The sequence below is a fragment of the Actinomadura sp. WMMA1423 genome, from assembly GCF_006547145.1.
Lineage (GTDB): Bacteria > Actinomycetota > Actinomycetes > Streptosporangiales > Streptosporangiaceae > Spirillospora.
In genome coordinates this window covers 5738382-5796052 of sequence record NZ_CP041244.1, presented here as the reverse complement: position 1 = coordinate 5796052, position 57671 = coordinate 5738382, and the positions used below count along the sequence as shown (strand labels likewise).

At 73.2% G+C, this 57671-nt stretch carries 46 protein-coding genes (1 of these 46 only partly in view); 27 read left to right on the top strand and 19 right to left on the bottom strand.

Features of this window, described 5'->3' with window-relative positions; translation table 11 throughout:
* The 3 genes from FKD65_RS26880 to FKD65_RS26870 form a co-directional block, all read left to right on the top strand.
* A protein-coding gene (locus FKD65_RS26880) for an MFS transporter (RefSeq protein WP_141580109.1) crosses the window boundary here: on the top strand, positions 1-815 show its 3' portion. The gene continues 583 nt to the left of window position 1, outside the view; the window shows 815 of its 1398 coding nt (coding positions 584-1398); its start codon lies off the left edge, out of view; it ends in the stop codon at positions 813-815.
* Positions 816-947: 132 nt separating this feature from the next.
* Entirely contained in the window at positions 948-2006 is a 1059-nt protein-coding gene (locus FKD65_RS26875; RefSeq protein ID WP_141580108.1) for a hypothetical protein, read from the top strand.
* A gap of 1 nt (position 2007) precedes the next feature.
* Complete coding sequence (locus FKD65_RS26870; RefSeq protein ID WP_141580107.1) at positions 2008-3300, top strand: PQQ-binding-like beta-propeller repeat protein; 1293 nt, start codon at positions 2008-2010, stop codon at positions 3298-3300.
* Between the two features lie 81 nt (positions 3301-3381).
* Here the strand turns inward: FKD65_RS26870 and FKD65_RS26865 are convergent, their stop codons facing one another.
* Positions 3382-3666, bottom strand: a complete 285-nt coding sequence (locus FKD65_RS26865) for a MerR family transcriptional regulator (RefSeq protein WP_205718908.1) — start codon at positions 3664-3666, stop codon at positions 3382-3384.
* A gap of 1072 nt (positions 3667-4738) precedes the next feature.
* Between FKD65_RS26865 and FKD65_RS26860 the strand changes: the two genes are divergently transcribed.
* Positions 4739-5125, top strand: a complete 387-nt coding sequence (locus FKD65_RS26860) for an STAS domain-containing protein (RefSeq protein ID WP_141580105.1) — start codon at positions 4739-4741, stop codon at positions 5123-5125.
* 35 nt (positions 5126-5160) lie between these two features.
* A complete protein-coding gene (locus FKD65_RS26855) occupies positions 5161-5766 on the top strand; it encodes a GAF domain-containing protein (protein WP_141580104.1) in 606 nt (201 codons plus the stop codon).
* A gap of 145 nt (positions 5767-5911) precedes the next feature.
* Here FKD65_RS26855 and FKD65_RS26850 read toward each other — a convergent pair whose 3' ends face one another.
* Complete coding sequence (locus FKD65_RS26850) at positions 5912-6139, bottom strand: hypothetical protein (protein WP_141580103.1); 228 nt, start codon at positions 6137-6139, stop codon at positions 5912-5914.
* Between the two features lie 276 nt (positions 6140-6415).
* Between FKD65_RS26850 and FKD65_RS26845 the strand changes: the two genes are divergently transcribed.
* Positions 6416-6619 (top strand): cold-shock protein, encoded by a 204-nt coding sequence (locus tag FKD65_RS26845; RefSeq protein ID WP_067460243.1) that lies wholly within the window; start codon positions 6416-6418, stop codon positions 6617-6619.
* A 364-nt stretch (positions 6620-6983) separates the two neighbouring features.
* Entirely contained in the window at positions 6984-8258 is a 1275-nt protein-coding gene (locus FKD65_RS26840; RefSeq protein WP_240810360.1) for a DEAD/DEAH box helicase, read from the top strand.
* Positions 8259-8302: 44 nt separating this feature from the next.
* Here the strand turns inward: FKD65_RS26840 and FKD65_RS26835 are convergent, their stop codons facing one another.
* Genes FKD65_RS26835 through FKD65_RS26825 form a run of 3 tightly spaced genes read right to left on the bottom strand, consistent with a single transcriptional unit; the run spans position 8303 to position 9774 of the window.
* Complete coding sequence (locus tag FKD65_RS26835) at positions 8303-8923, bottom strand: dihydrofolate reductase family protein (RefSeq protein ID WP_141580101.1); 621 nt, start codon at positions 8921-8923, stop codon at positions 8303-8305.
* A complete protein-coding gene (locus FKD65_RS26830; protein WP_141580100.1) occupies positions 8923-9429 on the bottom strand; it encodes an SRPBCC family protein in 507 nt (168 codons plus the stop codon). Before FKD65_RS26830 ends, FKD65_RS26835 begins: the two co-directional genes overlap by 1 nt.
* A gap of 3 nt (positions 9430-9432) precedes the next feature.
* On the bottom strand, positions 9433-9774 hold the full coding sequence (locus tag FKD65_RS26825; RefSeq protein ID WP_141580099.1) for a metalloregulator ArsR/SmtB family transcription factor: 342 nt from the start codon (positions 9772-9774) through the stop codon (positions 9433-9435).
* A 198-nt stretch (positions 9775-9972) separates the two neighbouring features.
* On the opposite strand from FKD65_RS26825, the gene FKD65_RS26820 reads away from it, so the two are divergent.
* Positions 9973-10539 (top strand): hypothetical protein, encoded by a 567-nt coding sequence (locus tag FKD65_RS26820; protein WP_141580098.1) that lies wholly within the window; start codon positions 9973-9975, stop codon positions 10537-10539.
* Between the two features lie 52 nt (positions 10540-10591).
* On the opposite strand, the gene FKD65_RS26815 is transcribed toward FKD65_RS26820, so the two are convergent.
* Positions 10592-11695: a hypothetical protein gene (locus tag FKD65_RS26815; RefSeq protein ID WP_141580097.1), complete on the bottom strand. Its 1104-nt coding sequence runs from the start codon at positions 11693-11695 to the stop codon at positions 10592-10594.
* A gap of 527 nt (positions 11696-12222) precedes the next feature.
* On the opposite strand from FKD65_RS26815, the gene FKD65_RS26810 reads away from it, so the two are divergent.
* Positions 12223-13947: a PQQ-binding-like beta-propeller repeat protein gene (locus FKD65_RS26810; RefSeq protein WP_141580096.1), complete on the top strand. Its 1725-nt coding sequence runs from the start codon at positions 12223-12225 to the stop codon at positions 13945-13947.
* A gap of 33 nt (positions 13948-13980) precedes the next feature.
* Positions 13981-14826 (top strand): hypothetical protein, encoded by an 846-nt coding sequence (locus tag FKD65_RS26805; RefSeq protein ID WP_141580095.1) that lies wholly within the window; start codon positions 13981-13983, stop codon positions 14824-14826.
* Between the two features lie 42 nt (positions 14827-14868).
* On the opposite strand, the gene FKD65_RS45740 is transcribed toward FKD65_RS26805, so the two are convergent.
* Positions 14869-15222, bottom strand: a complete 354-nt coding sequence (locus FKD65_RS45740; protein WP_240809622.1) for a DUF397 domain-containing protein — start codon at positions 15220-15222, stop codon at positions 14869-14871.
* A gap of 713 nt (positions 15223-15935) precedes the next feature.
* Between FKD65_RS45740 and FKD65_RS26795 the strand changes: the two genes are divergently transcribed.
* The 3 genes from FKD65_RS26795 to FKD65_RS26785 all read left to right on the top strand — a co-directional run bounded on the left by FKD65_RS26795 (position 15936) and on the right by FKD65_RS26785 (position 18229).
* Entirely contained in the window at positions 15936-16220 is a 285-nt protein-coding gene (locus FKD65_RS26795; protein ID WP_141580094.1) for a hypothetical protein, read from the top strand.
* Positions 16217-16684 carry a hypothetical protein gene (locus FKD65_RS26790; RefSeq protein WP_141580093.1) on the top strand — a complete coding sequence of 156 codons (468 nt, stop codon included), beginning with the start codon at positions 16217-16219 and terminating at the stop codon, positions 16682-16684. Before FKD65_RS26795 ends, FKD65_RS26790 begins: the two co-directional genes overlap by 4 nt.
* Positions 16685-16936: 252 nt before the next feature.
* The gene (locus FKD65_RS26785) at positions 16937-18229 is read left to right on the top strand and encodes an aspartyl protease family protein (RefSeq protein WP_168221204.1); all 1293 of its coding nucleotides are present in this window, start codon (positions 16937-16939) and stop codon (positions 18227-18229) included.
* 45 nt (positions 18230-18274) lie between these two features.
* On the opposite strand, the gene FKD65_RS26780 is transcribed toward FKD65_RS26785, so the two are convergent.
* The 3 genes from FKD65_RS26780 to FKD65_RS26770 form a co-directional block, all read right to left on the bottom strand.
* Positions 18275-19117 carry an oxidoreductase gene (locus tag FKD65_RS26780; protein WP_141580091.1) on the bottom strand — a complete coding sequence of 281 codons (843 nt, stop codon included), beginning with the start codon at positions 19115-19117 and terminating at the stop codon, positions 18275-18277.
* 19 nt (positions 19118-19136) lie between these two features.
* Positions 19137-20159, bottom strand: a complete 1023-nt coding sequence (locus FKD65_RS26775; RefSeq protein WP_141580090.1) for an alpha/beta fold hydrolase — start codon at positions 20157-20159, stop codon at positions 19137-19139.
* 146 nt (positions 20160-20305) lie between these two features.
* Complete coding sequence (locus tag FKD65_RS26770) at positions 20306-23038, bottom strand: LuxR family transcriptional regulator (protein ID WP_141580089.1); 2733 nt, start codon at positions 23036-23038, stop codon at positions 20306-20308.
* A 468-nt stretch (positions 23039-23506) separates the two neighbouring features.
* Between FKD65_RS26770 and FKD65_RS26765 the strand changes: the two genes are divergently transcribed.
* Complete coding sequence (locus FKD65_RS26765) at positions 23507-24979, top strand: N,N-dimethylformamidase beta subunit family domain-containing protein (protein WP_141587098.1); 1473 nt, start codon at positions 23507-23509, stop codon at positions 24977-24979.
* Between the two features lie 15 nt (positions 24980-24994).
* Here FKD65_RS26765 and FKD65_RS26760 read toward each other — a convergent pair whose 3' ends face one another.
* Entirely contained in the window at positions 24995-25651 is a 657-nt protein-coding gene (locus FKD65_RS26760) for a response regulator transcription factor (RefSeq protein WP_141580088.1), read from the bottom strand.
* A gap of 197 nt (positions 25652-25848) precedes the next feature.
* Between FKD65_RS26760 and FKD65_RS46335 the strand changes: the two genes are divergently transcribed.
* The gene (locus FKD65_RS46335) at positions 25849-27483 is read left to right on the top strand and encodes a serine/threonine-protein kinase (RefSeq protein ID WP_141580087.1); all 1635 of its coding nucleotides are present in this window, start codon (positions 25849-25851) and stop codon (positions 27481-27483) included.
* Positions 27484-27505: 22 nt separating this feature from the next.
* The gene (locus FKD65_RS26750; RefSeq protein ID WP_141580086.1) at positions 27506-28972 is read left to right on the top strand and encodes a serine/threonine-protein kinase; all 1467 of its coding nucleotides are present in this window, start codon (positions 27506-27508) and stop codon (positions 28970-28972) included.
* On the opposite strand, the gene FKD65_RS26745 is transcribed toward FKD65_RS26750, so the two are convergent.
* Positions 28954-30864, bottom strand: coding sequence for a sensor histidine kinase (locus FKD65_RS26745; RefSeq protein WP_141580085.1), 1911 nt, complete (start codon positions 30862-30864; stop codon positions 28954-28956). The two genes, FKD65_RS26750 and FKD65_RS26745, sit on opposite strands and share 19 nt — an antisense overlap.
* A 503-nt stretch (positions 30865-31367) precedes the next feature.
* On the opposite strand from FKD65_RS26745, the gene FKD65_RS26740 reads away from it, so the two are divergent.
* Positions 31368-31919, top strand: a complete 552-nt coding sequence (locus tag FKD65_RS26740; protein WP_141580084.1) for a hypothetical protein — start codon at positions 31368-31370, stop codon at positions 31917-31919.
* Positions 31920-32069: 150 nt separating this feature from the next.
* On the opposite strand, the gene FKD65_RS26735 is transcribed toward FKD65_RS26740, so the two are convergent.
* Positions 32070-33959: a hypothetical protein gene (locus FKD65_RS26735; RefSeq protein WP_141580083.1), complete on the bottom strand. Its 1890-nt coding sequence runs from the start codon at positions 33957-33959 to the stop codon at positions 32070-32072.
* 312 nt (positions 33960-34271) lie between these two features.
* The gene (locus FKD65_RS26730) at positions 34272-34901 is read right to left on the bottom strand and encodes a hypothetical protein (RefSeq protein WP_141580082.1); all 630 of its coding nucleotides are present in this window, start codon (positions 34899-34901) and stop codon (positions 34272-34274) included.
* Positions 34902-35318: 417 nt separating this feature from the next.
* On the opposite strand from FKD65_RS26730, the gene FKD65_RS26725 reads away from it, so the two are divergent.
* The 6 genes from FKD65_RS26725 (at position 35319) to cydC (ending at position 43804) form a co-directional block, all read left to right on the top strand.
* Complete coding sequence (locus FKD65_RS26725; RefSeq protein WP_141580081.1) at positions 35319-36545, top strand: CdaR family transcriptional regulator; 1227 nt, start codon at positions 35319-35321, stop codon at positions 36543-36545.
* A gap of 31 nt (positions 36546-36576) precedes the next feature.
* Positions 36577-37791 (top strand): helix-turn-helix domain-containing protein, encoded by a 1215-nt coding sequence (locus FKD65_RS26720; RefSeq protein WP_141580080.1) that lies wholly within the window; start codon positions 36577-36579, stop codon positions 37789-37791.
* 117 nt (positions 37792-37908) lie between these two features.
* On the top strand, positions 37909-39327 hold the full coding sequence (locus tag FKD65_RS26715) for a cytochrome ubiquinol oxidase subunit I (RefSeq protein ID WP_141580079.1): 1419 nt from the start codon (positions 37909-37911) through the stop codon (positions 39325-39327).
* A 64-nt stretch (positions 39328-39391) separates the two neighbouring features.
* On the top strand, positions 39392-40504 hold the full coding sequence (cydB, locus tag FKD65_RS26710) for a cytochrome d ubiquinol oxidase subunit II (protein ID WP_141580078.1): 1113 nt from the start codon (positions 39392-39394) through the stop codon (positions 40502-40504).
* A 7-nt stretch (positions 40505-40511) separates the two neighbouring features.
* Positions 40512-42125 (top strand): thiol reductant ABC exporter subunit CydD, encoded by a 1614-nt coding sequence (gene cydD / locus FKD65_RS26705; protein WP_141580077.1) that lies wholly within the window; start codon positions 40512-40514, stop codon positions 42123-42125.
* Positions 42122-43804: a thiol reductant ABC exporter subunit CydC gene (cydC, locus tag FKD65_RS26700; protein WP_141580076.1), complete on the top strand. Its 1683-nt coding sequence runs from the start codon at positions 42122-42124 to the stop codon at positions 43802-43804. The genes cydD and cydC overlap by 4 nt, the downstream gene beginning before the upstream one ends.
* Positions 43805-43807: 3 nt before the next feature.
* Here the strand turns inward: cydC and FKD65_RS26695 are convergent, their stop codons facing one another.
* Complete coding sequence (locus tag FKD65_RS26695) at positions 43808-45310, bottom strand: cryptochrome/photolyase family protein (RefSeq protein WP_141580075.1); 1503 nt, start codon at positions 45308-45310, stop codon at positions 43808-43810.
* Positions 45311-45496: 186 nt separating this feature from the next.
* On the opposite strand from FKD65_RS26695, the gene FKD65_RS26690 reads away from it, so the two are divergent.
* From FKD65_RS26690 to FKD65_RS26680, 3 genes are all read left to right on the top strand, one after another.
* On the top strand, positions 45497-46630 hold the full coding sequence (locus tag FKD65_RS26690) for a Vms1/Ankzf1 family peptidyl-tRNA hydrolase (protein ID WP_141580074.1): 1134 nt from the start codon (positions 45497-45499) through the stop codon (positions 46628-46630).
* A 39-nt stretch (positions 46631-46669) separates the two neighbouring features.
* Positions 46670-48388 (top strand): DNA polymerase/3'-5' exonuclease PolX, encoded by a 1719-nt coding sequence (polX, locus tag FKD65_RS26685; RefSeq protein WP_141580073.1) that lies wholly within the window; start codon positions 46670-46672, stop codon positions 48386-48388.
* A 128-nt stretch (positions 48389-48516) separates the two neighbouring features.
* Entirely contained in the window at positions 48517-49017 is a 501-nt protein-coding gene (locus tag FKD65_RS26680) for a DUF2267 domain-containing protein (RefSeq protein WP_141580072.1), read from the top strand.
* A 69-nt stretch (positions 49018-49086) separates the two neighbouring features.
* Here FKD65_RS26680 and FKD65_RS26675 read toward each other — a convergent pair whose 3' ends face one another.
* On the bottom strand, positions 49087-50481 hold the full coding sequence (locus tag FKD65_RS26675; protein WP_141580071.1) for a phosphoribosyltransferase family protein: 1395 nt from the start codon (positions 50479-50481) through the stop codon (positions 49087-49089).
* 5 nt (positions 50482-50486) lie between these two features.
* Positions 50487-51368 carry a universal stress protein gene (locus FKD65_RS26670; RefSeq protein ID WP_141580070.1) on the bottom strand — a complete coding sequence of 294 codons (882 nt, stop codon included), beginning with the start codon at positions 51366-51368 and terminating at the stop codon, positions 50487-50489.
* An 85-nt stretch (positions 51369-51453) separates the two neighbouring features.
* Here FKD65_RS26670 and FKD65_RS26665 point away from each other — a divergent pair, with 85 nt between their 5' ends.
* Entirely contained in the window at positions 51454-55092 is a 3639-nt protein-coding gene (locus FKD65_RS26665) for a hydantoinase B/oxoprolinase family protein (protein ID WP_141580069.1), read from the top strand.
* Here the strand turns inward: FKD65_RS26665 and FKD65_RS26660 are convergent.
* Together FKD65_RS26660 and FKD65_RS26655 are read right to left on the bottom strand one after the other, a co-directional pair.
* On the bottom strand, positions 55077-56222 hold the full coding sequence (locus FKD65_RS26660) for a serine hydrolase (RefSeq protein ID WP_141580068.1): 1146 nt from the start codon (positions 56220-56222) through the stop codon (positions 55077-55079). The genes FKD65_RS26665 and FKD65_RS26660 overlap by 16 nt on opposite strands.
* 314 nt (positions 56223-56536) lie before the next feature.
* Entirely contained in the window at positions 56537-57487 is a 951-nt protein-coding gene (locus FKD65_RS26655; RefSeq protein ID WP_240809620.1) for a ribose-phosphate pyrophosphokinase, read from the bottom strand.
* Positions 57488-57671: the final 184 nt, after the last annotated feature.

The following is a 57671-nucleotide window of genomic DNA, read 5'->3' as shown; positions in this document are numbered from 1 at the left end:
CGGGCTTGCTCGTCGCCGTGCTGTGCATGCGTTTGCAAGAGCCGGCGCGCGGCCTGCTCGACCGGCCGCCCGGGGCACCGCCCGGCCCGCCCGCGGCGAGCGGGGACGAGGACGACCGCGCTCCGGAGGACCGTCCGGAGGCCGCTCCGGAGGCCGCCCCGTCTGGGAAGAGCGGACACCCGGCCTTCCGCCGGCAGCTCCGGGAGGTGCTGGGGACTCCGACGATCGCCCTCCTGTCCGCGGCCCTGGCGACCCTGGCGTTCGGGCTCTCCGGGATCTCCTACTGGACGCCCAGCCTGGTCCACCGCGACCACGGCGTCGCCGAGGGCACCGCGGCGTCGGTGAGCGGGCTGGTCACGGTGGTCGGGGTCGTGGCGGGCGTGATCGCCGGGACCTGGCTCGGCCGCCGCTGGAACGACCGGCGCGGCGGCGGGCGGCTGCTGGCCGGCGGGACGGGGATCGTGGTCGGAGGCGTCTTCCTCGCCGCGGCGATCTCGATGCCCGCGGTCTGGGCGTTCGCGGTGCTGCTCCTGCTGTCGAAGGCGGCCATGGCGATGGCGATCCCCAACCTCACCGCGTCCATAGCCGACGTGCTGCACGCCACCTCCCGCGGTCTCGGCTTCGCCGTGCTGCACGTGTTCGGGGCGTTCGGCGTCGCCTTCGGGCCGCTCGTGGTCGGGGTGATCTCGGACGCGACCGGCTCCATGGTCGAGGCCATGTACGCGCTGACATTCCCGCTGCTGCTCGGAGGCCTTCTGACGATGGCGGCCCGCCTGACCTTCGAACGCGACCGGAGGTCCGCGCACGCGGCCTGACCCGCGCGGCCCGACCGCACTCCCGACTCCCCATCCATCCGAGCGCTCGCACGTGTCCGGTGTGCCGAGCCCATCTCGTCCTGCCTGGAGGCACCGGTCTCCAGGCGGGCCCACCCCCGAGGAGGAAGTCAGATGGAGAACCCGCTACGAGGAAAGCACCTGAAGACGGCGACGATCAGAGCGTCGATCGCCATCCTGACCACCGCGGTCGCCATGCTCGTCGGCCCGGCACCCGGCGCGCTCGCGGCGGCGGCCACGCCGCCCCCGCAGCCCGCGTCCGGCCCGGGCGGCGCGGGCTACCCCTGGTCGGGCTCCACCGTCCGCGGCGTCACCTTCACCGACCACACCAAGGACTACTGGGTCTTCCAGCCGTCCGGCTGGCAGGGCGGCGGAGCCGCGCCCTCGACCGCGCCGCTGGTCGCCTTCCTGCACGGATGGACCGCCGACGACCCCAAGTACTACCAGGACTGGATCGACCACCTCACCCGCAAGGGCAACGTGGTCGTCTTCCCGCGCTTCCAGACGAGCGCGCTGACCCCGCCGAAGGAGTTCGCGGCGAACGCCATCTACTCCATCAAGGACGCGCTGGCCGGGTACCCCGCCGACGCGGCCGTCAAGCCCGACACCTCCAGGGGCATGACGCTCGTCGCCCACTCCTACGGCGGGCCGACCGCCGCCAACATCGCCGCCCGCTGGTCGGCCGCGGCGCTCCCCCGCCCGAACGCGATCATGTTCGCCATGCCCTACGACCGCTCGATCGACGCGTCCCTGGCGGGCATCCCGTCCACGACCAAGATCGACTGCGTCGTCGCGGACGAGGACACGACGGTCGGCCGCACCGGCTGCGACGCGATCTGGGACCTGACCGGGCACGTGCCGACCTCCAACCGCAACTACCTGTGGATGTCCAGCGACGCGCACGGGTCCCCGGCGCTGACCGCCGACCACCGCGTGCCGAGCAGCAACAACAGCGCGTCCGTGCTCGACGCGCTCGACTGGAACGGCCTCTGGAAGCTGGGCGACGCCCTGCGCGACTGCGGGGTCTACGGCACCGACTGCGACTACGCGCTGGGCGGCACGGCGCGGCAGACCTCGCTCGGAACGTGGAGCGACGGGGTGCCGGTCAAGCCGCTGGCGGTCTTCACCTCCAAGCCCGCCTGCCCGGCCGGCAGCGGCGCCAAGGGCTGCTGACATGCGGGCCAAGCATGCCGGCGGGGCGGCTCTGGCGCTCCTGCTGCTCGCCTCGGTGGCCGCGTCGTCGCCGCCCGGTCCGCCTCGCCGCACGGACCGGCCCGACTCGGTCTACGGGGCGGGCTGGTCCACCGCCCACGCGGATGCGGGTAACACCGACTACTCGCCGGTGGCCGGCGCGCGGAACCTGACTTCCGCGTGGCAGCGCAGCTTCTCGGGCAGCATCTACCTGGGCGCGACGAACGACGCCTCCGGACGCGTCTACGTGACCACGAACGGCACGGGCTGCCACCTGCACGCGCTCGACATCGCGACCGGCAAGACGGTCTGGTGCTCTGGCGAGGTCGATCGGCAGGCCGTCTCGTCCTCCGCCCTTATCGACAAGGACGGGCATCTCTACCTGGCCGACGGCGAGGCGATGCGCTCCTTCGACGCCGCCGGGAAGGTCCGCTGGAAGACGCCCATCGTCGGGACGCCGCTATCCGCCCAATTCACCCCCGCGGGCAATCTCCTCTTCATCACCCACATCGGGCGCATCTATGTACTGGACCGCGATACCGGCGAGCCCGTCCTGCCGCCCGTGGAGCTCATCCCGGGCGCGACGCCCGGGACCGACGACCCGCGGGCGTGCATGCGGGGCACGGAAGAATGCCCGGCCTCGAACACGCCCGCGGTCGACCTCGCCACCGGACGCGTCTTCTTCACCTTCTGGGACAAGGGCGCTCCGGCCGCCGACATACGGGCGATGCAGCTGACCGAGGGAGACAGCCCGTCGATCCGGCCGCTGTGGAGGAACGAGTCGCTGCCCGGCGGGAGCGCGACGAGCCCGGACCTGTCCGCGGACGGATCGCGCCTCTACGTCGGCGACAACGAGGGCGGGATCCACGCCCTGGACGCCGCGACCGGCGAGACGATCTGGAGCCATGACACCGGCTACGCCGCCGGCGGCAGCTCGTCGCTGTCCCCCAGCGGGCTCATCATGCCGGCGGGCGGTGGGGACGGCGGCCTGATGGCGATCAGGGACATAGGCGACAGGGCCGAGCGGGTCTGGACGAAGGAGAGCCTCGTGAACCGCGGCATTCCCGTCCAGGCCGCGGGAGGGGTCGCCTACGCGGCGGTGTCGGCGACGCTCGGCAACGATCTCGTCGTGGTCGACACCGCCACCGGGGCCGAACTCGACCGGGAGCGGCTGCCGGGGGCGACCCTCTTCTCCGTCGGCACGACCGTCGCCCCCGACGGGACCGTCCTCGTACCGACCATCACGGGAGAGCTGTTCGCGTTCCGCCCCGGCTGACGGGTGGTTCACCGGACGGAAGTGCCACCGTTCTCAGGCCCGCCGCGCCCTGCGGTGGGGCGGGCCTGAGCAGGGGCGCCGCTACGCCTGCTCCTGGGGCGGGGGCTGGGCGGCGCGCTCCTGCCGCAGCCGGGCGTTGATGCGCTGGGCTTCGGCGAGCTGGTCTTCAAGGATGATGATGCGGCAGGCCGCCTCCAGCGCGGTGCCCTCGTCGACCAGGTCGCGGGCGCGCTGCGCCAGCCGCAGCTGGTAGCGGGAGTAGCGGCGGTGCCCGCCCGACGAGCGCTGCGGGACGATCAGCCGGGCGGTGTCGAGGCTGCGCAGGAACGCCGGGGTGACGCCCAGCATCTCGGCGGCGCGGCCCATGCTGTAGGCGGGGTAGTCCTCGTCGTCGAACTTCTCTTCGAGCCCGTCGGGCTCTAACGGAGTGGCCGCCCGCGGGCCGTGCGGGTCTGGCTGGCCCTCGGTCTGGGCCGGATTGGGTGCCTTCACAGAACCTTCCGTACTGCTCTGGGATCGGAAGGCGGTGACGCGACAGGGGCCCCGGCGCCAGACTGCGGCGCCGGGGCCCAGAGGTACAACACCATCTACCGGCACCGAAGAGCCGGTCTTCCGCGTCGACCGCCCATGTCGCGGCGGAGGCGCGGGGATCGCGAATGCGTGACCGTAGACCACCGTCCAATCTGTGGAACTGCGGTACCCGCGCGGCGTGACTGGAGCCTGCTGCGGGCGATCCTGATGGCGCCGAAACCTCCCTTCCTCGACATCACTACCTGTACTGCGTGTACCACTCGTACTGCGTGTACTGCGTTCTTGCGGTGTTCTTCTGCTTGCGGCGGCCTGCCGGCCACCTGCCCGACCGGCTGCCGAGGCCCCTTCCACTGCGTTGGCCCCGACACGTCCGGCCGGCGTCATCCATTCCTTCCGGCAGTTCGTCCTCTGCCGCTTCTCATGGACCCGTCTCTCTTCGATGACAGGAACACTACCCCACCTCGCTTCGAAAATCTACATCGCTCACTACAGAGTTTCGTAGATCACCACGTTTCGTTCTCTCCACCCGGCGAGAGCGCCCCGCCCTTCTCCCCGGTCGCGGCCGGATGCGACACGGCGAACGCGTACCGCACCGCCCGTGCCGGTTCGGCGGCCGCCGGACGCGGCCCGCGGTGCGTGCGGCCGCCCGTGCTCCGCGCGCGTGACGGTCGGAAGGCGTAGACTCCGGGTGAACTAGAGGTTTCTCGATGCGGGCGGCCAAGCCGGCGTCCCGCTGGTTTCCAGCTACTCGGTCTCCTTCGAGGCCAGACAGGCCGGCGCGCATGACGCCGCTCCACCGTCCACCCCGAAGCCGGACGTCCGCTCCCGCCGCCCACCCGGGCCGGGACGCGGCGAAAGCGGCCCTGTGAGAGCCCCGCGCCACGCACCTCCTGATCGGAGCCCCAGCATGCAGACCGCAGGCACCGCCCCCTCCGAGGACGGGCTGCGCCGCGAACGGTTCGCGGAGCACACCGTCATCACCATCACCGGCGATCTGGACATCTCCTCCGCGCCGTCCCTGCGCGAGCGCCTGGACGTCGCGCTGCGCGACGCCGGGCCCCACGTCGTCATCGACCTTTCGGGCGTGACGTTCTGCGACGCGTCCGGGCTGGCCCTGCTCACCGGGGCCCGCCGCCGCGCGGAGCGGGAGGGCGCCTCGATCGTCCTCGCCGCCCCGCGCCCGCACATGATCCGGCTCCTGCGCGTCAGCGGGCTGTCGCGGATGTTCGCCGTCCGCCCCTCCGTCGACGCGGCGCGCGCCTCCGGCGCCGGCGTCCGACCGGCCGCGGCCTGACCGGGCCGGGCGGAGAGCGAGGACGGGATGACGACATGACGGACGACGACCCGAACGGGTGGGGCGCCGCCGGGGCCGCGCCGAGCGAGGCCGACCGGCGGCGGCTGGCCGCCACGTTCGAGCTGATGAGCGCGGTGGTCCTGGACGGGACCGGTCCGTCGGACATGCTGGCCCTCGTGACGGCGCGCGCCCGCGAACTGGCGCGCGTCCCGCTGGCGTTCATCGCCCTGCCGGGCGAGGACGGCAACACGCTGCGGATCGAGGTGGCGGACGGCCTGGACGCCGACCGGATCCAGGGGATGACGGTGCGGCGGGGCCGGTCGATGCTCGGGCGCGCGTTCACCTCGCGCCGGGCCGTGTCCGCGCGGATCGCCGCCGACCAGACGCTCACCGGCCTCCCGGCCGGGCCCATCCTGATCCTGCCGCTGGAGACGGGCGAGGCCACCCGTGGTGTGCTCGCCGTCCTCGGACGGGTCGGGGCGGAGCCCTTCGGCCCGGCGACCGCGCGCCAGATGCTGCTGTTCTCCGACATGGCGGCCCGGCTGATCGAGGTGGCCGGGGCATCCCGTCCGGCCGCCGCGCCGAGGCCCGCGGGGGACGCACCCGTCGTCCCCTCCGCGCGGCCGACCTCTTCCGCCTGAGGGCGGCGCGGAGACGGCGCCACTCCCCCTGCCGGGAACCGGGCTCCCGCACGGAAAACCGGCCCTGCGGACTATCCGGGGCCGGGCCGCGACGATCGCCGATTCCCCGGATTCGCTTGCGCCGCGCCGGGTCCGCGGCGGTTTCTCAGAGCCTGAAAAGCTTGGTGAACGGTGAGAGAATCTTCACTTTCTGCGTGCCGAAGTCGACCAGGACGGCATTGCCCGGCTCGACTTCCAGGACGCGGCCGAGCCCGTACTTGTCGTGGGTGACCTGGTCGTCGAGGGTGAACTCCTTGGCCGGTGGAGCGGCGGCCGGGGGCTGGAAGGGGCTGGTGGGCAGGTGTCGCCTTCGGGCGGGACCGGTGCGTTTCATCACCTCATTATGCGCGTACCGGGCGGTTAACTGAAGGTTTCTCGGAGGTCCGCCAGGTAAATCCTCGTGAGGGCCGCCCCCGCAGGGGTTCAGGACCGACGCGCCGCTCCCTGTGGTAGCGTGGTTGGCAGTTGCGGTTCCCATAGACATGTGCGTGCGCCTGTTGGATCTGACCTCAGGCGCACTTTTGTTTTTTCTGGATCTTCCGGATGGGCCATCGCGGCATCCGTCCGCGCACGGTGTGCGGGCGGGAACCGACCCCCTGAGGGAGACATCATGGCCACCGGCACCGTCAAGTGGTTCAACGCGGAAAAGGGCTTCGGCTTCATCGAGCAGGACGGCGGCGGCGCCGACGTCTTCGCCCACTACTCCAACATCGCGGCCCAGGGCTTCCGTGAGCTCCAGGAGGGCCAGAAGGTGTCGTTCGACGTCACCCAGGGCCAGAAGGGCCTGCAGGCGGAGAACATCGTCCCCGCCTGATCGACGCGTGGGCGGTGCGCGGTCCTAACCGGCCGCGCACCGCGATGCAACCCCCGGGGCGCTCGACCCGCGCCCCGTCCCCTGCGGCTCCGCGGACGTTCCTCCGCCGGGCCGCGTTCCGGTTCGTTCTTGAGAATCCTCCGCCCGGCCTCCCGCCGGGTCCGCGGTCCCGCATGACGGAGCACTTCCTCGACACGCAACCGTCCTGAAGGAAGGCTTCACCTTGCCCCGCGCCCCTCGAGGCTCCCGGCCTCGCCCTGCACGCCGTCCCGCGACCCGACGGCCCGCCGCCGCGCCCGCCGCAGGGCCCGCCGTCGCCGCCCCGGCCACCCCTCCGGCCGCTCCGGTGGACTCGTTCGCCGATCTGCCGCTGCCGGCGCCGATCCAGAAGACGCTGGTCGGCCAGGGCGTGACCGCCCCGTTCCCCATCCAGGCCGCCGCCCTCCCGAACGCCCTCGCGGGCCGGGACGTCCTCGGCCGCGGACGCACCGGGTCGGGCAAGACGCTCACGTTCGGCCTGGCGCTGCTCACCCGCACCGCCGGGCACCGCGCCCGGCCCCGCCGTCCCCTCGCCCTGGTCCTGGTCCCCACGCGGGAACTCGCCCAGCAGGTCACCGGCGCGCTCGAACCGTACGCCGACGCCGTCGGCCTGCGGATGACCACCGTGGTCGGCGGCCTCGGGATCGTGCGCCAGGCGAACGCGCTCGCCCGGGGCGCCGAGGTCCTGATCGCCACCCCCGGCCGGCTCGCCGACCTGATCGAGCGCGGCGACTGCGCGCTCGGCGACGTGCGGACCACGGTGCTGGACGAGGCCGACCAGATGACCGACCTCGGCTTCCTGCCCCAGGTCACCCGGCTCATGGAGCAGACCCCGCCGGACGGGCAGCGGATGCTGTTCTCCGCCACGCTCGACGGCGGCGTCGACCGGCTCGTCCGCCGGTTCCTCAGCGACCCGGTCACCCACTCGGTCGACCCGCCGGCCGGGGCGGTCACCGCCATGGAGCACCACCTGCTGCACGTCGCCGACACCGACAAGCACGAGACGACCGTGCACATCGCGTCCCGCGAGAACCGCGTCATCATGTTCGTCGGGAAGAAGCACGCCGCGGACCGCCTCGTCCGCAAGCTCACCGCGCGGGGGATCAGCGCCGCCGCGATGCACGGCGGCAAGTCGCAGTCGCAGCGCAACCGCGCGCTGGACGGCTTCCACCGGCAGGACGTCACCGTCCTGGTCGCCACCAACGTCGCCGCCCGCGGCATCCACATCGACGAACTCGACCTCGTCGTCAACGTGGACCCGCCCGCCGACCACAAGGACTACCTCCACCGCGGCGGCCGCACCGCCCGGGCCGGAGCGTCCGGGACCGTGGTGACCCTCGTCACCCCGGAGCAGCGCCGCGAGATGGACGACATGATGGCCAAGGCCGGGATCACCCCCCGCACCACCCGCGTGCGCCCCGGCGACGCCGACCTGGCGCGCATCACCGGCGCCCGCCCCCCGGCCCGCGACGCCGCACCCCCGAACACCCCCGCGCCCCGCAAGCAGCGTCCCGCCGCCTCCGGCACCCAGCGCGGGCGCGACCACGCCCCCGCCGGCTCCCGCCGCCCGCGCCGCCGCCCGTCCTCCCTCAACACCTGACCGGCCCCCGCTCGCCCCGTCCGCGGCCGGCGGGCGCCGTCCGCCTACCGCTCCCGGACGGCGTAGGTCAGGTGCGTCACCCTCGGGGAGTGCTCCACGCGGACCTGCTCCAGGGCTACGCGGCCCGCGTCCACCCCCTCGAACAGGCGGATTCCGGAGCCGAACAGCACCGGCGACAGCGCGATCGAGAACTCGTCGACCAGGCCCGCGTTCACGTACTGCAGGATCGTCGCGCCGCCGCCCGCGATGCGGACGTCGCGATCGCCGGCGGCCTCGCGGGCCCGGTCGAGCGCGGACTCGATGCCGTCGTTGACGAAGTGGAACGTGGTCCCGCCCGGCCGCTCCCAGGGGTCGCGCTTCTCGTGCGTCACGACGAAGACCGGCGTGTGGTACGGCGCCTCCTCCGGCCACATCCGCTCGCCGGCGTCGAACATGCGCTTGCCCATCACGCTCGCGCCGGTGCGCTCGTGCGTCGCCCGCGCGATGTCGTTGTCGCGCCCTTCCTCACCGCCCCCGCCCATCTTCAGGAGCTCCCGGGTGAACCGCAGCGGGAAAAGCCACGCCTGCAGTTCCACCCACTGCCGCCCCATCAGCTCCCCGAGGGACTCGGGCGCGATGAACCCGTCCAGCGACATCGACACGCTGAAGAACACTTTTCCGGCCATCAGTCCTCATTCTCCTTCCGAATGGTTTCGGTGACGTAGGCAGCCAGGTTGCTCAGGGTCTGCCGGCCACCCTCGATAACGTGGTACTTCTCGACCGCCTCGTCGCGCAGCTCCCTGGTGGGGAAGAGCGTGCGCATCTCGATCCGGGTCGCCGCGCCGTCGAGCGCGAACGTGATGACCGACTCGAAGGCGTTCGGATCGTCGCGGGCCTCACCGTGCAGCAGCGCGATCTCCTCCGGCGGGACGATCCCGGTCCAGGTGATCCACTCCTGGTAGTCCGTCCCGTCCGGCCCGTGCAGCACGAAGTCCCACTCCCCTCCGATGCGGAACTCGAAGGACCGCGTGGTGGTGGTGAACCCCTCCGGCCCCCACCACCGCGACAGGTGCCGCACCTCGGTGAACGCCTCGAACACCAGCTCCCGAGGGGCGTCGATGACCCGGGAGACCACGATCTCCCGGTCCGCTGTCGCCGACCGCGCCGGCGCTCCTCGTTCCTTCGCTGCCATAGGTCATTCCTCCTGCCGTGTCTGTTTGAGGTCCTGCACGTACGCGTCCAGGCGGTCGAAGCTCTCGTTCCAGAACCGCTCGAAACCGCCGGTCCACTCGTGGACCGGTCGCAGCCCGCGGGCGTCGAGGCCGTACAGGCGCTGCTTGCCCGCCCTGCGGTCCCGCACCAGCCCGACCTCCCGGAGCACCCGCAGGTGCTTGGACGCCCCCGGCTGGGTCATCCCCAGCTCCCGGGCCAACTCGGCCACCGGCCGCTCACCCGCCCGCAGCAGCACCAGGATCTCCCGGCGCCGCGGCTCGGCGATCGCGTTGAAGACGTCCGACGTCGTCGCTGCTCGTGCCATGACCGCGATCATATTCCCATATGGGTATGCGTCAAGTGGAGGTGCGCCCTGGCCACACCCTGGCGGTCCCCGAGCACCCGGAGGGAGACGTGACTACCGGCTCGGGAGCCGGCCGGTTCGCCCGTGCGGGGGAGGACGCGGGAGGAGCGACCCGCGATCTTGGGGGGACGTCCGGATCAAGCCCCTGAGGAGCCTGCCGTGGCCACAACGACATTCCGCACGACGACGGCCCTGTGCGCGGTCGCCCTGACCGCCTGCCTGGGCGTTACCGCTTCACCGGCTACGGCCACGACCCGGGAGTCGAGCGTGACCGGGGCGGGGCGTGTCTTCTACGCTCCGGCGCCAGACGATGACGTCCGCTTCACCTTCGACGCGCACGCGGTCTCGCCTGCCGACGGCCCGGCCCCGCGACCGGCAGACGCCCGCGGCACGGTCCGCGTCCACCACCGGGTCGCCGCCCAAGGCCTCGCCGTCTGGGCCGAAGGCGAGGTGAACTGCGTGATGACCAGCGGCCGGGCCGCGACGCTGACCGCCGTCATCACCAGGACCTCGCCCGAACTCGGCAGCTGGATGGGCAAGCACCTCGGCTTCACCGTCTTCGACGGCGGAGACGGCTCCGGGCGCAACCTCGACCAGATGGGCTCTACGGGCCCGATGGACAGCCTCGCCAAGTGCATGGCCGGAGAGAACTCCTACGCCCCCGTCCTGGCGCCCGCCCCGTTCTTCACGCTGCAAAGCGGAAACTACCGCGTCAAGGCCGCCTGAAAGCCCTCATCCAGCGCCGCCCACGGCCCCGGCCCCAGGCGCAGGCGGGGTATCAGGAACGGCGCCAGACCGTGCCGATCTGGGTGCCCGCCCACATCGCGGTGGTGTGCGGGACGCGGGTCATCGAGTACGCGATCACGCTGACGGGCGGGGTGGCGCGGGTCCAGGACGCGCCGTCGAAGTGCAGCAGGTGGGCGGGGTCGCGCGGGCTGGACAGCCAGACACCGCCCCGCCCGTCGGCGGCGATGGAACCGAGGAACCCGACCGCGGAAAGCGGCCCCGCCTCGCCTACCGGGTCGGACGGCCCGGGGATCGCGTGCACGGTGAACGCGGAGCCGTCCCAGTGGTGCAGCGTCGGCGGCGGGAACAGCGGGTTCTGTTCGAGAGCGTAGAACCAGACGTCGTCGGGGGCGGCGTACTCGATCTGCAGGATCCAGTGGGCCCACTGCGATCCCCACGGAACGCGCGTCCAATCCGTGCCGTCGAAGTGCCACAGCGGGGTCGTCACGGTCTGCGAATTCCCTATCCCACCGGCCCAGACGTCCGAGGCGCTTCCGGCGGCGACGGCGTTGAGCCCAGAGGACTCGGGCAGGGTGAGCGTGTTCGTCCACTGCCCGTGCCGCCGGACCGACACCGTCGCGCCGTCACCGCTGAACCCGGTCGCCCACAGCCCGCCGGTCCGGTCCAGGGCGATGGCCTGGAGTCGCTCGCCCGCGGGGCTTGCCACCGCCGTCCAGCGGCGTCCGTTCCAGTGCAGCAGGTCGGTGCGCTCCTGGGCGTTCCGGCCCGCGGCGACGGCCCAGGCGTTCGCGGCGTGCCGGGCACGGACGTCGTTGACGACGGCGAGCCCCTCCGGCAGGACGGCCCGCGTCCAGCCTCGCGGGGTCCCGTGCAGCATGACGGCGCGCGCGTCCGGCTGGAAGGCGTTCTCGGTGCCGCCGGCGAAGACGTGCCGCCGGTCCGGTGCGGCGATGCCGAACAACTGGCTCCGCCCGGCCGGCGGCGGGACGGGCACGTCGACCCACTCCCCCGGCGGCGGGGCGGCGGCGCGCGCCGAACCGGCGAATGTCCCGGTCACGGCGGCCCCCACCAGCGCAGCGCCGCCCAAGGCGAACGCCCGGCGCGACAGCAGGGGGTCCGGCGGGAATCGATCCACGGTGCCTCCTATAAAGACCGAACATCCATGCCAGTATTTAGTGGCAAGGTATGGGGATCCACTCCCTGACCTCTTACGGCCAGCAGATCAGCAGGGGACCCTGACGCTGCCCGTCATCGTTGCCGGACCTCGCCTGGGGCGCGTCGGCTGGACGGGTAAGCGCCTCGGCTTCACCGTGTTCGATGCCGGAGAGGCCTCTGGGCACAGCCCCGGCCAGATGAGTCCGACAGGCCCAATGGGCACCGAATGTGTGGCCGAAGCGGACTCCTGCGCCCCGTTGATGACACCCGCCCTGTCCTCCCGCCGTAAGGCCGACAACTACCGCGCCGGGTCTGCCCGCGCGGCCCGACTAAGACAGGGCGGATCACAGCGGAACGCTTTCACGGCCATTCTTCGCCGGGTTTCTCGTCCAATTCACCGATCCGACCAAACCTGACGACCAATTCCGGCCATCCGCTGTCGCCACCCCGGGACCGCAGCTACTTTGAGCTGGCAAAACAGCGCCGCCTCAGCAGTTCGGGGGACAGATGAAGCCGCGTGCCAAGATCCTTCATCCGGCCCGGCTCGGGCGTGCTCTGCTGGCCGTCCTCGTGGTGATCGCGGTCGTCGCGGCTTCGCTCCTCGTCAGGCGGCATATTCACCACGGTTCCGGCGACCAGAGGGCCGGGTCTTCGCCTGCCGACGCGAAGGGCACCGGCGTGGTTCCAGGGGATCTCGTACGGGTCTGGTCCGTGCCCAGTTCTTCGGGTATGCCGGTCGGTTTCGACGCGCGTTCCCACACGATGTTCCTTTGGGACAGCAGCGGCGGCAATGCGCTGACGCCACACCGGCTCACGGCGATCGACTCCCGCTCCGGGAAAACCCGGTGGGAGACAGCGACGGACCAGTGGGACATCAATGTCGACTACCTTCCCGAAGACTTCGTGCGCGGCAACACGGTCGTGGTCGAAGCCCAGGACCCCGCCGGCGCTCAGTTCGTCGTAGGGCTCGATGTCGTGACGGGCTCGGTGCGTTGGAAGCAGCAGCGTCCGGAGGAGTACGCGGAGATCGGCGTCGGAGATGCAGTGGTGGCCGTACAGACCGATCAAGACACACTGAAGGGCGTCTCCACCGACAGCGGGGAACTCCTGTGGGAATGGTCGGCAGCTCCGGGCTGTGTCCTGGTCTCGACGAAAGCCAGCGAAAGCCTGCTGGGCGCCCGCGAACGGTGCGGTACCACCGGCCGCGCGGTGGCCCTCGATCCGAGCAATGGCAGGGTCCGCTGGCGGCAGCCGACGGGCACCGGTTCCGAAGGTGAGGACGACCCTGGGCCCAACTGGGAGATCCGCGGATCCCTGATGTTCTTCTGGGCGGGCCAGCGGATCACGGCGTACAGCGGGAGCGGCCGAAGGGTCTTCGATCGGCAGTCGGGATCGACGTGCGCGAGCGAGACCTGTTTCGCCGCGAACTCGGACGTCGCAGTGATCGCCTACAACGACGCCGCGACGAAGTCGGACCCCGCCGGAACGAACAACGTCGTCCAGGCGGTCGGCCTGCGTGACGGCAGGACGTTGTGGCGGCACGTACTCCAGGTCGAACGCGTGGTCATCGTCGGCGGGTACGCCTATGTCACCGGCCGCCTGTCCAGCCCCCTGCTCCCGCCCGCGTTCGGCCGGATCGACATCGGGACGGGACGATACTCCGTCGTGGCGGCGCCCCAGTTCGATCTGAGTTCGGCGCTGATCGGCATCGACGGTGCGACGGTCGTCTCTGGGGAGACCCTCGGCAGTGAGCGCACCTCGGCCTTCCGCGCCGCGGGGCCGCCCCGGGGTGTGCTCGGCGGAGCTCCGGCGGCCCAGTGGCCGGACGCCTGCGCCCTGCTGGACGGCGGGAAGCTGGCGAGCACCATGCGCGGCTTCACCTACCGGGCGGTGCCGATACGGGCGAGCGGAACCGGACTGAGCAGGCCGGTCACCTGCCAGTACATTCCGAAGCCGACCTCGGGCCCGACGGTCGAGGTCTCGGTCGGATGGGTGGCGAGCGACCGGCGGCAGGCCACCGACGTCATTCACGGGATCACGTCCGGCAGGCCGCTGGCGGGGATCGGCGACAACGCCGTGCGCATAGACCCTGGCGAGGGCGGGGTAGAGCAGGCTGAGCTGGCCGTGCAGGTCGGCCGCTACGTCGTCTACATCCACGTGGTCCGCGAGCCCGATGCCGCATCGAAGATCGGCAGAGACGTCGCTCTCCGGCTGCGGAAGCTCCCCGCCTGAACCAGCCACACGAAGCGAAAGGCGACGGTGAACATGGCGGATGAGAACACCGAGCAGGGGCAGGCCGCCGGACAGGGGCAGAAGAAGTGGTGGAGGAGGCTGGCATGGACCGGCACCCTCGGGCTGGCGAGTGCGATCGCCGCGGTGTCCATCATCTTCCAGGACGCCACCATCAAGCTCAGTGAGAAGGTCGGGCTGCGGGAACCCGCCGTCAAGCCCGAGGGCGCACAGCCTTTCGTCGTCTCGGTGATCACCGACTACTTCCCGGAACAGGGATTCGCGTTCTCGGCGGCCTTGGACGACGGTCCACACGCGGCCGGAATACTGACCGGCAGCGAAGTCGACGATCCCCAGGGGTTGGCCAAGCTCTTGGACGATGCCGGTGGAGCCCCCCGGAAGGAGGTCGGCGTACAACTGGTCGTGACCGGGATGCGCAACACCCCCATACGGATCACCGGTATCGGGGTGAACAAGTCGGCGCGGACGAAGGTGCTCAGCGGCACCTCGATCCAACCGTCCACGCAGGGGCAGTCCTCCGTGATTCCTGTTCGGGTGAATCTCGACCAGACCCGGGCGGAGGTGAGGGACAAGAGCGGGGCGCCGTACTTCTCGCGCCACAATATCGATCTGAAACGCGACGAGCGCGCCACGATCGGCATGACCTACACCGCCGAGCACGCCACCTACAGGTGGACGCTGTCCATCGACTATGTCGACAACAAGGGGAAGCACACCGTCCATATCGACAAGAGCGGGCGCCAATACCGCACGGCCGCCGAGATCTCGTCCGGCAACTCGTTCGTCCTGACCGGGAAGGCCCGCAAGTACAAGGTGGCATACGAGTCGAACAACCCGAGCCCGGGCTATCACCTGAGATAGCGGCGGCGGGGGTGGTCGCCGGGGGCCTGTTGGGGAGCGTGGTCAGAGGTCCAGGGCGCCGGTCCTCACGCGGTTGAGGAGGACGGCGAAGGTGGAGGGGGTGAGGGCCAGGTGGCCGCCCTGGGGGTTCTTGCTGTCCCGGATGCCGATGGCGGTCGACGACTGGTGGACACGAATGTGGACGAGTACCGGATTCCAGTGCGAATGCCGCGTGTCCCCGTGCTCCTCCTGGTGGGGGTCGGCGCCCCCGTGGCCGCGGCGCTCGTCTCCGTCGTGCCGTCGGTGATCGCCACGGCGGGAACGGTGCCGGGCGTCCTGCTCGGGCTGCTGTTCGTCGTGCCCGCGATCGCCTTCTCCGTGTCGGTCGAGAGCCGGAGGAGGGCCCGGCTGCGGCACCCGCCCGTCCTGAACGCCGAGGGCATCCGGCCGCGAGACTACGCGCCAACGCCGGCCGCAACGGCGTCGAGTTCTGGTACTCCCTGGACCACTCGATCGTGCTGTCCGGCCGGCTCGCACCGGCCGTCGAGCGTCTCAGCGGCGGCAGGGTGCGGCTCGGCTGAACGCGGGCCGCGGGATAACGCCCCCCTCAAGCAATTGTGGGGGAAATTGTAAGGTTAGATGCCTTTTGTCCCAAGTTCGCGGACATAGGGGCCGAGTCACGGATAGGGGTCCGGCCGGACCGTGGTCACTTCCGGCACTCGCATCACCGCCGTCCCGCATCTCGGGGGAGCCTTTCACCCGGATTGAAGACCTCCCCGCGCTCGACTCGCAATAGGTCTCTGACCTGCGGAAATTCGTGCCACAGAATCGACCCGGCTGCTTGCGGACGGACCTTTCAGAGTGCTCTACTCAGAGTCAGCACGGGAGTGAAACACCGCAATCCGTGATCATGCGGAGCCGGACTGGGCGCCGTTCCGGACTCGCCGCAAGAGGATCAATCCGTCCCCCGCACCAGATGAGGCAGATCATGAATGACGACCGACGATCCCCAGGCGGCTCCCGCCGGGCGCCCGGAGTGTGATCGTGTGGGAGCGCACGAGCGGACTTCCCAAGGACGCCGCATTCCGCCGCCACTCCCCGAACTGAGCCGAACGCGCGGACCCGCCCTGGTGATCCCGCAGCGCGAGCGGGTCACGGTTCTCGTCCTCCTCGCCGATGTGCTGGCCCCGTGGACGGGCGTGGTGACCGCGTTCGCCGTGATCGAGGGCTTCGCCGTCCTCAACGTGATCCCCGTGGAACCGGAGCGGCGGGCCCTGACGATCGGGTGCCGCTACAGCAGGCACGGGGCGTGGTGGCTCTACCACGTCCACACCGGCGAGCTCATCGGGCCGGCGAACGACCTGGCCGGCGCGGCATGCCAGATCAGGCGCCGGCTGGAGAAGGCGGCGGCATGACTCCGCACCCCCGCAAGCGGCTCGGCAGCGTCGCCGGGGTCGACGGCCTGAGCGACGCCGAGCGGGGCGGAGGCGGGACGGCGACCGGGCCGATGGGCTACCTGGCCAAACCCGAGGCCATGGGCGCGCTGATCTCCACAATCTTCGCCGACCGGCTGCTGGAGCACGGCGTCAGGTACGCGCGCGTCGGCCTGATGACGGTCTTCGTGCAGGAGCGCGCGGGCGCCGAACTGGCCCGCATGGAGCGCTGCCCCGCGCACGAGGCGATCGGACGCGCCCTGGGCGTCGTCGCGAAGGCGTGGGACGAGGCGATGACCGTGCACGGGATGTTCCGCCAGACGGTCAACGAGTGCCAGCGCCTGGTCCGCGTGGAGCTGGAAGAGATCGTGGAGGAGCACATCGCGTTCGTCAGGGCATGCACCACGGCCGCGGACCCGGTTCCTCCGCACGGCAGGGTGCCGTAGCGGCCACGTTCGGGGAGGTCGCGTTTCTCCGTGCCGTCGCCCCGCCCGTCCGGCCGGAGAACGAAGGTGTTGCCGGCGCGTATGCGTTTTTCGGTACGCCGACGATACGTGCCGGCTCGTAGCGTCCCGAGCCTGAGTCCGTTGATGGTTAGGCCGGTTGGGGCGTTCGCGATGGCCTGTTCCGTGTATGCGATCGCGGCCGGTATCGCCGTCGGAAGTCGCGACGAAAGTCATCGGGAATGGGAGAGGGCCGTGGCCGACGGAGAATGGAATCGACGTTCACTGCTCCGGGGCGCCGCCGTGGTGGCCGGGGCCGCCGCGACCGCGCCGCTGCTGGGCGGGGCGGTCGCGGCGCAGGCCGACAGTGGTGACGCGGACGCGCTGTTCAAGGCCGGAAAGTTCGAGCAGGCCGGTCGCGCCTACGAGGAGGTCCTGAGAAAGGACCCCTCGGACGTGCACGCGGCCCGGCAGCGCGGCCTTGTGGCGCTCATGGTCAACCAGTTCGCCGACGCCGAGAAGTACCTCACCATGGCCCTCGAACTGGCACCCGGCGACAAGGACACCAACCGGTTCCTGGGCGACTGCTATATCCGGCAGGACAAGTTCGCCCTCTCTGTCCCCCGCTGGCAAGCGGCGGGCAAGGGCGTCTTCGCCAAGTGGTTCGGGGCACTCCGGGGCGAGGCGTACCAGCTCCACGGCGACATCGCGCGGCTGCCGTGGTCGCAGATGGATCCGGCACCGCAGGTCGAGGGATCGGTCAACGGCGGACCGCCGAAGCGCTTCATGTTCTACACCGGCGCCCCATGGCTCGGCCTGTCCATGGACGTGGCCAGGGAAGCCGGGCTGACCGCCGTGGCCAAGCAGCGGATCGACTACCTGAACGGCACCGCATGGCAGTACTTCGGGGTGCTGGAATCCTTCAGGCTGGGCGGCATCGAGCTGCGCAACATCCCCGTGGAGTGGTCGGAGACGGACCAGGCCTCACCCGGGGGACCCGGTGACGGCCTCATCGGCGGGTGGATCTTCTATCACCTGCTGACCACCTTCGACTACGCGGGCCGGTCGCTGATCCTGCGCCGTCCGACCGATGAGGCGGCCGGCCAGGCACGGCGCGACGCCGCTCGGGCGGGCGCCAAGCCCCTGCCGCTGTGGCTGGCCGACGAGCACGGGCTCTACAGCAGGGGCAGCATCGGCCGTTCCGGCCCGCGCGTGGTGGGCCTGTCCATCGGCGGAACCAGCGAGAGCGCCGTGGCCATGTCCGAGGAGGCGGCCAAGCAGCTGCGGATCCGAACCGACTACGACCGTCCCTTGGAGACCTTCGCGCACAGCCATCCGGTCGTCACCTACCCCTGCTATCCGGACGAGATCCGTCTCGGCGGCGCCGTCGCCAGGGAGGTCTACTGCCTGGCGAACCCGACCAGCAGGCCCCCGCGTTCCGGGTTCGACTCGCTGGGCGCCTTCTTCCACCCGTTCTTCAAGCCCTACAACGTCACCCTCGACTTCACGGGCATGAACCTCTACATCGCCCGCGGCAAGGCCGCCTGACCGAAACGGGCGGCGCCGCCTCGGCACCTCGCTTCGAACCACGCCTCAGCGTTCCTCCGGCGGGAAGTCGGTGGAGCAGGTCACGGCGGCCCAGCGCTCGGCCTCGGCGGCACGGGCCTCGGCGGACTTGCGGGCCAGGGTCAGGGCGTCGCTGCCGAGGAGCAGCCGGCGGGGCGGGTCGTCGGAGCCGACCACCTCGATGACGGCCCTGGCCGCGCGGGCCGGATCGCCCGGCTGGGTGCCGTCGTTGGCCTCCCGGTAGCGGTTGATGGCGCCCACCGTCTCCTCGTAGTCGGGACCGACGGGATGGAGCCGCATGGACGAGCCCTGCCAGTCGGTGCGGAACCCGCCCGGCTCGACGATCAGGACCTTCACCCCGAACGGCGCCACCTCGTTCGCGAGCACCTCGGAGAAGCCCTCCACGGCGAATTTCGCGGTCTGGTAGGCGCCCAGTCCCGGGGTACCGCCCACGCGCCCGCCGATGGACGAGACCTGCACGAACACCCCCGACCGCTGCGCGCGCAGGACGGGCAGCGCGGCCCGCGTCACGTTCACGACGCCGAAGAGGTTCGTCTCGATCTGGGCGCGGAAGTCGTCCTCGGCCACCTCCTCGATCGGGGCGCTGTCGGCGTACCCGGCGTTGTTGACCACCACGTCGAGGCGGCCGAAGGCGCCGGCGGCCTCCTTCACCGCGCGGACGGCCGCGGTGGGGTCGGTGACGTCCAGCGCGACCGTCCGCACCCGGCGGCCGTGCTCGGCCACCAGGTCGTCAAGTTGCTCCGGGCGCCGGGCGGTGGCCACGACCTGGTCACCGGCGTCCAGGACGGCCTCGGTGAGGTGGCGTCCGAGTCCGCGCGACGCCCCTGTGATCAGCCATGTTCTCGCCATTGGTCGTTCCTCCGTTCCGTTAGAAGTGGTCCACGTCCGCGACGGCCTGGGCGAAGGCGGTCGGCGCCTCCTGCGGCACGTTGTGGCCGATGCCCTTCAGCAGGCGGTACTCGTACGCGCCGGTGAACCTGTCCCGGTAGGACGCGTCGCTCAGCGCGGTGAACGGGTCGCGGTCGGCGTCGAGGACGATGGTCGGGGCGGTGATCCCCGGCCGCGCGTCGAGCCGCTCCTCCAGGGCGTCGTAGCGGCGCTCCCCGTCGGCGAGGCTCAGCCGCCAGCGGTAGTTGTGGACGACGATCGCGGCGTAGTCGGGGTTGCCGAAGGCCGCGGCGGTGCGCTCGAAGACGGCGTCGCCGAAGTCCCACGTCGGGGAGACGGTGTCCCAGACGAGCCGGGCCAGGTCGTGCCGCTTGCGTTCGTCCCGCATGGCCAGCCTGCCCCGCTCCGTGGCGAAGTAGTACTGGTACCACCAGGCGTACTCGGCCTTCGGCGGCAGCGGCCGGAGGTTGGCCTCGCGGTTCGTGACCAGGTATCCGCTCACCGACACCAGGGCTTTGCAGCGCTCCGGCCAGAGGGCCGCGATGATGTCGGCGGTCCGCGAGCCCCAGTCGAACCCGGCGAGGACGGCCTTCTCGATCTTGAGCGCGTCCATCAGCGCGACGACGTCGAGGGCGATCACGGACTGCTGGGCGTTGCGGGACGTCCGGTCGGACAGGAAGCGCGTCGTGCCGTGCCCGCGCAGGTAGGGGACGATGACGCGATAGCCCTCGGCTGCCAGCAGTGGGGCGACGTCGACGAAGCTGTGGATGTCGTAGGGCCAGCCGTGCAGGCAGATGACCACCGGCCCGCGCGCGGGCCCCGCCTCCGCGTAACCGACGTTCAGCAGGCCCGCTCTGACCTGTTTGACGGCGGCGAAGGACGTGTGGCCGCCGGTGGCGGGCCGCGGCGGGGTGGCGGATGCGTCCGGCAGGCCGGCCAGCGAGGCGGCCGCCCCGCCCGCGACCAGGCCCAGCCCCCTGCCGAAAGCACGTCTGTCGATCATGGTTTCCTCCGTGTGTCGATGCCATCGACTCTCGTCCGGAGGGGAGACGGCCACATCCGTCATATGACGGCGTGATCCGGCGCTGGGGGATCTCAGTCATCCGACTGTTCCCCCGGTAGAGCGTCTTGGACGATCCTTACCTGGGATCAGGCGTCGTGGGCTCTGGCCAGTGCGTCGCGTAGGGCCGCCCTAGAGGTGATACCCAGTTTCGGGAAGACGCGGTAGAGGTGGGAGCTGACGGTACGCGGGGACAGGCGCGTCCGTTGCCCGATCTCCTTGTTCGTCAGTCCCGTGGCGGCGAGTTCTGCGATCCGGTGTTCCTGCCAGGTCAGCGAGGGGTGCGGAGCCTGGGCGGGCGCTCCGCACGCCCGGAGTTCGGTGCGGGCACGTCCGGCCCAGCCGGAGGCGCCGAGCCGTTCGAACGTCTCGGCGGCGCTCGCGAGGACGGGCCGCGCGTCCTTCGGACCCCGGGCGTGCCTCAGCCGGACGCCGCGGGCGAGGCGGATGCGGGCCAGTTCGAACGGGAAGCCTGGGTGGGCCTCGGCCCGCGCGTACATGCCGTCCGCCTCCTCGTCGCCGGACGCGGTCATCGCGAGCGCCCCGTACGTGATCAGGGCGAGGCGCGGCGAGACGCCGGGCAGGCCCGCCTCCAGCGCTGCCGCGGCGTGCAGGCGGGCCTGCTCCAGGCGGCCGGTCTGCACCGCCGCCTCCACCAGGTCGAGCAGCGTCCGGGGCGCCTGGTGCGCGCAGTCCTCGAACGAGCCGGGCGCGGTGATGCCGATGGCGTGCAGGTAGGCGCCCTCGTAGTCCCCCTCGCTGAGGGCGGCGGCGGTGCCGATGGCGTCGGCGATCTGGGTCAGGAACCCCACGCCGCGCGGGCGCGCCCAGGCGTCCACGACGGCCTGCGCCTCCCGGGCGTCGTCCAGGTCGCCGCGCATGGCGGCGAGAAGCCCGAGGTGGGCGCGGCTCTGATGGGCCAGCAAGGCGTAGCCGTGGGACGTGGTCAGGTCCAGGGCGCGGCGGCCCGTCCGCTCGGCGTCGTCCCACTCGCCCGCCGCCATCTGGTCGAGCATGAGCAGTTGCAGGACGGTCATGCCGTTCGCGACGGCCCCGGTCTCCACCTCCCGGTCGGCCGCGCGCCGCAGGTACGGGCGGAAGGGGCTCAGCATGTCGACCTGGGAGGCGGCGATGGCCAGGCGCGAGACGTCCCACGGCTCCAGGACGGACGGATCGCAGAACGCGCGCTCGACGCGTTCGCGCAGGCCGGCGCCGTGGCGGACGACGTCGCTCCAGGCATCGTGGTAGATCGCCACCCTTGGATCCACACGGTCCGAGAGGGAGCGCACGAGTTCCCTGGTGCGTTCCCAGGTCTCGCCGTCGCCCGCGTACTGGCTGATGGCGAGCAGAAGGATCACGAGCCGGTCGAGCGCTTCGCCGGGGTCCCGCGCGTCCCGCGACAGCCTCTCGATCGCCGCCGCGACCCGGTGGTGCGAGGAGCGGACGTCCCCGTCCTCGTGGAGAGCGACGTAACCGGCGGTGACGGCCGTGGACGGAGACTCGGTCCCGTCCGGCGGCGGGACGGAGCCGACGATCCGCTGGGCCTGGTCCAGGAGCGCGGAATGCCCGGCGGTGAAGGCCGCGTCGCCGAGCCGCCTGGACCGCTCGGCGGCGTCCTCGCTCAGCTCCGCGGCGCGGGTCAGCCAGGTCACGGCCGTCATCGCGCGTCCCCGCCGGATGGCCGAGTCCGCGGCGGCCTCCAGCGCGGCGGCCGTCTCCTCGTCGGGATCGACCGCCGACGCCGCCAGGTGGTGCGCGCGGCGTTCGACGTCGTCGCGGTGCAGGGCGGCGAGTTCCGCGTGCGCCGCCCGCCGCCGCTCGGGCGACGCGAACTGGACGACGGCCGAGCGGATCAGCGGATGGCGGAAGACGAGATCGCCGCTGACGGGATCGACCTCCAGGAGGCCGGAGGCCGCCGCCTCGTCCGCGCGGCGCAGGCGGTACCGCGTGCCGTACGCCCGGTTCGCGGCGGTGCCCGCTCCGACGCCGTCCAGGGCCCCCTTGAGCAGTTCCTCGCGCACGGCCGGATCGAGACGCTCGATGCGCGTGCCATAGACGTGCTGGAGCCTGCGCGGTAGCGGGATGCCGATGAGTTCTCCGGCGCGCTCGCCGTCGAGGTAGGGAGGCAGGTCGAGGAGGGCCAGCGGATTGCCCTGGGCATGGTCCAGGACGAGGCGGCGGGCCCGCGGACCGAGGTGCGGGTGGCGCATGTCCAGGAGCCGTCCGGCGGCCTCGTCCGGGAGGGCCGCCACCGCGAGCTCCGGGAGGCCGGCCGTGTCGAACCGCGAGGTCGCCTCGGGCCCAGGCGCCGCGCCGGACCGCACGGCGACCAGCATCTTCACCGGGCCGCCCGAGAGCCTGCGCCCGACGAAGCCGCACACGTCCGCGCTGCCGGGATCGAACCACTGGCCGTCGTCGACCACCAGCATCAGGGGCCTGTCCGCGGCCGCCAGGGACAGCAGGTCGAGGACGGCGATGCCGAGGGCCATGACCGAGGGCGCCTTCCCCTCGCGCGGACCGAAGACGGCGTCGAAGACCGCGCGGTACCCGTCGTCCAGCCCTGAAAGGTGGGTCAGCAGCGGATACACGAGCTGGTGCAGGCCTGCGAAGGGAAGCTCCGCCTCCGCCTCGACCCCGGCGGCACGGACCACCTCGTACCGGTGCGACGCCGCGGCGCTCGCCGCGCGGTCGAGCAGGGCGCTCTTCCCGACCCCGGCCTCGCCCCGCAGGACGAGCGCCTGCCCGGTGCCCGCCGTGACGAACGCCGAAAGCCGCTCCAGCTCGCCGTCCCGGCCCACGATCGTCGAGACGTGCGCTTCCACGGCTCCCCGCTCCTTTCAGCAGCGCACCCGTCGGCCACGCCGCAGGGCTCAGGAGCACGAGGTTAGAACGGGAGCCGGCCGCCGGGTACGGCGGCGCCTCCCTTCCGCGCACTCGGCGGCCGAGACGGAACCCGGGTGAGGGTCGTTCTTCCCCGCTTGCACTGCGCGCTTGTTGATCCGCTGGGCGGTTCTTCGGAAGGTCCGGGACACGCGGGAAATGGCGTCTTGCGGCGGCGAAGGCGGCGACATAATGGCGCGAACTGTCCCGAACCAGGTAAGCGTGCCGGGCCCGTTCCGGCCCGGCGGTTATGCGGTCGCGAGCCGGGAAGACGATCTCTGGTACGTGGCGGTGGACGGGACACCCAGGGGGAAGCAGGGGGCGGGTCCGCCGTGACGGATGCAGAAAAAGGATGTCCCGGACGCGAAGGAGCGGTTCGGCGAGCGCTCCGGACTCCGGTCGCGGTGGCGATGCTCACGGTGCTGGTGCTGGCCACCGCGTGCTCCTCGTCCCACCGCCCGGCCGCCGAACGGCCCGTGAGGGCGGGCGCGGCCAAAGTGGAGACGCCCGAGAGCGCCGAGCCCGGCACGGCGGACTGGCAGGTCCGCCGCAGGGGCGCCGAACACGAGATCGAGGGGTACGCCGACCGCGTGAGCGTGCTGCCGGGCCAGTCGTTCCGGCTGTTCGTCTCCACGACGACGTCCGGGTTCACCGCCGAGGCCTTCCGGATGGGCTGGTACGGGGGCGCGAACGCGCGGCGGGTGTGGCGGTCGGGGCAGGTCGCGGGCGTCAAGCAGGCGGCGGCCCGCATCGACCGCAGGACGCGCACGGTGTCGGCGCCGTGGCGGCCTTCGCTGACCGTCGCCGCGTCCGACTGGCCACCGGGCAGCTACCTGATCAGGCTGACCGCCGCGTCGGGCGCGCAGCGGTTCGTTCCGGTGACCGTCCGCTCGCCGGACACCGCCGGGCGGGTCGTGGTGCTGAACGCGACCACCACCTGGCAGGCGTACAACAAGTGGGGCGGCTACGACCTCTACGGGGGGCCGTCCGGTTTCTCTGACCGGTCCTACGCGGTCAGCTTCGACCGTCCCTACGACAAGAACGGCGCGGGCAAGTTCCTGACCTACGAGCAGCCCGCCATCGCACTGGCCGAGAAGGCGGGCGTGCCGCTGGCGTACGCGACCGACAACGACCTGCACGCCGATCCCGCCCTGCTGGGCAAGGCCCGCGGACTGCTCACCCTGGGGCACGACGAGTACTGGTCGACGGCCATGCGCCGGCGCGTGACGCAGGCCCGCGACCAGGGCGTCAACATCGCCTTCCTCGGCGCCAACGCGGTCAACCGGCACATCCGGTACGAGGCCACGCCGCTCGGCGCCGACCGGCTGGTGGTCTGCTACAAGGACTCCGCCGCCGACCCCATATCCCGGACGAATCCGGCCGAGTCGACACAGGACTGGCGGCTGCCGCCGAAGCCCCGGCCGGAGAGCGACCTCATCGGCATCCAGTACATGTGCTTTCCGGCGGAGGGCGCGTTCACCGTCCACCGGCCCGACTTCTGGCTGTTCCGCGGCACCGGCGTGCGCGCGGGCACGCGGTTCCCCGGCATGGTCGGCCCCGAGGCGGACGCGATCGCCCCCGGCGGCCCGACACCGCCGACACTGGAGATCGTCGGGCGCTCCCCGATCAGCTGCGGGACCGGCTCTGCGGTCGCGCACGCGTCCTACTACACGACCCGCAGCGGCGCGGGGGTGTTCGCCACCGGCACCATGCGCTGGGTCTGCGCGATGCGGGGGCCGGCCTGCGGGCACGGCGTCGACGAGGCGGGCCGCGCGTTCACCACGAGGGTCACCGACACGCTTGTCCGGGCGATGGCCGCCGGGCCGCTCGGCCGCGGCCACCCGTCCCGTCCCGACGCCAGGCGGCTCACCGCCGCCCCCTAGAACCGAGGCGTGGCGTCAGTCCGTTTCGCTTCGCTGGAGGTAGGTCAGGATCGCCAGCACCCGCCGGTTGTCCAGCGAGCTGCGCGGCAGGTCCAGCTTGTCGAAGATGTGGCTGACGTGCGTGCTCACGGTGTTCTTCGAGACGTAGAGGCGCTCGGCGATCCCCTTGTCGGTCAGGCCCTCGGCGAGCAGGCCGAGCACCTCGCGCTCGGTGCCGCTCAGCCCGGCCAGCCGCTCGTCCCGGCCGCGGGCCCTCATCAGGTCGCCGATCAGCTCCGGCTCCATCACCGTGCCGCCGGAGACCAGGTGCAGGAGCGCGCGGCTGAGCTGGTGAGGCACCATGATCCGCTCCTTGAGCAGATAGCCCGTGCCCTTCTCGCCGCTCTTCAGGAGCCGTTCCGCGCATTCCGGAATGGCATGCTCGGACAGCACCAAGATCCCGAGGCGGGTGTGCTCGCGGCGGAGGTCGAGCGCGATCCGCACGCCCTCGTCACTGAAATCCGGTGGCATCACCAGGTCCAGGACGACCGCGTCCGGACGCTGCTTGGAGACCGCCGGCGCGACCTTGCCGGGGTGGTCCAGCATGCCGACCACCTCGTGCCCCTCCCCGGTGAGCAGCTGGTGCAGCCCGACCCGCGTGATCAGCTGGTCGTCGACCACGAGCACCCGCATGGCGCATCCCCTCCCCGGCCGGCCGCCGCGCACCGAAATCCTAGGTCGGCGCCCGCCCGCGGCATCGGGGCACACGAGAATTCACCATTTCTCACTAGGGCTCGTTCCGGAGAATCGGCGATGTGCCGCCGAGGCGCCCGACCGTAGCCTGACGGCCGCACCGATGGGGAATCGGTGCTCGACTGGGGGAGCCGAAGATGAGCGGCTGGCGGGTGCCCGGATACACCGAACTCGGGGAACTCGGCACGGGCGCGCACGGGCGCGTCGTGCTGGCCCGGCGCGACGGGGCGGGCGCCCTCGTCGCGATCAAGTACGTGGACACATCGGAGGGGACGGCTCCGCGCCTGCCCTCCGACCACGAGGCGAGGCTCATGGCGTCGGTGGACCACCCGAACGTGGTCCGGTTGCACGACCTCGTCCGGGGCGGCACGGGGGTCGCGCTGGTCATGGAGGCCGTCGAGGGCGTCTCGCTGGCCCGGGTGCTGAAGGAGCACACCGGCCTGGAGCCCGAGGCCGCGCTCACCGTACTCAAGGGCTCCCTGCTCGGGCTGGCCGCCGCGCACGCCGCCGGGGTGGTGCACCGCGACTACAAGCCCGACAACGTCATCGTCGGGGACGACGGCGCCAGCAAGCTCATCGACTTCGGGGTCGCCTCGGTCTCGGGGGACCGCTCGGTCGCGGGCACCGCCGCCTACATGGCGCCGGAGCAGTGCAACGGCGACCCGGCCGGGCCCGCCGCCGACGTCTACGCGGCCACCGGCGTGTTCGTGGAGTGCGTCGCCGGACGCCCGCCGTATCGGGGGGACCGGGGCGTGGTGCTGATGGCCCAGCACCTGCACGCGCCGATCCCGGCGGACCTCGTGCCCCGGCCGCTGCGCGGGCTGGTGACGCACGGGATGGCCAAGAGCCCCGCCGAGCGGCCGCCGAGCGCGGCGGAGTTCGTCCGGGACCTGGAGGCCGTGGCCGTCGAGGCGTACGGCGAGGACTGGGAGAGGCGCGGCCTGGCGGCCCTCGCAGCCGCGGCGCCGGCCCTGATGCGCGGGGCCGGGGCCGGCGCCGCACAGGCCGGGACCACCATCGCCGACACGGCGATCGGCGGCGGTGCCGGCTCGGCCGGGGCGGGTGCGGCCGCATTCCCGGTGGGTGCCGCCGCCGCCAAGGACGTCGCGGCGGATCAGGCCAGGCGGTCACTCCTCCCCGGGCTGGCGGCCCTGGGCGTCCTCGTGCTGGTGCTGATCGGGTCGGGGCTGTTCGTCCTGCGCGCCGACAGGGCGACGCAGGCCGTGGCGGACCGCAGGCCCAGGACGCCGCATTCCTCCGCGCCGCCGCCCTCGTCCCCGCCCTCCTCGCCTCCGAAGCCCTCGCCCCGCTCGCCCTCGTCCCCGCCGCCGTCCTCCTCGCCGCCGTCCTCCTCGCCGCCTCCGGCGTCGTCCCCGGCCCCGCCCACTCCGCCGAACCCCGGCCGGTCGGGTGGACCCGGCCCGGCCGGTGGAGGGAAACGGCAGCAGGACGGGCCGGGGCCCTCCGGCCCGACCGGGGGCGGAGCGCCGAGGGGCGGCCCCTCCGCGCCCCCCGACGAAAACGCCGGGAGCGGCACCCCCTCCACGACGGTGACCCCGTCCTCGAAACCGGGCACCCCGCAGCCCCCGACGCCCAAGCCTCAACCCCCGACGCCCGGCCCGGAGCCTTCGACGTCAGAGCCGGATCCGAGCGGCTCGGAAGCGCACGGCACGCCGGCCGAACCCGGGCCGCCGCATCCGGAGCCGTCCACCCCGGCCGAGCCCGGGCCGGCGATCTCCGCGCACTCCCTCGGCACGACGAGCGCGTCATGACCCACCGGACCGAGGAGTTTCGATGACCGTTCCCATGAACGCGGGCGGGCCGCCCGGCCGCGCCATGCCGCTGGGGCCGCGGGACCCGCGCCGGTTCGGTGAGTTCCGCACCGCCGGCGTCCTCGGCGAGGGCGGCATGGGCAGGGTCTACGCCGGGCGGGCCCGGGACGGGCGGCTCGTGGCGATCAAGGCGATCCGCCCGGAGCTGGCGCGCGACGAGGGCTTCCGCGCGCGGTTCCGCCGCGAGGCCGCCAGCGCCGTCCGGGTCCCCGCGTACGCCACCGCCGAGGTGCTGGCGGCCGACCCCGACGCACCCGTCCCGTACCTGGTCACCGAGTACATCGACGGCCCCAGCCTGCACGAGCTCGTGGCGGGCGGCACCGCCCTGCACGGCGCCGAACTGCACCAGCTCGCGATCGCGGTGGCCACGGCGCTGAAGGGGATCCACGGGGCCGGGATCATGCACCGCGACCTCAAACCCGGCAACGTGCTGCTGTCCCGGCTCGGGCCCCGCGTGATCGACTTCGGTATCGCCCGGACGCCGGAGGCCACCCGGATCACCGCCAGGGGCCAGGCCCTGGGCACCCCCGCCTACATGGCCCCCGAGCAGCTCCTCGACGATCCGCGCCCGGCGTCCGACGTCTTCGCCTGGGGCGGGGTGGTGGTCTTCGCGGCCACCGGGCGGCGCCCGTTCGGCGCCGACACCACCGAGCGCATGATCGGGCAGATCCTGAACGACGCGCCCGACCTGCGCAGCCTGCCGGGCGTCCTGCGCGCCGCGGTCTCCGCCGCCATGGCCAAGGACCCGGACGCCCGCCCGACCGCCTCGCGACTCCTGGAGATGCTGGGCGCCTCGGACGAGGCCTCCCCCGCCGCCGCGCTCTCCGGCGGCGCCTCCCCCGCCGACCCCGCACCCACGCGCGCCCACGCCACCGGACCGGCACCGCTGACCCGGAGTGAGACGGCCCTCGCCTCCCCTGCGGACCTCCCGCCCGTCGAGCGGACCACGACCGACGCGCCCACCGCCCGGCTCCCCGAGGCGTACCGCACGACCTACGTCCCGCCGAAGCCCCGGCGGCGACGGCGCGTCGTCCGCCTGCTGACGACGCTGCTGATCCCTCTCGTGGTGGCGGCGGCCCTCTTCGCCTGGACGCATCGGCCCGCCGGGGGCGCGGGGCCGGTCGTGACCGCCGTGGACGTCAAGGTCGACGACCCGCGCCCGCCCTGCGGGGACGAGGTCAACGTCACCGGCACGCTCACCACCGACGGGAAGCCCGGCGACATCTCCTACCAGTGGTGGCGCAGCGACGAGGACGCCCCCGAGCCGCCGCGCCGCCAGGCCGTCGAGAAGGGCCGCACTCGCACGACCGTGCATCTGCTGTGGAAGGTGCACGGCACCGGGCGCCACAGGTTCACCGCGACGCTGGCGTCCCTGGGCGACCACGCGCTCCAGGACTCCGCCTCGTTCACCTACTCCTGCGCGAGATGACCCGGCTCGGCATCGACCGGCTCGGCGTCCACGGGCTCAGCCTCGACGGGTGCCGGCTCGGGCGCGGCGTGATCCGGCTCTCGCGGGCGGCGCGGCTTCGGCGCGAAGCGGCCGGGGCACGGGATGACGGCCGTCAGAACGGTCCCCTCTGCGGGGCCGGACCGCAGGTCGAGGGTGCCGTCCACGGCCGCCACCCGATCCTGTAGGCCGGACAGGCCCGACCCCGGGCGGGCGGCGGCACCGCCCACCCCGTCGTCGGCGACCCGCACGGTCAGCCGCCCGCCGGCGAGGTCGGCGGTGACGTCCACTTGTTCCGCGTCCGCATGCCGGAGCGCGTTGGTCAGGGCCTCGCTGACCACGAAGTAGGCGGTCAGCGCGATCGGCTGCGGCAGGTCCTTCATCGGGTGGTCGGCGTGCAGCCGGACGGGCCCGTCGGCGCGCCGGATCAGCTCGCGCAGCGCGGCCCGCAGCCCCTCGGTGGTCAGCACCGCCGGATGGATGCCGCGGGCCAGCTCCCGCAGGGAGCGCAGGGCGGCGCGCAACCGCGCCTCGGCCTCGTCGATGGCCCTGTCGACCTCCCGGCGGCGCCCGGACGGGACGGTGCGGGCGACCGCGTCGCGCACCCGCGCGAGTTCCATCCCGACCCAGATGAGCTGCGGCTGCGCGCCGTCGTGCAGGTCGCGCTGGAGGCCGTGGCGGGCGGCGTCCTCGGCCGCGACGATCCGCGCCAGCAGCGCCCGGACCTGGGCGAGGTGGGCCCGCGCGGTCGCCTGCAGCCGGGTGTTCTCCAGGACCAGCCGGGTCGCCTCGGTCACCGCCTCCAGCAGCCGGGGCTCGGCGTGCAGCGTCGGGTCGTGGATCAGCACCGCGACCGGGTCGCCGGGGTCCCCGATCACGGTGATCGCGGTGGCGGCGTCCCGCGCGGGGACCTCGACGGGCGTCCCCTCCGCGCTGATGTACCCGCCGTCCAGCGGGAAGGCGATGCGCAGCCGGGGGTCGTGCAGCGTCCCGGCCAGCTTGGACTGAAGGCGCCCGGGCGGCAGTTCGGCGATCTCCCGGACGAGGTCGGACACCCGCGCCTCGTCCAGCCGCTCGCGCAGCAGCCCCGTGAAGAACGCCGCGGGGATCGACACCACCGCCACGAACTGCGCCAGCGCCAGCGTCCGGCCGAAGGCCGGGTAGGCGAACCACGGCAGCAGCGCGCCCTGGACGCTCACCACCGCCCACAGCCCGGCCGTGACGACCATCGCGGCCGTGGGGAAGGCCAGCACCCGGCGCTCCCGCCACCCGGCCCGCCGGTAGCGCCGGACGATCACCGAGCCGCCGACGACGACCAGGATCCCGCTGCCCACCGACAGGACGAGCCCCGCCACGTCGCTCAGCCAGGCGTCGTGGACCGGCCTGATCGGCGCGCACACGTCCTGGCAGGGGCCGTCCGGCCGGGGCATGCCCACGAGGGCGATGACGGCGGCGTTGAACACCCCGAACAGGTAGCCGCCCGCGACCACGCGCCGTCCCGCCGTGTCGCGCACGGTCCCCGTCGGGTAGGCGAGGAAGACGTGCGCGCCCAGCGGAAGCTGGAAGGCGTTCAGCCAGGACGAGAACATCACGAGCAGCCGGAGGCCGAGCGAGCCGGTCTCGAGGCCGAACGCGGCGGGTGCGGTGCACCCCAGCAGCAGCCCGAGCAGCAGCATCAGGGGGCCCATGGGCCGCCGGGGGCGCACCCGGACGACCAGGAACCCGGCCAGCAGCCATGCCCCGATCTGCGCCAGTTCCTTGGTGTAGAACAGCGGCCCGAACATCCCCCAGCCGACCGCGAGCCTGGTGTCGAACGCGATCAGCGCGGCGCCCGCCGCCGGCAGCGCCCAATGGCGCGGGCGCACGGATTCCACGTCTTGTTCATCCACCGCACTGTTTCCGGACAGCCGAATTCCGGATGCCCTGTCTCGCCGACTCCACCGCGGGCACGGTCAGGGTAACAGCACGAGATCGCAGCTTTACGCCCATTCCAGGGTTGCCGCCGGGCCAGATCAGGCAGGCCCCGCAAACGAAGAACTCCCCTTTTGAATTTCCAGCGCGCGAGTGGTCGAGTGGGCCACGGGAAGCCGCAGGTCACAATGGCGGGGCCCCCAGCCCCGACTTGCCCATATTCGCCGACTTCCTCCCGATCCGGAACAGCACTTTCCGCGAACGCGTGCTCGAGGTCAGGCCGCGACGACGGCCACCGCGGTACGGCCGCCGTGGCGGTGTCGCCCCCGCGAGGCCCGCTCCCGGGTCCGGGCGGCGAGTTCCGGCGGGGACGATCTTGCGCATCCGGCCCGGGTCGACACGGTGAACCTTGCCGCCCTGTTCACAGGTGCGGACATGCCATCCAAACAAGAGTCAGGAGTTCGACATGCACCTCGACTTGGGCCCGGCCACGGCAACCGACGTTCTCGAGATCGGTCCCGGCCGGGGTGAGCTCCGGATCCGCCCCGCCGAAGACGGCGAGATCCGCTGCTCCCTGAAAGCCGGCGGCCCCCGGTCCACGGAGGCCGCCGCAGCGGCCACCCTCGCCATGGGCGAGGATGGCCGGTTGAAGTTGGCCGTTCCCCGACTGCGCAAGCCCAGTCGGGGCGAGAACATCCGAAGCTGGGTCTACACGACCGCACAGGCGACGTTCTACTCGTTCGTCCTCCTGGCCGTGTTGTCCTCCCCCCTCACGGTGGGCTTCGCGATCTTCGCCAGGGAGGGCGTGCTCACCGCCGCCCTCACCCTCGTGATGGTCGCGATCGTGTGCCTGATCACCGGCCTCTGCGTGCGCGCCGCCGGCCACGACGCCACGGAGACGCTGGAGATCGAGGTCGTGGCTCCCTTCGGCACGTGGGTGTGCTACCGCACGAAGCACCAGGACGGGAAAAGCGTCCAGGTCCCCCCGAGCACCGAAGGCGTGGTCATCAGCGAGTGATCGCCCGACCCTGATGAGGGTCTGGCGGATGCTCGCACTCACCACCCGAGTGGCTCCTCCCTGCGGAGGAGCCACTCGTCTTTCGGGGGGCACCAAGCCGAGCATCGGCCCGGCGACCGGTGGAGGCGGCCCCGCCGCCGCAGGCGGTCGCTAGTGGCGGGCCTTGAGCTTGTAGGTGGCCTTCTTGGGGGCCGGGGTCGGGGCCTTGGCGGCCTTGCGCTGGGTCGTTCCGGCCTTGAGCAGCTGCTTGAGCTTCGCGGCGACCGGGCCGGAGGCCACGCTCTCCGGGGTGTTGCTCGCGTTGATGCCGTTGCCCAGGTTCAGGACGCCGGTCATCTTCATGGAGTTCTGCGACGCGGGCGAGGGCAGGCCCATCATCTGGTTGATGACGCCGTCCAGGATCCCGAACGGACCGCAGCCCTTGGCCGCCGGGACGTCGATGGGCGCCTCCAGCCTGACTGCCGCGGGGACGAACCCGAGGTGCGGGTCGCCGTTCGGCGCACCGGCCAGGAACGTGGTCGGCAGGCTCGCGGTGATCGGGCCGATGACGCAGGTCGTGCCGAGCAGCGAGTTGTTGAGCTGGACGTTCAGCGGCACCCGGACGGCGAGTCCGGTGTCGGTCAGGTAGAGGTGCACCTTCCCGGCCAGCGACTGGCTGATCGTGAGGCGGTTGACCTCCCACATCGCGGCGGGCGACTTGCCGAGGACCGGGCCGATCAGGGGCAGCTGCCCGATGAGGCCGCCCGGCACCTCCACCGGCTTGGAGACGAGCTGCTCGCCGATCACGGGCGGGTCGAGGACGAGGTCGCCCGTCTCGTCCGGCGCGCCGAGGGAGCCGGTGATGCGGATGGCGCCGTTCGGCAGGCTCTGCTCGAACGTGCCGATCTTGACGTTGCCGCCGGTGGTGACCTGCGTCTGGCAGAGGGTCTCCGCCGCGCACTGGTTCTGGAAGCGCGCACCGGGGGTGGGGCTGACGCCCGGGGTCGAGGTGGGCACCGCCGGGTGGGACGAGCCGGACGGCGGGTCCGCCGGGTCGAAGTGCCCGATCAGGCCGCGGCCGGGCTCGGTGAACCAGAGGTGGCCGCCGGGGCCGTTGATGATGCGGGTCGGCGCCGACAGGGTCGCCGGGAGCGGATACTCGGCGATCTCGCCGGTGGCGGGGTCGAGGCTGCCGATGTTGCTGGCGGCGGCCTCGGTGAACCACAGCTTGCCGTCGCGCGCGACGATTCCGGTGGGGTCGGAGTCGGGGCGCGGCGGGGCGTACTCGGCGACCTCGCCGGTGGCCGGGTCGATGGAGCCGATCCGGCCGACGCCGGGCTGGGTGAACCAGACCTTGCCGTCCGGGCCGGACACGATGTCGCCCATGCCCGGGTAGCCCTGGTTGGTGAACGGCGTCTCGTGCGGGACGACCTCGCCGGTGGCGGGGTCGAGCCGGCCGACCAGGCCGCTGCTGTCGCTGAACCAGACCGCCTGGTCCGGGCCCACGGTGACGCCGTACGGGGAGAGGCCCGTCGCGTACGCGGTGACGTTCCCGGACGGGTCGACGCGGCCTATGGTGCCCGCGGTGCCGCCGGAGACCCACACCGACCCGCCGGGGCCGGGTGTGATGCCGGCGATCTGCGCGTTGGCGAAGTTCACGTCGCCCGTCGTGGGCAGCTCGAACAGGGTCGCGGCGCCGCTCGCCGGGTCCACGCGCCCCACCCGGGGGACGCTGTAGGACACGTCGGTGAACCAGATCGCGCCGTCGCTCGCGGCCGTCATCGCGTCCGGGATGCCGGCCAGGCCCTGCGAGTTCTCGCCGACCTTGAACTCGGTCACCTTGCCGTCCGCGCCGACGCGGCCGATCCCGCCGGCGTTCGCGGCGTACCAGACGGTGCCGCCCGGTCCGGCGGCGAGCCCGACCGGCGCGACGTCCGGCACCGGCAGCGCCACCTCGGTCACCCGGCCGTCGGCCGACGCCGCCGGCACCGCCGCGAGCGGGCTCAGGCCGAGCACCGCGGCGAGGGCGAGGGATCCCGCCCGTGTACGTCGATGGCGCATGCCATCGCCTCCTATGGTTCCTCATCCCCGAAAGCCGACAGGGCAGCGGTGATCGCGAAGGATCACAGGGGGCCAATAGAAACTCTTGAGTGTCCAGAGTCAAGCAAGATCGCCGGAACGGGCCGCTATCGGCCAGGCGGTACACCGGAACGTTCCCGGGCGCACCGACCGCGCGGACCACGGCCCGGGGCCGGGCCGTGGTCCGACGAAGGCGGCGAGCCGGAGACGCGTCGGCGTCTCCGGCTCGCCGGGGTGGGTGCGGAGGGCTGCGGGGTGGACGGCCTCCGCGGTCGCGTGCGCCGCGTCAGCGGGTCACGGCGAGGTGACGTTGATCTGCGGGAACGTCCCGCCGCTGTTCTTGACGATGTAGGCGCCGCTCAGGGAGGCGGTGTCCCCGTTGTTCGCGATGCCGAGGCAGCCGGCGGTGACGTTGCTGATGGTCAGGCTGGCGCCGCCGGCGGTCAGCTTGCCGGTGCCGTTGGTGTAGGAGCCGGACGCCGTGCCGTTGATGTCCATCTGGCAGAGGCCGAAGGCCGCCGAGGCGTGCGCGGAGATGCCGCTGATACTGCCCGGCGTGACGCCGCCCGCCGTGGGACCCGTGACGTTCACCTTCCAGGGAAGGGCCTTCGTGGTCACGGTGAAGGTGAATCCGCCGCCCTTGCAGTTGGTGAACCCGATCGAGCTGAGCGAGCCGACCTGGAGCGGCGAGCTGCCGCTCTTGGTCCCGTTCGGGATGCTGCCGGCGCCGGTGGAGGCGGTGCAGGTCACCGCGATGCCGGTGCTGGTGTCGGTGATGACGAGGTTGCCGGAGTTGGTGGCGGTCACCGAGCCGCCGCTGGTGACCGTCGCGGTGAGGGTCGCGGCGTTGGCGGCGGGGGCGAGGAACAGCGCGAGCGCGGACGCGCTCGTGGCGGCGAGTGCCACCGAGGTGATCTTACGCACGGGGAATGACCTTTCCTGGGGGTGGGACCGGGTGCCTGGGGACGGGCACGGGCCTTCCTGCGTGGGTGGGTGTGAGCTCACCATTCACCTACCAGCCAGTACGGTAAGCGGAGAATTTCACGGCCGACAAGGCTCGAAGGGGGGACCGACGCCGATTCCGGCAAGGTCTGTCAACGGCTGAGTAAAACCCGCCGTGGAGTTTGTGCGCCGATGAGGAGGCGGTGTGCGGGCGGGAACGGTCCGACCGGAAATCGTCATGAGGTCGCGCCGATATACGTCGCGCCGTCATATCCGCGACTGACTCTCCGCGACGCCCCGCTGTCAGCGACCCTATTCATTTTCGCGGAACCGTTCCCATGCTTTTTCAAACTCCGGACCCCCTGGTCCGGCCACACACCCCTGGGTATTTTGAACGGCATGTCGGTTCCGGTTGGACAGACCGCCCCGGGGTCCGGTCGGGAGGGCGCGAACGCGCACCTCGAACCGGCGCCTCCCGAACTCGTCGAGGTCCTGCGGTCGGGGCTCCCCGGGCTGGCCGAGGAGATCTACACGGCGGTCCGCGCCACCGTTCCCGACTACGCCGTCGAGGACGGCGCCCAGCCCAGCCCGGAGCGGGTGGTGCGGGAGACCATGCGCACGTACATGGCGCGCTTCGCCGACCCGGAAGAGCCGCTGGACGGGCTGCTGGAGCTGCTGCACTCGTTCGGGCGCAAGGAGGTCACGGGCAACCGCAGCCTGGAGTCCCTGCACGCCGCGATCCACATCGCCTTCGACACCTCATGGCACCGGATCACCGAGGTGTGCGTCCGCAACCAGGTGTCGGGCGCCGACCTGGCCCGCGTCGCGGAATTCCAAATGGCCTTCATGGACCAGATAATCGAGCCGATCGTCGAGGCCTATCTGGGCCAGACCCTGAAGGCGCCCGTCGACCTCGTCCATTCGCGCAGGCTGCTCATGCGGGCTCTTTCCACGCGTCCGGCCGCCTCCCGCGAGGTGCTCGAGCACCTCGCCGCGAAACTCGGCTGGCACGTGCCGGAGACCGCGACCCCGGTCGCGGTGCGCCGCGGCACGCGCTGGCGGCCGGCCGCCGCGCGCCGCGACGTCCTGTCGGCCCTCGGCGGCCCCGCGCCCTGGCTGCTCGTGCCCGGCGAGGTCGACGAGGCCCGGAGCGCGCTGCTCGGCGCGGCGCTCGACCGCGGGCCCGTCGCGGTCGGCCTGACCGTGCCGCTGGACGAGGTCCCCGACGCGCTGCGCTGGGCGCGGGGCGTGCTCGCCCTCGCCGAGGACGGCGTGATCGACGCCCGGCCGCTGGTCCGCGCCGAGGACCACCTCCTCGACCTGTGGCTCACGTGCGACCCGCCCCTCGTGGAGGAGCTCGCGCGGCGCCGGCTCGGCGGCCTGGCGGCCCTGCCGGAGGCCAAGGGCCGCGCGCTCACCGAGACGCTGCGGGTCTGGCTGGAGCAGTGGAGCACGGCGGCGGACGTCGGGCGCCGGCTGCACCTGCACCCCCAGACCGTCCGGTACCGGCTGCGGCAGATCAGGAAGGAGGTCGGCGGCCCGCTGGACGATCCCGAGACGCGCTTCGTCCTGGAGGCGATCCTGAAGGCCGGCCGGCGGACGCCGCCGGCGCGGCCCGCTTCCTGACCACCCCGTCGCCCACCCCAGGGAGCCAGCGATGCCGACGCCCCTCTCGCCGCAGGAGTCCGACCAGCTGCACACGCTCGTCGCGGCGCTGTCGCCGGACGCCCGGACGACCGTGGTCCCGGACCTCGTCGACGAGATCGTGGAGCGGATCCGCGCCGCGATCCCCGCCTACGCGCGGCCGCCCGGAAGCGCTTACAACCGGGTCCTGCGCACCGCGGTCGAGCGGAACGTCCTCGGTTTCCTGGACTGGCTGGCCGACCCCGCCGAGCCGCTCGACCGCCGGGACGAGCTGTGCCGCAAGATGGGCGCGTTCGAGGCGATGGAGGGGCGCCCGCTCACCGTGCTCCAGTCGGCCTACCGCACCGCGACGCAGGTGGCGTGGTCCCGCATCAGGGCGATGCTGGACGACCGGGTCGCGTCCGTCCTGGCGGTGTCCGCGCTGGCCGAGGCCGTCATCGACTACATGGACGAGGCGGCCGCCCTGTCCAGGGAGGGCTACGAGAAGGCCAGGACGGAGGCGTCCGAAGTGCGCGCCGCCGCCCGGCTCGCCCTCCTGCGCGCACTGGTCGCCCCGGCGGCGTCCGTCGAGCCCGACCCGGACGCCGACTGGCCGCTCCCCGACGAGGTCACGCTGGTCGCCTTACCGCCGGGAACGCTCCCCGTCTGCCCCCTGCTCGACGCCGACGTGCTGCTTGATCCGGAGGACCCGGCACCGTACCTCCTCGTGCCCGGCCCGCTCACCGGCGAACGGCGGACGATGCTCGAAGCCGCCCTGGCCGGGGACCGCGCGGCGGTGGGCCTGACCGTCCCGCGCGCCCGCGCCTCCGACTCGCTCCGCTGGGCCAGGCGCCTGCTCGACCTCGGGGACGTCCTGCACGACGGCACGCTGACCCTGAGCGAGGACCACCTGATGAGCCTGTGGCTGCTGGCCGACGGCGCGCTCATGGACCAGATCACGCGCCGCGGGCTGGCGCCCCTCGCCCCGCTCAGCGACCGGCGCAGGCAGCCGCTGGTCGACACGCTCGCCGTCTGGCTGCGCACCCGCGCGCCCGCGACGCGGATCAGCGAGGAGCTCGGCGTGCACGTGCAGACCGTCCGGTACCGGATGCGCGTTCTGGAGCACCTGCTCGGCGACGAGCTCGCCGACCCCGGCACCCGGTTCGCCACCGAGGCCGCCCTGCGCGCGCAGCGGCTCCGCACCCGCCCGGCGCCCCGCCCGCCCGGCGACAACTTGATCAACGATTGACCGCGGGCTGCCTATCGGCAGCCGACCGGACGGGAAGCCTGCCCAGTGCATGCCCGGTGGGGCGGCTGCCCGACGGTGCTCCGCCGCCGAGATCTCCGAGCGGGGGAAGGGAGCGGGGTGGAGACGACAGCGGTCCTGGACCGGTGGCAGTTCGGCGTCACCATCGTCTACCACTTCCTGTTCGTGCCGCTCACGATCGGACTCGCCTTCTTCGTCGCCGCGATGCAGACGGCCTGGTACCGCACCGGCAAGGAGCATTACCTGCGGATGACGCGGTTCTTCGGGAAGCTCTTCCTGATCAACTTCGCGCTGGGGGTCGTCACCGGGATCGTGCAGGAGTTCCAGTTCGGCATGAACTGGTCGGTCTACTCCCGGTTCGTCGGGTCGGTGTTCGGGGCGCCGCTCGCGATCGAGGGCCTGGTGGCGTTCTTCCTGGAGTCCACCTTCATCGGGCTCTGGCTGTTCGGCTGGGACCGGCTGTCCCCGCGCCTCCACCTCACGATGATCTGGCTGGTGGTGGCGGGCACGTGGTCGTCCGCCTACTTCATCCTGGCGGCGAACTCCTGGATGCAGCACCCCGTCGGCTACGCGATGAAGGGCGGGCGCGCGGAGATGACGTCGCTCGGCGACGTCCTCCTCCAGCCGCTGCAGATCACCCACTTCTTCCACACGATCGCCGCGTCGCTGGTGACGGCGGGGCTGCTGGTCGTCGCCGCGTCCGCCTACCGGCTGCGCAAGGCCCGGCGGGAGGGCGCCCCGCAGGACGACCCGGACGTGACGCTGTTCCGGGCCGCCTCGCGCGGGGCGCTGTGGGTGACGGCGGTCGCGTCGGTCGTGGTGATCGGCGTGGGGCACTTCCAGGCGCAGCTCCTGGTGAGGTACCAGCCGATGAAGATGGCCGCGGCCGAGGCGCTGTACGAGACGCAGGCGCCCGCGCCGCTGTCCCTGCTGGCCATCGGCCCCTGGGAGAAGCACCCGGAACGCAACAACGTGGACATCGCCATCCCGCACGGCCTGTCGGTGCTGTCCACGAACAGCTGGAACGGCGAGATCCGCGGGATCAACGACGTCCAGCGCGAGTACGAGGCGCGGTACGGGCCGGGCGACTACACGCCGATCATCGGCAGCGTCTACTGGTCGTGGCGCATCATGATCACGGTCGGGTTCCTCGTGCTGCTCTACAGCGCCGCGTGGCTGTGGATCATCCACCGGCGCGGCTGGGCGTGGCCCCGCTGGTTCGCCTGGACGGCCTACGCGTTCCTCGCGCTGCCGTTCCTCGCCAACACCGCGGGCTGGCTGGTCACCGAGATGGGGCGGCAGCCGTGGATCGTCCACGGCCTGCTGAGGACGCACGACGCGATCTCCCCGATGGTCACGACGGGCAACGTGATCGCGACGCTGGCCGGCTTCGCCGCCGTCTACGGGGTGCTCGCTACGATCATGATCTGGCTGATGGTCCGGGCGATCAGGACCGGCCCGGAGCGTCCCGCACCCGACCTGACCCGCGAGGACGCGCTGCCGCCCATGCTCCACTGACCCGCCCGGCCGCCGACCCGCTCGCCGGGCCCCGGCACGTCCCTTGGAAAGGTGCGTCATCGCCATGGAGACCGCAGGGCACTTCGACCTCCAGACGCTGTGGTTCGTGCTGATCGCAGTGCTCTGGATGGGGTTCTTCCTGCTGGACGGCTTCGACTTCGGCGTCGGGATGCTCTACCCGTTCCTCGGCCGCGACGACCCGGAGCGGCACGCGCTGCTCGCGACGATCCTGCCCGTGTGGGACAGCTACGAGGTGTGGATCATCGTCGCGGGCGGCGCGACCTTCGCCGCGTTCCCCGGCTGGTACGCCAGTATGTTCTCCGGCTTCTACCTGGTGTTCTTCGGGATCCTCGTCGCGCTCATCGTGCGCGGCGTCGCGATCGAGTACCGCAACAAGCACGACGACCTGGGCTGGCGCCGCCGCTGGGACGTCGTGATGCCGGTGTCGTGCGTCGCCATCCCGTTCCTGCTGGGCGTCGTGTTCGCCGCGATCACGCGCGGCGTGCCGATGGACGCCCGAGGCGACGTCACCGGCGGGCAGGGCGTGCTGTTCAGCGGCTACTCGGTGCTCGCCGGGTTCACGCTCGTGGCGGCGTTCGCGCTGCACGGGGCGCTGTTCCTCGCCGTCCGCACCCGGGACGGCCTGGAGGAGCGGGCGCGGGGCTTCGCGCTCGCGCTCTACCCGGTCGCGGCGGTGCTGCTGATCGTGTTCTCGGTGTGGACGGCGGTACAGGCCTCGTCGTCGGCGCCCTACCCCGTGCCCGTGTACGTGCTGCTCGGGCTGAGCCTTCCGGCGGCCGCCGCGTCCGGGCCGCTGGCCCTGCTGAGGCGTCCCCTGGCCGCGTTCGCGGGGACGTCCGCCGCGACCGTGCTGCTCGTCGCCGCCCTGTTCGCCCGGCTCTACCCGCGGGTCATGGTGTCGTCCACGGCCGGCTCGCCGAGCCTGACGATCTACGGCACGGCGTCCAACCACTACTCGCTGGTGGCGATGACGATCATCGCCGGGGTGTTCGTGCCGGTGGTGCTCGTCTACCAGGTCTGGGCGCTGTGGGTGTTCCGGGCGCGGCTCTCGCGGGAGGACTTCGCGCGCCCGCCGACCCCGCTGCACATGATCACCAGGGGGCGGGGGCCGGGCGGCTCGTCCTCGGGGGGCGCGGCCGCCGAGGGCGGAGAGTAGGCCGCGGATGCGCGCCCTCGATCACTGGCTGCCGCGGGACGTCCCCGGCGTCCGCCGGTTCCTGGCGGCGGCGGGAGCGCTCGCGGTCTGCACGGCCGTGCTCACCGTCGCGCAGGCGGTGCTGTTCTCCCACATCGTCGTCGCCGGCTTCCTCGGGGGCCGCGACGTGCCGGACGTCCTGCCCGCGCTGCTCGGCTTCGCCGGGGTGGGCGCGGCGCGCGCCGCGATCGGCTGGACGGCGGAGACCGGCGCCCGCACGGCCGCGTCCCGCATGGTGCGCGAGCTGCGCGGCCGGGTGCTGCGGCGGATCGTGCGGGCGCGCCCGGGGAGCGTGCCGTCCGGCGAGGCGGTGACCGCCACCACCGACGGCGTGGAGGCGCTGGAGGCCTACGTCGCCCGGTTCCTGCCGCAGCTGATGACGGCCGCGGTGGCGCCGCCCGCGATCCTCGCCTGGGCCGCCTTCCAGGACGTCCCGTCCGCGCTGGTCATGGCCGGGACGCTGCCGCTCGTCCCGCTGTTCGGGGCGCTGATCGGCCGGTCGACCAGGGCCCGGACACGGGAGCGGTGGCGGGCCCTGGCCCTGATGAGCGGGCACTTCATGGACGTGGTGAGCGGGCTGACGACGCTGCGCGCCCACCGCCGGGGACGCGCCCAGGCGTCCGCCATCGCCGCGACCGGCGACCGCTACCGGCGGGAGACGATGCGGGTCCTGCGCACGGCCTTCCTGTCGGCCTTCGTCCTGGAGCTCGCCGCGACCCTCGGCACGGCGCTGGTCGCGGTCGGCATCGGCCTGCGGTTGACGACCGGCGGCCTGGAACTGGAGGCGGGCCTCGCGATCCTCGTCCTCGCGCCGGAGCTGTACGGGCCGCTGCGCGGTCTCGCGGCCGAGTTCCACGGGGGAGCGGACGGGCTGACGGCGTCGCGGCGGCTGTCCGCCCTGCTCGCGCTGCCTCCCGCCGTGCCGGCGCCCGCGCGCCCGCGCCCGGCCGTGTTCGGGACGGTCCGCCTGGAGGACGTCACGGCCGGATACGACGGTCCGCCCGTCCTGAGCGGGATGTCGCTGGAGATCCGTCCAGGGCGGCGGACGGCGCTGATCGGAGGCAGCGGCGCGGGCAAGAGCACCCTGCTGGCGCTGCTCATGCGGTTCGTGGAGCCGTCGTCCGGGCTCATCACGGTGGACGGGACGGACCTCGCCGCCTTCGACCCGGACGAGTGGCGGCGGCTGGTGGCCTGGCTGCCGCAGCGCCCGCGGCTGCGTCCCGGCCCGGTGCCCGAGGCGATCGCCCCGTCCGGGCCCGGCGGGCTCGGCCCGGCGGCCGCGGCCGAACTCGCGGGCGCCGGCTCGCTGCTGCACCGCACCGTGGGCGAGGCGGGCGCCGGGCTCTCCGCCGGGGAGGTGCGGCGCGTGGCCCTGGCACGCGCACTGGCCCGTCCCGCGCCGCTCCTCCTGCTGGACGAGCCCACCGCCCACCTGGACCCGACCACCGCCCAACACGTGATCGACGCGCTCCTGACCCTCCGCGACCGCACGGTGGTGGTCGCCACCCACGACCCGCGCCTCGCAGAGGGCGCGGACCAGGTGATCGACCTGACCCCCGCTCCCACGGGAGCCCTCACATGACGCCCCGCCCGCGGCCGGAGGGGCCGGTGCGGGAGCTGGTCGCGGCGGCGCGGCCCGTGGCGCACCGGTTCGCGGCGTCGGCGCTGTGCGGCGCGCTCGCGTTCGGCTCGGCGGTCGCGCTGATGGGGACCTCCGGCTACCTCATCTCCCGCGCCGCGCTCCGGCCGGAGGTCGTCGCGCTGGCCGTGGCGATCACCGCGGTGCGGGCGCTCAGCCTGTCGCGGGCCGCGTTCCGCTACGCCGAGCGCGTGGTCTCCCACGACGCGAGCCTGCGGCTGCTGCGGGAGCTGCGGGTGCGGTGGTTCCGGCGGCTGGAGCCGCTCGTCCCGGCCGGGCTGCCGGACGCCAGGTCGGGCGACCTGCTCAGCGGGTTCGTCGCCGACGTCGAGGCCGTGCAGCACCTCTACCTGCGCGGGTTCGCCCCGCCGCTCGTCGCGCTGACCGTGGGCGCCGGGACGGTCGCCGCCGCCGCGTGGCTGCTGCCCTCCGCCGGGCTCTGGCTGGCGCTGGGGCTGCTGCCCGCCGCGCTGGTCCTGCCCGCGGCGGCCGTCGCGCTCACGCGTGCCGCCGCGTCCGGGCGGACCGAAGCCCGCGCGGCGCGGGGCGCCGAGACCGTGGAGCTGCTGCACGGCGCGCCCGATCTCGTCGCCTTCGGGCGGGTGGAGGTGCAGCTCGGCCGGATCGGCGCCGCCGACGCCGCGCTGGCCCGGATCGCGCGCCGCGACGCCCGCACCGCGGGGTTCACCTCGGCGTCGGTCACCCTCCTCACCGCCGCCACGACCCTCGCCGTCCTGGTCGCGGGGCTGCACGCCGTCCACCGGGGCGCGCTGCCCGGCGTCCTGCTCGCCGCCCTCGCCTTGGCGGCCACGGCGGCGTTCGAGGCCGTCCGGCCGCTGCCGGACGCGGCCCGCGAGCTGCTCACCGCGCACGGCGCCGCCGCCCGCCTCGGCGCGCTGACCGCCCACCCCGTGCCCGCCGCCGACCCGCCGCACCCGCTGCCCGCACCGCGGGGCGACCTGCTCCAGGCCCGCGGCGTGCGCGTCCGCTACACGGCCGACTCGCCCTGGGTCCTGGACGGCGTCGACCTCGACCTGCGTCCCGGCGAACGGGTCGCGCTGCTCGGTCCGAGCGGCGCGGGCAAGAGCACCCTGGCGCACCTGCTGGTCCGGTTCCGCGACCCCGTCGAGGGCCGTGTCACCCTCGACGGCCACGACCTGCGCGACTACGCGCAGGACGACGTCCGGCGCGCGGTCTGCCTGGTCGACCAGAACGCCCACCTGTTCGGCACCACGATCCGCGCCAACGTGGCCCTCGCCGAACCGGACGCCGCCGAGTCCGAGATCGTCGAAGCGCTGCGCCGCGCCCGCGTCTGGGACTGGATCGCCGGCCTCCCCGGCGGCCTCGACACCCACGTGGGCGAGCACGGCGTCCGCGTGTCCGGGGGCCAGCGGCAGCGGATCGCGCTGGCCCGCGCCTTCCTGTCCGGCGCGCGGCTGCTGATCCTGGACGAGCCGACCGCCCATCTCGATCCCCCCACGGCCCGCGACCTCCTCGCCGACGTTCTCGGCGACCCGTCGGGGCCGGGCGTCCTGCTCATCACCCACGCACCGCCGCCGCCCGGAGCCGTCGACCGGATCCTGCACCTTCGATCGGGCCGCCTCCACGAGCCCGGCGAGTGACGGTCAGGGCGCGGCGTCCGGGTCCCGGTTCCGGGCTTCGCTCAGCACGTCGTCCAGGTCGCGGAGGCGGTCCAGCTGCTTGACGGCGCGGGCGGTGCGGTAGTTGTGCGCCAGCCGTTCGCGGTGGCGGTGGACGAACTCCCAGTACCCGGCGGTGAAGGGGCAGGCCCGCTCCCCGGTGCGTTCGTCGGGGCGGTAGGCGCAGGGGCCGCACAGGTCGCTCATGGTGTTGATGTAGGCGCCCCCGGACGCGTACGGCTTGGTGGTGATGCGGCCGCCGTCGGCGTACTGCGACATGCCGATGACGTTGGTGAGCATCACCCAGTCGTATCCGTCCACGAAGCAGCGGTGGAACCAGTCGGTCACCGCCGCCGGGTCCCAGCCGCGCTGGAGGGCGTGGTTGCCCAGGATCATCAGCCGGGGGATGTGGTGCACCCAGCCCCGGTCGCGGACCTGAGCCAGGGTGGTCGACAGGCACCGCGCCCGGACGGCGTCGGCGTCCAGGGAGGCGAACCACTCCGGCAGTGGCGCGCGGTGCCCCAGAGCGTTGGACTCCCGGTAGCCGGGGCCGAAGTGCCAGTACAGGTTCCACATGTACTCGCGCCATCCCGCGACCTGCCGGATGTAACCCTCGACGGAGTTCAGCGGCGCCTCCCCCGCGCGGAACGCGTCCTCGGCGGCCTCGACGCACTCGGCCGGGTCGAGCAGCCCGAGGTTGAGCGAGGCGGACAGCAGGCTGTGGCTCATGGCCCAGTCCCCCGCCAGGATCGCGTCCTCCCAGCGGCCGAAGGTGGGCAGGCGCCGTTCCACGAACGCGCGCAGGGCGCGGAGGGCCTCGGCGCGGGTGGCGGGGAACAGCCGCGGTCCGTCCCGGCCGACGAACGCGATTTCCCCGCTCCGCTCCCAGCGGTCCAGATCCGACCTGACCCGCTGGTCGATCTCGTCCTCGCGCGGGCGGTAGGGGGCCGGCACCGGCAGCGCCGCCTCGCCCTTGGGCGGGGGCTCGCGGTTGTCCTTGTCGAGGTTCCACCGCCCGCCCGCGGGGTGGTCGCCGTCCATCAGCAGGTCGTGGTCCTGCCGCACCCGCCGGTAGAAGCCCTCCATACGCAGGCGGCCGCCGCCCGACTCGGCCCATTGCCGGAACGTCTCCGGCTGGACGAGGAACCCGCGCGGCGGCAGCACCTCCACCTGCCGGAGGCCCCGCACGAAGCGGAGGGCGGCATGGGACGTCGGATGGTGGACGGTCACGGGGGCGTCGCCCGCGGCCCGCTCCAGGCCCTCGCGGTAGGTCTCCGCCTGGACGTAGCGGACGCGGTCACCGAGTTCGGCCGCGCGGTGCCGCATGGCGGAGAGCACCAGGTGGGCCTTGGCGCGGTGGAAGCGGCGCCGCCGGAGGACGGCGCGCGATTCGATCATCACGATGCCGCCGTCCGGCGGCAGGAAGTGCGGGCCCAACTGGTCCCCGAACAGCCAGTGGACCGGTGCACGCGACGGGTCGTGAGCCACGCGGATCCTCCCCCTGGACGCCCGGACTCCCGCTCAGTGTGGCGCACATCCCCTCGCGGGCGAAGGCGGCGCGCGACGGGTCCGGCCCGGTGACCGCCTCCCGTCGGGACCGGACGCACGAAGGTCCGGCGACCTGCGGACCTTCGTCCCTGAATCGGACGGCGGACCGCTGTACAGGCTGTTTGCATGAAGTCGGACGAGAGAACCACGACCGAGACCCTGCGTCGGCTCTGCTCCGGTGGGCCGGTGACATCGGTCTACTTCAACCTGACCGCCCCTCCCGGGGAGGAGGACGCCGCGCTGCGCCGGGAGCTGCTGGCCAAGCGGCTGCGGGCGCAGGGCGCCGACGAGGCCGCCGTCGAGGCGGTGGACCGGCTGATCATGAGGGCGGAGCCCGGCTCCGGCGCGGTGGCCGTGTTCGCCGTCGAGGACATCGGGGCGGTCGACGGCGAACCGGAGCCCCTGGTGGTCGAGATGCCCGGCGCGCGGCCGCGCGACCTCGCCGTCCACGGGCCCGTGCCGTGCCTGCTTCCGCTTCTGGCCTGGCTCCAGGAGCGCCCGCCGTACGTGCTCACGCTCGTCGACCGCAAGGGCGCCGACATCGAGACGTGCCGCGGCGGGACGACGGCCGCGACGACGAGGACGGTCGACGGCCCCGACGACGAGATCGTCCGCAACGCCCCCGGCGGCTGGTCCCAGAGCCGCCACCAGCACCGCGCCGAGGACTCGTGGGAGCACAACGCGACCAGGGTGGCGCACGCGCTCGCGGGCGACCTGGCCGATTCCGGCGCCCGCGTGCTGCTCCTCGGCGGGGACGTGCGGGCCATGCAGTACCTCACCAAGCATCTTCCGGAGGGCGTCCGCCAGGAGGTGACCGTGGGCCACGTCTCCGGCGGGCGGGGCCGGGACGGCGCGTGGCAGCGCCGCAAGCGCCAGGTCCGGGAGCAGGTGGGCCGGTGGGCGGACGAGGAGACCCGCGGGCTGCTGAAGCGGCTGGACGAGGGGCGGGGCCCGTCCGGCCTGGCGGTGGAGGGCGCGGTCCCCACCCTGCGGGCGCTCGCTCGCGGGCAGGTCGCCACGCTGCTGGTGGCCGACGACCCCGCCGACCGGCGGACGGCCTGGTTCGGTCCCGCGCCGACGCAGGTGTCCGACCGGCGCACGCCCCTCGTCGAGGAGGGCGCGAGCCCCGTGGTGCGCGGGCGGCTGGCCGACGTCGCGGTCCGCGCCGCCGTGCTGACCGGAGCCGAGGTGCACGTCCTGGACCCCGAGGCGCCCGGCCTCCCCTCGCAGGGGATCGGGGCCCTGTGCCGCTACGCCTGAGGGTCCGCGGCCCGCAGGGGACGAGAGGGAGCGGGAGCCATGCGCGTCAACGACGAGGTCGGCGCCCTGCTGGACGAGTACGCCGACCTGCTGGCCATCACCGGCGGTGAGGCCTTCAAGGTGCGGGTGTACCAGAAGGCCGCGCGGTCGGTGGCGGGCGACCCGGCGGACCTGGCGGGGCTGGACGCCGCCGGGCTGCGGGGCATCCCGAACGTGGGCAGGTCGATCGCGGCGAAGATCGAGGAGTACCTGTCCACCGGGAGCATCCACGAGCTGGAGGAGCTGCGGGCGCGGATCCCGGTGGGCGTGCGGCAGCTGACGCTCGTGCCCACGCTCGGCCCGAAGAAGGCGATGGTGCTCTACCACGAGCGCGGCATCGACTCGGTGGAGGCGCTGGACCGGGCCCTCGGCGCCGGGCGCCTGCACGGCCTGGCGGGCTTCGGCGCCAAGACCGAGGAGAACCTGCGGCACGGGATCGAGATCCTGCACAAGGCGGGGCGGCGCGTCCCGCTCGGGACCGCGATGGAGCTCGCCGAGACGATCGTCGCGGACCTGTCGGCGGCCGCGGGCTGCGAGCGCTGCGCGTTCGCCGGGTCCCTGCGGCGCATGAAGGACACGGTCGGCGACATCGACGTGCTGGCCACCTCCGACCGCCCCGACGCGCTGATGAAGTCCTTCGTGGGGCTGGCCCTGGCCGAGCAGGTGATCGCGGCCGGGGACACCAAGACGTCGATCCGCACCGGCGCCGGCCTCCAGGTCGACCTGCGGGTGGTGCCGCCCGAGGACTGGGGCGCGGCCCTCCAGTACTTCACCGGGTCCAGGGCGCACAACATCCGCACCCGGGAGATCGCCGTCCACGCCGGGCTCAAGCTGTCGGAGTACGGGCTGTTCGACGTCGAGACCGGGGCCAAGCTCGTGTCGGCGTCCGAGGAGGAGGTGTACGCGAGGCTCGGGCTGCCGTGGATCCCGCCTCCGCTGCGCGAGGACAGCGGGGAGATCGAGGCGGCCATGCGCGGGGAGCTGCCCCTGCTGGTCGCCGAGGCCGACGTCCGGGGCGACCTGCACACCCACACCGACCTGTCGGACGGGCTGGCGAACCTGCCGGACATGGTCGCCGCCGCGGCGGCCCGCGGGTACTCCTACTACGCCGTCACCGACCACGCGCCCGGCCTGGCCATGCAGCGGATGACCGACGAGAAGATGCTGGCCCAGCGCGAGCGGGTCCGCGAGCTGGACGGCCGGAACGGCGGCATGCGGGTCCTGCACGGCACCGAGCTCAACATCGACCCCGACGGCGGGGTGGACTGGCCGGACGACTTCCTGGCCGGGTTCGACCTGTGCCTCGCCTCGGTCCACTCCCACTTCGAGCAGCCGAGCGAGCAGATGACCCGGCGGCTGGTGCGCGCCTGCGAGAACCCGTTCGTCGACGTCCTCGGGCATCCCACCGCCCGGCAGATCGGCCGCCGGCCGCCGGTCGAGGCGGACTGGGACGAGGTGTTCGCCGCGTGCGCCCGCACCGGCACCGTCCTGGAGATCGACTCGTCCCCCGACCGGCTCGACCTGCCCGCCGAGCACGTCCGCCGCGCCCGGCGCCACGGCGTCAGGTTCGCCGTCGACACCGACGCCCACGCCGTCCCGCACCTGGCCCACCTGCGCTACGGGATCGGCACCGCGCAGCGCGGCTGGCTCACCGCGGGCGAGGTCGTCAACACCTGGCCCGCGGACCGGCTGCTCGCCTTCCTGCGGGCCGGACGGTAGGCCGCGAAAGGGCCCGGACCTGCGGAAACGTCCTCCCACCTGGGGACCTTCGTCCCTGCCGCCGCGCCCGCGGGCGGCCGCACGCTGGAAGGGTCCGTGTTCGCCGAGACCGCTCTGGAGCCGCTGCGATGACGTTCACAGGGATACATGGGCTGGACCGGAGCATCGACACCACCAACCGGTGGATCGCCGATGTGGCCGCCGCGTTCGGCACCGAGGACCGCCGGTTCGCCTACCGGGTGCTGCGCGCCTGGACGCACACGCTGCGCGACCGGCTGACCGTCGACGCCGCCGCGCACCTGGCCGCGCAGCTGCCGGAACTGCTGCGCGGGGTGTTCTACGACGGGTGGAGCCCCCGGCACGTGCCGCGCAAGTACGACCTGCACGAGATCACCGTCCACTACGCCGAAGAGGCGCGCATCGGGCGCGACGACGTGCCCAAGACGCTGGCGGTCGTCACGGAGGTCGTGTCCTCCGAGATCGCCCCGGGAGCCGTCGACCAGGCGGTGTGGCAGCTCCCCGAGGAGCTCCGCAAGCTGTTCCTGCCGGGCGGCGGGGCCGCCGGGCGGGCCGCGCCCGCGGAGCGGTCGGCGAGGAGCCCCGAGAACGCCCCCCGCGCCGTCATGTGAGCTGCCGCGAGCCGGGGCCGCGGACTCCGCCGCCCCGGCTCGGGCCCTGGCCGGAGCCGGGGTCCCCGGTCAGCGCATGTGGGCGTCGAACCAGTCCCTGGCGTGCCCGGTCACGGCCTCCAGGGCGCCCGGCTCCTCGAACAGGTGGGTGGCCCCCGGCACGACGGTCAACCGGTTCTGGCAGCGCAGGCGCTCCTGCGCGCGCCGGTTGAGGTCGAGTACCTGCCGGTCCTCGCCGCCCACGAGCAGCAGCGTGGGGGCCCGGACGTCGCCGAGGCGGCGCTCGGCCAGGTCCGGGCGCCCGCCCCGGGACACGACGGCGGCGATGTCGGCGCCGGGCTCGGCGGCGGCCCACAGCGCCGCGGCCGCGCCGGTGCTCGCCCCGAAGTAGCCGATGCGGGCGTCCCCGGTCTCCGGCCGGTCGCGCAGCCAGCCGGTGGCGGCGACGAGCCGGTCCGCCAGCAGGCCGATGTCGAAGACGTTGCCGCGGTCGAGCTCCTCCCCGGTGGTCAGCAGGTCGAACAGCAGCGTGCCGAGCCCGGCCCGGTTGAGGCCCGCGGCGACCTGCCGGTTCCGCGGGCTGTGCCGGCTGCTGCCGCTGCCGTGCGCGAACGCCACGATGCCGGCGGCCCCGGCGGGGACCGTGAGGTGCCCGGTCAGCTCGACGAAGCCGCCGTCGATCCAGACCTCCTCGTCGAGGTCCGGCGGGTCCGGCGGGTCCATGAGGCGGGCGGCTCCGGGCGGATCGGCGGGGCCTTCGCCGGGCGGGCGGGCGGGCCCGGGGCCGCCCGGACCTCCGCCGGCGGAACCGGGCCGGGCGTGGCTCGACGCCATCGCGGCGCGTTCCAGCAGCTCGACCACCTCGCCGTCCGAGGTCTGGCCGAACTCCCGGTACCACTGGCCGACCGCGTAGAACAGCTCCGGTTCCTGCAGGCTCACGACCTCGTCGGCGACCCGGCGCAGGTCCGCCATCGTGTCGGGAGACCCGACCGGCACCGCCAGGACCACGCGGCGGGCGCCGTGCGCGCGGGCGACCTGGCAGGCGGCCCGCGCGGTCGCGCCGGTCGCGACGCCGTCGTCGACCACGACGGCCGTGCGGCCCTCCAGCCCCACCCGGGGCAGGCCGCGGCGGAACCGCTCGACCCGGGCGTCCAGCTCGGCCTGCTCGCGCCGCCGCGCCGCGCCGAGATCGGACTCGCCGAGGCCCGTGTGGCGGACGATCTCCTCGTTGACGATCAGCACGCCGTCCTCGCCGATGGCGCCCATGGCCAGCTCGGGCTGGAAGGGGACGCCCAGCTTGCGGACGACGATCACGTCCAGCGGCGCCCGCAGCGCCCGGGCGACCTCGAACGCGACGGGCACCCCGCCGCGCGGCAGCCCCAGCACGACGACGTCCTGGCCGCGCAGGTCCCCCAGCCGCCCGGCCAGGCGCCGCCCGGCATCGGCCCGGTCCGCGAACTCCACCGCCCTCACCTCCCCGGTCCCGGCGCGGGCACCACCGCCACCGGGCAGCGGGCCTCCTGGAGCGCGACCTGGGGCACCGGCCCCAGGAGCATCTGGGGCAGCGAGCCGATCCCGCGGACGCCCACCGCCAGCATCGCCGCGCCGTGCGAGGCGCTGACCAGGGCCCGCCGCGGCGCGTCGAGGACGAACTTGGTCTCGACCAGCACCTCGGGCCGCTCGGTCCGCCACGGCGCGACGGCCTGCTCGAACCGCGCGATCGCCTCGTGCCGGATCGCCTGCGGGTCGACGAAGGGCGCCCGGTCCGGCCCGGGAAGCGCGGCCGGGTCCCACCAGCTGCACAGCGCCGTCACCGGGCCGTGGTGCAGCGCGGCCTCCTCCACGGCGAAGCCGAGCGCCGCGTCGCCCGCCGACGAGCCGTCCACGCCGACCACGATCCGCTCGCCGTCCAGCCGCTCGGACGAGCGCACGACGACGACCGGGCAGGCGGCCTGGGCGGCCACCTGGACCGCGGTGGAGCCCACCGGGAGGGCCTCAAAACCGCCCTGCCCCCGCGAACCGAGCACGACCATGACGGCGCCGTTGGTCGCCTTCAGGAGCGCGCCGGCGGCCGAACCCCGTTCGAGGCACCAGCGGACCTCCAGGTCCCCGGCGAGGGCGCGGGCCTTGCGCACGCCCTCGTCGGCCACGATCGCGCCCTCGCTGCGGAGGATCTCCAGGGTGTCCTTGTCCGGCGGGCGCGCGGGATAGGGCCAGTGCCACACATGGCAGACGGTGAGGGCGAGGCCGCGGAGCCGGGCCTCGTCCACCGCCCACCGGAGCGCCTGCTCGGCGGCGGGCGACCCGTCGTATCCGACCAGGACGGAGCGCATCCCGTTGTGATCGTCCATCGGCCGTCTCCCCTCCTCTACCGCGAGGGTGTTTCCATCCTCACCGAACGGAAACGGGCCAGGTAGAGCCGTTTCGGAGGTCGCCATGGCGGCGCGCTGGGAGTTCTGGATCGATCGCGGCGGCACGTTCACCGACGTGGTCGCGCGGCGGCCGGACGGCGCGCTCGTCACCCACAAGCTCCTGTCCGAGGACAGGGCGCGCTACCGGGACGCCGCCATCGCCGGGATCAGGCACCTCCTCGGCGTCGCGCCCGGCGCGCGCATTCCGGCCGAGGAGATCGCGGGCGTGCGGCTCGGCACGACGGTGGCGACGAACGCCCTGCTCGAACGCGCGGGCGAGCCGACCGTACTGGTCATCACCGAGGGCTTCCGCGACGCGCTGCGGATCGCCTACCAGAACCGCCCTCGCATCTTCGCCCGGGAGATCGTGCTGCCCGAACTGCTCTACTCGCGGGTGGTCGAGGCGAGGGAGCGCGTCGACGCCCGGGGGCGGATCGTGGTCCCGCTCGACGAGGACGCGGTCGAGCGCGAGTTGCGCGCGGCGTACGAGGACGGGTTCCGCTCCGTCGCGATCGTCTCCATGCACGCCTACCGCAATCCCGTCCACGAGACCGCCATCGGGCGGATCGCGCGCCGGACGGGCTTCCCCCAGGTCTCGGAGTCGCACGAGACGAGCCCGCTGATGAAGCTGGTCTCGCGCGGTGACACCACCGTCGTCGACGCCTACCTGTCGCCGATCCTGCGCCGGTACGTGGAGGAGGTGTCCGGCGAGCTGGACGGGGCGCCGATCATGTTCATGCAGTCCAGCGGCGGCCTCACCGAGGCGCACGGCTTCCGCGGCAAGGACTCGATCCTGTCCGGCCCGGCGGGCGGCATCGTCGGCATGGCGCGCACGTCGGCCGCGGCGGGCCTGCGGCGCGTCATCGGCTTCGACATGGGCGGGACGTCCACCGACGTCTCGCACTACGCGGGCGAGTTCGAGCGCCAGTACGAGACGCAGGTCGCGGGGGTGCGGATGCGGGCGCCGATGCTGAGCATCCACACGGTCGCGGCCGGCGGCGGATCGGTGCTGCGCTTCGACGGCGGCCGGTACCGGGTCGGCCCCGACTCCGCCGGCGCCGACCCCGGGCCCGCCTCCTACCGGCGCGGCGGCCCGCTGACCGTCACCGACGCCAACGTCATGCTGGGGCGGATCCGGCCCGAGCACTTCCCGCACGTCTTCGGTCCGGACGGCGACCATCCCCTGGACGCCGCGGTCGTCCGGGACCGCTTCGCCGCCCTGGCCGCCGGGATCGGCGACGGCCGCCCGCCCGAGGACGTCGCGGCCGGATTCCTGCGCATCGCGGTGGCGAACATGGCCAACGCGATCAAGAAGATCTCCGTCCAGCGCGGCTACGACGTCACCGGCTACGCGCTGGCCACCTTCGGCGGCGCGGGCGGCCAGCACGCGTGCGCGGTCGCCGACGCGCTCGGCATGCGGCAGGTGCTGATCCATCCGCTGGCGGGGGTGCTGTCGGCGTACGGGATGGGGCTGGCGGACGTCACCGCCATGCGGGAGCACGCGGTGGAGGCTCCGCTGAGCGAGGAACTGCTGCCCGAACTGGACGCGGTCCTCGGGAGGCTGGAGGGCGACGCGCGCTCCGAGCTGCGCGGCGAGGGCCTGGACGCCGAGCACGTCGTGCACCGCGCTCATCTGCGCTACGCGGGCACCGACACCGCCCTGCTCGTGCGGGCCGGTGAGGTGGGGGCGATGGTCGCCGAGTTCGAGGAGATCTACCAGCGGCGGTTCTCCTTCCTCATGCGGGACAAGCAGATCGTCGTGGAGGCCGTGTCGGTGGAGGCCGCGTCGTCCGGGGCGGCCTCGGCGGAAGCGGCGCCGGCCGGGACGGCGCCGGCCGGGGCGGCGCCGGCCGACGGGGGCGGCGAAGGCCCGGCCGGAGCGGAGCGCGTCCCGATGCACGTCGACGGCGAGTGGCGGGACGTCGAGCTGCACCCGCGGGAACGGCTGCGCCCCGGCGACACCGTCCCGGGCCCGGCGATCATCGTGGAGGCCAACGCCACGACCGTCGTCGACCCCGGCTGGCGGGCGGCGGTGAACGACCTCGGCCACCTGCTGCTCACCCGGGTGGAGTCCCGGCCGGGCGAGCACGCCGTCGGCACCCGCGCCGACCCCGTCATGCTGGAGATCTTCAACAACCTGTTCATGTCGATCGCCGAGCAGATGGGCGTCCGGCTGCGGAGCACGGCGCACTCGGTCAACATCAAGGAGCGGCTGGACTTCTCCTGCGCGATCTTCGACGCGGGCGGCGACCTCATCGCCAACGCCCCGCACATCCCGGTGCACCTCGGCTCGATGGGGGCGTCCATCAAGGAGCTGATCAGGCGGCGGCGGGCCGCCGGGGGCATGCGGCCGGGCGAGGTGTACGCGCTGAACGACCCCTACCACGGGGGGACCCACCTGCCGGACGTCACGGTCGTCACTCCCGTCTTCCTCGGGGACGCCGGGTCCGGCGGGGCCGGGGCCGCCGCCGGCATCTCGTTCTTCGTCGCGTCCCGGGGCCACCACGCCGAGATCGGCGGCATCACGCCGGGGTCCATGCCCGCCTTCAGCGAGCGCGTGGAGGAGGAGGGCGTCCTGATCGACAACTGGCTCCTCGTCGAGGACGGCGCGCTCCGGGAGGAAGAGACGGTCGAGCTGCTGCGCTCGGCGCCGCACCCCTCCCGCAACCCGCTCGACAACCTCGCCGACCTGCGCGCCCAGATCGCCGCCAACGAGAAGGGCGTCCGCGAGCTGCGCGACATGGTGCGCCACTTCGGGCTGGACGTCGTGCACGCCTACATGCGGCACGTCAAGGACAACGCGGAGGAGGCGGTCCGCCAGGTGATCACGGCGCTGCGCGACGGCTCCCGCGCCTACGAACTCGACAACGGCGCCGTCATCAGGGTCGCGGTCCGCGTCGACCGCCGCGCCCGGACGGCGGAGATCGACTTCACGGGGACCTCGCCCCAGTGCGACGGCAACTTCAACGCGCCGTCGTCGGTGGCGATGGCCGCGGTGCTGTACGTGTTCCGCACGCTGGTGGCCGAGGAGATCCCGCTGAACGCCGGCTGCCTCGCCCCGCTCCACGTGCGGATCCCGCCGGGCTCGATGCTCGCGCCGCGGTATCCGGCGGCCGTGGCCGCGGGCAACGTCGAGACGTCCCAGGCCGTGACCGGCGCCCTGTACGCGGCGCTGGGGGTGATGGCGGAGGGCTCCGGCACGATGAACAACGTCACCTTCGGCAACGAGCGCCACCAGTACTACGAGACGGTGGCCAGCGGATCCGGCGCCGGGGACGGCTTCGACGGCGCCGACGTCGTCCAGACCCACATGACCAACTCCCGGCTCACCGACCCCGAGGTCCTGGAGTGGCGCTACCCCGTCCTGCTGGAGGGGTTCGCGATCCGGCGCGGGAGCGGCGGGACGGGCCGGTGGCGCGGCGGCGACGGCGGGCGGCGCCGCATCCGCTTCCTGGAGCCGATGACGGTGACCACGCTTTGCGGGCACCGGCGCGTCCCGCCGTACGGGATGGCCGGAGGCGGGCCAGGTGCGGCGGGACGGCAATGGGTGGAGCGCGCCGACGGCTCCGTGACGCCGATGGAGGGCTGCGACTCGCTGCCCGTCGAGGCCGGAGACGTCTTCGTCATCGAGACGCCGGGCGGCGGCGGCTACGGCGCGGCGTGAGCCTGGGTGCCCGCGGCGGCGTCCGGGCAGTACTCGGCGATCACCGCCTGAGTGGTGAGCTGGACCTGGTTGACGGCGTCGGTGGTGAAGACGAACGACATCGCGTGCCGCCCGCCCCGGGTGGCGCCCATCCAGGTCTCCCAGCCGTCCAGGGTCCCCCCGTTGCCGTACACCTTCACGCCACACGGGGTCGTGGCGATGACCGTCCCGAGTCCGTAGCGGAACATGTCGCTGCCGGGGTAGGGCTGCGATCCAGGGACGGGACGGAGCATCGCCCGCAGGAGCCGTCCGGGCAGGAGCCGTCCGGCCAGCAGGGCCGAGTCGAACCGGTCGAGGTCGCCGACCGTGGAGATCAGGTCGCCTGAGGCGCGAGCGAAGGTGGTGTTGACCTCGGTGGTGTCCCTCAGTCGCGTCGGGTCCCCCTCCTGCACCGGCGTGTACCCGTTCAGGTGCGGTCCGCGGATCCGCGGGTTCGTGCCCGGGAAGTAGGTGCTGCGCAGGTGGAGCGGCCGGATGATCCGCTTCGTGATCTCGTGGACGTACGTCCGGCCGGTGACGCTCTGGATGACCATGCCGAGCAGCGCGTAGTCGGTGTCGGAGTAGCGCCAGGAGGTGCCGGGCGGGAAGTCGGGCGGGTACTCCAGCCCGGCCTCCGCCAGTTCACGCAGGGTGAAGTCGTGCCGCGGATCGGAGATCGCGATCTCCTCGATGCGGGGGTTCTGGGTGTAGTCGGCGACGCCGCTGGTGTGATCGAGCAGCATGCGCATGGTGATCTTGTCGGGCTGGTACCCGTTGCCCTCGACGACACCGGGGATCACCTCGGCGACGGTGTCGTCCAGGCGCAGCCGCCGTTCGGCGACGAGCTGCAGGATCACGGTCGCCACGAACGTCTTGGTGATGCTGGCGATCCGGAACTTCATGTCCGCCCGCGGCGGCCTCCGGGTGACGAGGTCGGCGACCCCGCTGGAGAGGTTCAGGGTCCGGTGGGGCGTGCGCGACTGGGCGAGCGCGCCTGGAGCGCCCTCTCGCACGGCCTCGTCCAGGACGGCCTGGAGTGCCTTCCCCGACCCGTCGCCGCCGGTCCCGCGCGTTCGCTGGACGGCCGCTGTCGCGCCCCCGGCCAGGTTCATCCCGATGGTGAGGGCCAAAGGGCAGCGAGGGCGATGCCTCGAGTACGCGTGCATTTCCTTATGATCAGCATGTTGTCACTGTAAGTAGCAACATGTCCACTGTCTGCGCGAGAGGCCGGATATTGAGCCGATCGAAGGACGGCGCATACCCGGCGGAGACCGCGGAGCGGTCCCCGACCGGGACGTCAACGCCGCCGTCAACATCCTGGCCGCCGGGCAGGCGGACAGGCTGAACGACCGTCGAGCGCGGGTAAGACCGGGAGGCCCGGCCCGCCCGGCCTCCGTGCGGGGTCCCGCCGAGGGGCTCCGGCGCGTCAGCCGCGCACCATCAGGGAGCCGAGGGACTGGCCGCGCTGCAGGCGGCCGATGGCGTCGGCGATCAGCGGACCCACGGAACGGACCCGCGACGACGCCCGTGTCTCTCCCGCCGGGAGCGTGTCGGTGGTCAGCAGGCAGCGGATCGGAAGCCGGTCGAGCCGGTCCCATGCGGCCGCCACCAGCGGCCCGTGAGCCGCGGCCACGGTGATGTCGGGGGCGGCGCCGTGCGCGAGCAGGACGCGCACGGCCGCCTCGATCGTCCCGCCGGTGCTGATCATGTCGTCCACGATCACCGCGGGCCGGCCCGCCACGTCGCCGACGAGTTCCTCGGCGTGCACCCGCTCGCCGGACACCCGCGTCTTGCGCACCACGGCGACCGGCCGCCGCAGCAGCCGCGCGTAGTGCTCGGCCGGCTTGACCGCGCCGAGGTCGGGCGCCACCAGAACGGCCGCCTCCGGCGTCAGCTCCGCCAGCGCGCCGGCCAGGATCGGCACGGCCGTCAGCATCTCCACCGGGATCGGCGCCATGGCCTCCAGTGCGACGGTGTGCGGTTCCACCACGATCAGCCGGTCCGCCCCCGCCGAGGCCAGCGCGTCGACGGCCACCCGGGCACCCACCGCCTGCCCGGCCCGGCCCCGGCGGTCCTGCCGGGCGTACCCGAAGTACGGGACGACCGCGGTGACGGTCTTCGCGCCGCCCCGGCGGCACGCGTCCAGGAGCAGCAGCAGCTCGACAAGGTGGTCGTCGACCGCGGGCCCGGTGGGCTGCACCACGTACGCGTCCCCGCCCTGCACGCCGTCCACGACCGGCCGCAGTTCGCCGTCGGGGAACCTCTCCACGTCGCAGGGCACCGGCCTGGTGCCCAGCATGGCCGCGACCGCGGCGGCGAGCCCCGGATGGGCCGTCCCCGACACGATCCGGGTCGACATCGTGATCCGGCTGGACATCGCCCCTCCCGCCGTCGGCCACTCCCCCGGGCTTCCCTGCTCCCCGGCGTCTTCACCGCTGCCTGAGTCCTTCCCCTCCCGCCGCCGGATAGCCCGAACCTCCGCATAACGACTTGCCTGTCTGGATATGGCTGACCTGGAGGGATATGGACCTTCGGCCCTGGTGATGCCCTGCCACAGGACC

Coding starts and splice junctions, on each gene's coding strand:
- FKD65_RS26810 (WP_141580096.1), top strand. CDS start 12,223: ATGAAGCCGCGTGCCAAGATCCTTCATCCGGCCCGGCTCGGGCGTGCT.
- cydB (WP_141580078.1), top strand. CDS start 39,392: ATGGAGACCGCAGGGCACTTCGACCTCCAGACGCTGTGGTTCGTGCTG.
- cydD (WP_141580077.1), top strand. CDS start 40,512: ATGCGCGCCCTCGATCACTGGCTGCCGCGGGACGTCCCCGGCGTCCGC.
- FKD65_RS26665 (WP_141580069.1), top strand. CDS start 51,454: ATGGCGGCGCGCTGGGAGTTCTGGATCGATCGCGGCGGCACGTTCACC.
- FKD65_RS26835 (WP_141580101.1), bottom strand. CDS start 8,923: ATGGCCGGAAAAGTGTTCTTCAGCGTGTCGATGTCGCTGGACGGGTTC.
- cydC (WP_141580076.1), top strand. CDS start 42,122: ATGACGCCCCGCCCGCGGCCGGAGGGGCCGGTGCGGGAGCTGGTCGCG.
- FKD65_RS26845 (WP_067460243.1), top strand. CDS start 6,416: ATGGCCACCGGCACCGTCAAGTGGTTCAACGCGGAAAAGGGCTTCGGC.
- FKD65_RS26870 (WP_141580107.1), top strand. CDS start 2,008: ATGCGGGCCAAGCATGCCGGCGGGGCGGCTCTGGCGCTCCTGCTGCTC.
- FKD65_RS26780 (WP_141580091.1), bottom strand. CDS start 19,117: ATGGCGAGAACATGGCTGATCACAGGGGCGTCGCGCGGACTCGGACGC.
- FKD65_RS26860 (WP_141580105.1), top strand. CDS start 4,739: ATGCAGACCGCAGGCACCGCCCCCTCCGAGGACGGGCTGCGCCGCGAA.
- FKD65_RS26855 (WP_141580104.1), top strand. CDS start 5,161: ATGACGGACGACGACCCGAACGGGTGGGGCGCCGCCGGGGCCGCGCCG.
- polX (WP_141580073.1), top strand. CDS start 46,670: ATGCGCGTCAACGACGAGGTCGGCGCCCTGCTGGACGAGTACGCCGAC.
- FKD65_RS26830 (WP_141580100.1), bottom strand. CDS start 9,429: ATGGCAGCGAAGGAACGAGGAGCGCCGGCGCGGTCGGCGACAGCGGAC.
- FKD65_RS26805 (WP_141580095.1), top strand. CDS start 13,981: ATGGCGGATGAGAACACCGAGCAGGGGCAGGCCGCCGGACAGGGGCAG.
- FKD65_RS26720 (WP_141580080.1), top strand. CDS start 36,577: ATGCCGACGCCCCTCTCGCCGCAGGAGTCCGACCAGCTGCACACGCTC.
- FKD65_RS26680 (WP_141580072.1), top strand. CDS start 48,517: ATGACGTTCACAGGGATACATGGGCTGGACCGGAGCATCGACACCACC.
- FKD65_RS26775 (WP_141580090.1), bottom strand. CDS start 20,159: ATGATCGACAGACGTGCTTTCGGCAGGGGGCTGGGCCTGGTCGCGGGC.
- FKD65_RS26875 (WP_141580108.1), top strand. CDS start 948: ATGGAGAACCCGCTACGAGGAAAGCACCTGAAGACGGCGACGATCAGA.
- FKD65_RS26690 (WP_141580074.1), top strand. CDS start 45,497: ATGAAGTCGGACGAGAGAACCACGACCGAGACCCTGCGTCGGCTCTGC.
- FKD65_RS26725 (WP_141580081.1), top strand. CDS start 35,319: ATGTCGGTTCCGGTTGGACAGACCGCCCCGGGGTCCGGTCGGGAGGGC.
- FKD65_RS26740 (WP_141580084.1), top strand. CDS start 31,368: ATGCACCTCGACTTGGGCCCGGCCACGGCAACCGACGTTCTCGAGATC.
- FKD65_RS26760 (WP_141580088.1), bottom strand. CDS start 25,651: ATGCGGGTGCTCGTGGTCGACGACCAGCTGATCACGCGGGTCGGGCTG.
- FKD65_RS26790 (WP_141580093.1), top strand. CDS start 16,217: ATGACTCCGCACCCCCGCAAGCGGCTCGGCAGCGTCGCCGGGGTCGAC.
- FKD65_RS26660 (WP_141580068.1), bottom strand. CDS start 56,222: ATGAACCTGGCCGGGGGCGCGACAGCGGCCGTCCAGCGAACGCGCGGG.
- FKD65_RS26655 (WP_240809620.1), bottom strand. CDS start 57,487: ATGTCCAGCCGGATCACGATGTCGACCCGGATCGTGTCGGGGACGGCC.
- FKD65_RS26750 (WP_141580086.1), top strand. CDS start 27,506: ATGACCGTTCCCATGAACGCGGGCGGGCCGCCCGGCCGCGCCATGCCG.
- FKD65_RS46335 (WP_141580087.1), top strand. CDS start 25,849: ATGAGCGGCTGGCGGGTGCCCGGATACACCGAACTCGGGGAACTCGGC.
- FKD65_RS26765 (WP_141587098.1), top strand. CDS start 23,507: ATGCTCACGGTGCTGGTGCTGGCCACCGCGTGCTCCTCGTCCCACCGC.
- FKD65_RS26825 (WP_141580099.1), bottom strand. CDS start 9,774: ATGGCACGAGCAGCGACGACGTCGGACGTCTTCAACGCGATCGCCGAG.
- FKD65_RS26670 (WP_141580070.1), bottom strand. CDS start 51,368: ATGGACGATCACAACGGGATGCGCTCCGTCCTGGTCGGATACGACGGG.
- FKD65_RS26850 (WP_141580103.1), bottom strand. CDS start 6,139: ATGAAACGCACCGGTCCCGCCCGAAGGCGACACCTGCCCACCAGCCCC.
- FKD65_RS26865 (WP_205718908.1), bottom strand. CDS start 3,666: ATGGGCCGCGCCGCCGAGATGCTGGGCGTCACCCCGGCGTTCCTGCGC.
- FKD65_RS26735 (WP_141580083.1), bottom strand. CDS start 33,959: ATGCGCCATCGACGTACACGGGCGGGATCCCTCGCCCTCGCCGCGGTG.